Genomic DNA, 57,671 nt, shown 5'->3' on the forward strand with positions numbered 1-57,671 from the left:
AAGGAGGTTCATCGTTCGACTTGCATGTGTTAAGCACGCCGCCAGCGTTCGTCCTGAGCCAGGATCAAACTCTCCGTGAATGTTTACCGGTAATCCGGTTGACATCACGAGAGCGGTGCGAGAGGAGGAATAGTCCCCTCGCACACAGCGTCCTCGCTGTGTTTTTTCAAAGGAACCTCGTCCCAGCAGATGCTGGAGACGGGGTATCAACATATCTGGCGTTGACTTTTGGCACGCTGTTGAGTTCTCAAGGAACGGTCGCTTCCTTTGTACTCACCCTCTCGGGCTTTCCTCCGGGCGCTTCCCTTCGGTGTTTCAAACTCTACCAGGCTTTTTCCGTCTCTCTGACCACCCTCCTGCGAGCACGCAGAAGAAGATCCAGAGATCAGGATCTGATGAGTTTGGTTGCCGCCAGGGACTGGGCACTGTTTCGTGCCTCTCTGCCCCGAGCAGGGTTACGACTGTACACGCGGCCTTGAAGGCCATGCAAATCGCCTTGGTTGGTGGTCTAGACCACTAGCTGGTAGCTTCTATCCGGAACCGCCAGTTCATTTGACATACGCTGCTGCTCAGTGCGCCGTCCGGGACAGGCGGTGACGGTCCGCGAGCAGCTCCACTCCTTGGGAGGCTTCCCATGACCACCGTGACGTCCCCTCTTGCTGGACGGGCCATCGGACTGGCCGCAGTGCCGGACCCGGTCTTCTCCGGGGCCATGGTCGGCCCGGGTACCGCGATCGATCCCGTCCGCGAGGTCTCCGAGGCGGTGGCGCCCGTGGACGGCGTCATCGTCTCCCTGCACCCGCACGCGTTCGTCGTGGTCGACGAGAGCGGCCACGGGGTGCTCACCCACCTCGGCATCGACACGGTGCAGCTCAACGGCGAGGGCTTCGAGCTGCTCGTCGCCAAGGGGGACAGGGTCACCCGCGGCCAGGCAGTCGTCCGCTGGAACCCGGCCGCCGTCGAGGCCGCCGGCAAGTCCCCGGTGTGCCCGGTCGTCGCCCTGGAAGCCACTGCCGAGTCCCTCTCCGAGCTGCGAGACAGTGGTGACGTGAAGACCGGCGACAGCCTCTTCTCCTGGAACTGACGGCCGGGCCGTTCCAGAACGGCGCACAGGACAACCACCACCGCGGCGGGACCCGCCGCACTATCGGAGACGGGTGAGATGGAGACAACTCTGCGAGGCGTCGGCGTGAGCCATGGTGTGGCGATCGGCGAGGTTCGGCACATGGGCACGGCGGTGCTGGAGCCGCCGGCCAAGCAGATCCCCGCCGAGGACGCCGAGCGGGAGCAGGGGCGCGCCCGGCAGGCCGTGGACGCCGTGGCCGCCGATCTGACGGCGCGCGGCAATCTGGCGGGCGGCGAGGCCCAGGCCGTGCTCGAAGCGCAGGCCATGATGGCCCAGGACCCCGAGCTGATGGCGGACGTGGACCGGCGGATCGCCGTCGGCAGCACCGCGGAGCGCGCGGTCTACGACGCGTTCGCGGCGTACCGGGAGCTGCTGGCCGGTGCCGGTGAGTACCTCGCGGGGCGCGTGGCCGACCTGGACGACGTGCGGAACCGTATCGTCGCGCGGCTGCTGGGCGTGCCGATGCCGGGTGTTCCGGACAGCGACCAGCCGTATGTACTCGTGGCCCGGGACCTGGCTCCGGCCGACACGGCGCTGCTGGACCCCTCCCTCGTGCTCGGTTTCGTGACCGAGGAGGGCGGTCCGACCAGCCACAGCGCGATTCTGGCGCGGGCGCTGGGGGTGCCGGCCGTGGTGGCGCTGCCGGGCGCCGGTGAGCTGGCCGAGGGCACGGTGGTCGCCGTGGACGGCAGCACGGGCGATGTCTTCGTCAACCCCAGCGAGGAGAAGAAGGAGCAGCTTTCGGCCGCGGCCGCCGAGCGCAAGGCGGCGCTGGCCGCCTCGACGGGCCCCGGTGTGACCGCGGACGGGCACAAGGTGCCGCTGCTGGCCAACGTGGGCGGGCCGGCTGATGTGGCGGCGGCGGTCGAGGCGGGTGCCGAGGGCGTCGGTCTGTTCCGTACCGAGTTCCTGTTCCTGGACGACAGCAAGAAGGCTCCTTCCGAGGAGAAGCAGGTGGAGGCCTACCGGCAGGTGCTGGAGGCGTTCCCCGAGGGTCGTGTGGTCGTACGGGTGCTGGACGCGGGCGCGGACAAGCCGCTGGACTTCCTGACGCCGGCGGACGAGCCGAACCCGGCGCTGGGTGTGCGGGGCCTGCGGACGCTGCTGGACCACCCGGAGGTGCTGCGCACCCAGCTGACGGCGCTGGCGAAGGCCGCCGAGGGGCTGCCCGTCCACCTCGAGGTGATGGCGCCCATGGTGGCGGACCGCCGGGACGCCAAGGCGTTCGCGGACGCCTGCCGGGAGGCGGGTCTCCAGGCCAAGTTCGGTGCGATGGTCGAGATCCCGTCGGCCGCGCTGCGGGCGCGTTCGATCCTGCGGGAGGTCGAGTTCCTGTCGCTGGGCACCAACGACCTCGCGCAGTACACGTTCGCGGCGGACCGGCAGGTGGGCGCGGTGTCGCGGCTGCAGGACCCGTGGCAGCCGGCGCTGCTCGACCTGGTGGCGCTGTCGGCCGAGGCGGCGAAGGCCGAGGGCAAGAGCTGCGGGGTGTGCGGTGAGGCCGCGTCCGACCCGCTGCTGGCCTGTGTGCTGACCGGTCTGGGTGTCACCTCCCTGTCCATGGGGTCGGCGTCGATTCCGTATGTCCGCGCCACGCTGGCGAAGTACACGCTGGCGCAGTGCGAGCGGGCCGCTGCGGCGGCGCGTGCGGCGGACAGCGCCGAGGAGGCGCGCGCCGCGGCCCAGGCGGTGCTGTCCGGCGAGTAGCCGACCGGTGCCGTAGCCGTGCCGGTGCCGTAGCCGTGCCGGTGCCTTCGGGTGCCGTCGGTCAGGGGCGTCCTGCCTTCGGGCGGGGCGCCCCTGCTGTGTTGTCGGCGGTGGCCGGGTTGTCAGTGGCGGTGGGCCGCTGCCGTGCCGTCGTCTCCGAGGTCGGGGGGTGCGTCGTAGTCGACGCCGGTCTCGGGTGGGATGAGGTCGCCGGATTCGACGTCGGTGCAGTAGGCGTCGAAGACTTCCGAGGCCGTCAGGGGTTCGAGGGCGCCGCCGCGCAGTCGCCAGCCGTAGACGCGGTCGGCGGTGCCGGCGGCGCTGGTGCGGATGACGAGTCCGCCCGGGCTGCGGGTGGCCAGTCCGAGGGCGAGGACGCTGGTGAACTCCAGGGCCTCCGCCTCGTCCAGGCGGGTCGCGCCGTTGCCGTCCTGCTCGCCGTGCAGGACGGCGACGAGGGTGTCCGGTGGTCCGGAGACGGTGCAGACGAGGTGCCTCTCGCCGGGTGGGGCGGTGTCGAGGATGCGGACCAGGAGTTCGGAGGCGCGGGTGAAGGCGGCCCTGCCGATGTCCTCGCCGCAGGTCGGGCAGGGGCCGAGGCGGGTGAGGAGGGTGGTGGCGTACTCCCAGGTGGCCTGGCGTACGGCTTCGTCCACGAGCTGGGGCAGGAGGTCGGTGAGCGGGCGGCCGTCGTAGGGGACGGTGGGGCCGGTGGCCGCGAGGTGTGCGGTGAACCGGCTGCGGCTGGCCGGGGCGTCCGGGTCGAGTCCGGTGTCCGCGCAGTACGCGGCGTAGTCCTCCGGGTCGAACAGGGCGAGTGTGGTGTGGCTGCCCTGTGCGGCGCGTGTCCTCAGGACCGTCTCCAGGTGCCGGAGGTATGTCGTGTGGTCGTCGAAGGTGAAGCTGCGGTAGCGCCGCATGGCGCGGAAGTCGTGGTCGTCGGTGAGGACGCCGATGGTGCCGGCGATCTCGCGGCGCAGGACGCGTCGCAGGGTGTGGTGGTCGGTGTGCGCCATGATTCCCCCAATGCGCGGTCGATCAATGCTCACTCACCGTAACGGTCGGCACTGACAACGGCTGCCCGCCGGGGTTCGCGGACCGGGGTGTGGGGGATGTCTTCCCAGGTCATGACTGGTGTGGGTGGGGCGGGTCCCGGACGCCTCGGTGGGGTTCGGTGGGGTCCGGGACCTGTGCGGAGGGTGATGTTCCGGTGGGTCAGCCGCGCTTGCGGGCCAGTTCCTCGTAGAAGGCGAGGAGGGCGAGGTTGTCGATGGAGCCGGGGTTGACCGCCTTTTCCAGGGGGGTGCCCTGCAGGAGGCGCTTGACCGGGACCTCGATGCGCTTGCCGGTGAGGGTGTGCGGGATGCCGGGGACCTCGATGATCTCGTCGGGGACGTGCCGGGGTGAGAGCTGTTCGCGGATGGTCTGCTTGACGCGGTTCAGGAGCGTCTCGTCCAGGACGGCGCCCGGTGCGAGGTGCACGAACAGCGGCATCCAGTAGCCGCCGTCGGGTTGTTCGACGCCGATGACGAGCGATTCCCTGATCTCGGGCAGCCGTTCGACGACCTCGTAGATGTCGGCCGAGCCCATGCGTACGCCCTGCCGGTTGAGGGTGGAGTCGGAGCGGCCGTGGATGATCACGGAGCCCCGGGAGGTGACGGTGATCCAGTCGCCGTGGCGCCAGACGCCGGGGTAGGTGTCGAAGTAGCTGTGGTGGTAGCGGCTGCCGTCGGGGTCGTTCCAGAAGTGGATCGGCATGGACGGCATGGGCTGGGTGACGACCAGTTCGCCGACCTCGTCCACGAGGGGCCGGCCGCTCGGGTCCCAGGACCGCAGGTCGGTGCCGAGGCCGGGGGCCTGGAGTTCGCCGGTGTACACGGGCAGGGTGGGTACGGCGCCGGCGAAGCAGGAGCAGACGTCCGTGCCGCCGCTGACGGAGGCGATCCACAGGTCGGCCCCGCTCTCGGCGAACTCGTCGTGCAGCCAGCGGAAGCCGTCGGGCGGCAGCGGGGAGCCGGTGGTGGCGACGCACTCGACCCTGGACAGGTCGTAGTCGCGGGCGGGGTGGACGCCGGCCTTGCGGCAGGCCATGACGTAGGCGGCGGAGGTGCCGTAGAGGGTGGCCCCGGTGCGTTCGGCGATCCGCCACTGGGCGCCGGTGTCCGGGTGGCCGGGGCTGCCGTCGTACAGGACGATCGTGGTGCCCGTCAGGAGGCCGGAGACGAGGAAGTTCCACATCATCCAGCCGGTCGAGGTGTACCAGAAGAAGCGGTCCTCGGGACCGAGGTCGCAGTGCAGGCCGAGCTGTTTGAGGTGTTCGACCAGGATGCCGCCCTGCGACTGGACGATGGCCTTGGGCAGGCCGGTCGTGCCGGAGGAGTACAGCACCCACAGCGGGTGGTCGAAGGGGACCTGTTCGTAGACCGGCTCGGTGTCCCCGGCGGTCAGCGCCGGCCATTCGAGGGCGCCCTCGGGAGCGTCGGTGCCGAGCAGCGGGATGTGGACGACGGCGCGCAGGGTGGGCAGTTCGCGGCGCAGTTCGGCGACGATCTCGCGGCGGTCGTGTTCCTTGCCGCCGTAGCGGTAGCCGTCGACGGCGAACAGGACGACGGGTTCGACCTGCTGGAAGCGGTCGAGGACGCTGCGGGCGCCGAAGTCGGGGGCGCAGGAGGTCCATACGGCGCCGACGGCGGCGGTGGCGAGGAGGGCGACGACGGCCTGCGGGATGTTGGGGAGGTAGCCGCTGACGCGGTCGCCGGGGCGTACGCCGAGCGCGCGGAGTTCGGCGGCGAGGGAGCCGACCTGGCGGCGCAGCTCGGACCAGGTCACCGGGCGGGGTTCGTGGGACTCGTCCACGCACAGGAGGGCGGGTTCGTCCGCGCGGTCGGCCGCGGCGCGCAGGGCGTGTTCGGCGTAGTTGAGGGTGGCGCCGGGGAACCACCGGGCGCCGGGCATGGCGCGGTCGTCGAGCACGCGCGCGTAGGGGGTGGAGAAGCGTACGTCGAACCACTCCGTGACGGCTTTCCAGAAGGTGTCGAGCTGGTCGACGGACCACCGGTGCAGGGCCGGGTAGCCGCCTTCGGCCGGGGCGCCGTGGTGTTCGGCGGCCCACGCCTGGAACCGGGTGATGCGGGCCTTGGCGATCCGCTCGGGGTCGGGCTGCCAGAGCGGCTGGGGGTTCGCGGTCGACATGGGAGGCTCCCGGGCTGTGCGCGTCGTGTGCGTCGGTCCGCGCACGGGCTGGGGTGTGCGCGTGACGCGGCTGACACGGACGATGCCATGTGATCGACTTCTGCACCAGGGTTCGCCCCACATAGTCGATGTCGTGAAGATGTGGCCCGGCCACGGGTGAACGGCAGTTGAACGGCACACGCGCGCGGGGCGCTCAGTGGCAGGGTGAGCAGCATGGACGGTCGTGACCTGGTGCGTTCGGTGAGTGTGGTCGGTTCGGGGAGGGCGGCTCGGGGGTTGCGCACCGTGCGGGCCGCGTGGCGCAGGAGGCGTATCGACGCGGCGGGGCTGCCGCGGCGGGGGCCCGAGCGGGCCCGGGTGCCGGGGCTGGTGCGGGACGTGGAGCCGGGTCCGGGCGGCGGTCTGATCCGGTTCAGCCGTTCCGAGCTGCGGGTCGTCGTGGCGGCGAACGGAGCGGTGTTCTGGGGGTGGGACGGGGCGGGCGCGCTGCCGTCGTACGCGCTCGCCGGGAGTGGTCCGGAGCCGGATCCGCGGGCGGTGCTGGAGCCGGACAAGGACGGCGGCTGGCGGGTGGTGGCCGAGCGGGTGACGGTGGTCGTGTCGCGGCACGGCGCGGTGCAGGTGTGCACGCCGGGCGGGGTGGTGCTGCGGCGGGAGCTGCCGCCGCGCTGGTGGGAGCCGGTGGGCGGGGGTGTGGCGCGGTGGATGCAGCGGTCGGAGGTGGCGGCGGACGCCCGGTTCTTCGGGCTGGGCGGGCGGGCGTGCGGTCCGCGGCTGCGGGACGGCAGGTACCGGCTGTGGAACACCGATCCCGGCCGGGCGTTCGGGTCCGGTGACGATCCGCTGTATCTGACCATGCCGGTGCAGCTGGTGGTGGCGGACGCGGGCACGCACCTGGTGTTCCACGACACCACCTGGGACGGGTCGGTGGTGCTGCGGGAGGGCGAGGAGGGTGCCGGGTCCGGACACGACCGGGCGGGGCGCTGCGAGGTGCACATGGACGGCGGCCCGCTGCGCTGCTGGGTGATGGTGGGCACCCCCGCGCGCGTGCTGTACACGTGGGCCTCGCTGACCGGGGCGCCCGCGCTGCCGCCCGCGTGGGCCCTGGGGTACCAGCACGCGCGGTGGGGCTCCGGCAGTGAGCAGGAGGTGCGCCGGGTCGTCGCCGGCCACCACGAGCGGGGGCTGCCGCTGGACGCCGTGCACCTCGGTGCCGGCCACTACGACGACCACCGGGTGTTCACCGTCGACCAGGAACGTTTCCCCAAGCTGCCGGTGCTGGCGGAGGAGCTGCGCCGGGACGGGATCCGGCTGGTGTCGGCCGTGGAGCCGGCGGTGCGGGCGGAACCGGGCGGGGCCGTGTACGACGGCGGCGGGGCCGTGGACGCGTTCGTGCGGGACGCGCGGGGCCGGACGGTGGAGGGTCTGGCGTGGGCCGGCGAGTCGGTCTTCCCGGACTTCACGCACGCGCGCGTGCGCGCGTGGTGGGGCGGGCTCTACCGGGAGCGGCTGGAGCAGGGCTTCGCGGGTTTCTGGCACGACATGAACGAGCCGACGTCGTTCGGCGCCTTCGGTGAGCCGACGCTGCCGCGTTCGGCCCGGCACGCCCTGGAGGGGCGCGGTGGTGACCATCGGGAGGCGCACAACGTGTACGCGCTGTGCATGGCCCGGGCGGCGTACGAGGGGCTGCGGGAGCTGGTGCCCGGGGACCGGCCCTTCGTGCTCTCCCGTTCGGGCTGGGCGGGGCTGCAGCGGTACGGCGGCTCGTGGTCGGGGGACGCGGCGACGGGCTGGCCGGGGCTGCGGGCGTCGCTGTCGCTGGTGCTGGGGCTGGGGCTGTGCGGGGTGCCCTATTCGGGTCCGGACGTGGGCGGTGCCGACGGCGGTGTGTCGCCGGAGCTGTATCTGCGCTGGTTCCAGCTGGGCGCGTACCTGCCGTTGTTCCGGACCTACGCGGGTCCGCGGGCGGGGCGCCGGGAGCCGTGGGAGTTCGGTGCCGAGGTGCTGGAGCACGCGCGCGTGGCGCTGCTCGAACGCCGGCGGCTGCTGCCGTACTTCGTGACGCTGGCGCATCTGGCCCGGCGGACCGGGGCGCCCTACGCCCGGCCGCTGTGGTGGGGGTCGCCGGAGGACCGGGCGCTGCGCGACTGCGAGGACGCGTTCCTGCTGGGCGACGGCCTTCTGGTGGCACCGGTGCTGGAGCCCGGTGCCGGCCGGCGTGCGGTGCGGCTGCCACGGGGCCGCTGGTACGACACGGCGACGGAGGAGGCCTACGAGGGGCCGGGGCGGGTCGTGGTCGACGCGCCGCTGTCCCGGGTGCCGGTCTTCGCGCGCGCGGGGGCGGTGCTGCCGGTGCGGGGCGCCGACGGCGGGCTGGAGCTGGAGGTGTGGGCGCCCGCGCGCGGGCGGACCGGGGGCGGTCTGGTGGTGCCGGACGCGGGCGACGGGTGGGACGAGCCGGAGATCGAGCGGTATGCCGCCCGTGAGCGGGACGGACGGGTGGTGGTGACCCGGGAGCGCGAGGACGGCGCGGCCGAGCCGGCCTGTCCGGTGCGCGTGCGCGGGCTGGGCTGAACGGCCCGGCTCAGACGTAGCGGCCCTCGAACCAGGCTTTGACGGCCACGGTGTGCAGCGGGAAGGCGAGTTCCTCGGGCCTACGCAGCAGGTGCCAGCCCTCGGTCTCGTCGGTGGGGCCGGAGGGCGGCAGTCCGTCGGCCGGGCGTTCCGGCAGCAGCCCGAACAGCAGCAGGTGCCCGTCGGGCGCGCTCATGGCGTCCACGAGCCGTACGTCGCGGGCGGCCGCTTCGATGCCGGTCTCTTCCCCGAGTTCGCGGACGACGGCCTGCTTCCAGTCCTCGCGGTCGTCGATGTAGCCGCCGGGCAGGGCCGTGCCTCCGCGCGCGGGGGCGATGGTGCGGGTGATGACGACCAGGGCGGTGCCCTTGGTGTCGTACACGGGCTGGAGCGCGATCGCGACCGGCAGGGGGTTGCGGTAGGCGACGGTCCCGCAGGACGGGCAGGTGCGCGGCCAGCCGGAGATGCCCTCTCCAAAGGGCGCTCCGCAGCTCGAACAGTGGGAGTCCGGCACGGAATTGGCAATGGGTTGTTGAGTTTCGGACACGCGCGGACTGTATCCGATCACAGGAGGGACGCGTTCCGGCAGCGAGCCGTCAGGAACGGGCGGATCGAAAAGAGGCGGCCGGAATCACCCCCGTCGGTCCCGGCCGCCCCCGCTGTAACACGACGCCGTCCGGGACCTTTCGGTTCACCGCCGCGGCCTGCCCATTTCCGGCGGCCCGTGGCACACTTCTGACGCATCGTCAGATCACTTGCCGGGGAGGCAACTTGCCGTACGCACGCGAACCGGCGGTCGCCGGCTGGTTCACCGGCGAGGGTGACGGCTTCCGCCTCCTGGGCACCCGCTGCCCGGCCTGCGCCTCGGTCTTCTTCCCGCGCGAGGACGTCCACTGCCGCAATCCGCACTGCGCGGGCGGCTCCCTGGAGGTGGTTCCGCTGTCACGAAAGGGGCGTATCTGGTCGTACACCGACAGCCGTTACCGGCCCCCGTCACCCTATGTGAGCAATCCGGAACTTCCGTGGGAGCCGTACGCGTTGATCGCGGTGGAGCTGGCGGCCGAGCGGATCGTGGTGCTGGGGCAGGCGGCTCCCGGGATCACCGTCGCGCATCTGGCGGTGGGCATGGAGGTGGAGGCCGTCACCGGCGTGCTGTACGAGGACGCGGAGACGGCCTGGACGGTCTGGCAGTGGCGGCCGACGGGGGTGACGGAGTGACGGCCGAGGTGGCGGTGCTCGGTGCGGGCATGCACCCCTGGGGCAAGTGGGGCCGCGGCTTCGTGGAGTACGGGACGGCGGCGGCCCGCGCGGCGCTCGCGGACGCGGGCCTGGACTGGCGGGACATAGGCTCCGTGGTGGGCGCGGACACCGTACGCGGCGGCTATCCCGGGTATGTCGCGGGAGCCACGTTCGCCAAGGCCCTCGGCTGGCAGGGCGCCAGGGTGACCAGCGTGTACGCGGCGTGCGCGTCCGGGGCGCAGGCCATCGCCACGGCCCGCGCGCAGATCCTCTCCGGTCTCGCGGACGCCGTCCTGGTGGTGGGCGCGGACGCCGCCCCGAAGGGGTTCTTCCGGCCCGCGGGCGGGGACCGCCCCGACGACCCGGACTGGCTGCGCTTCCGCCTGCTCGGCGCGACGAATCCCACGTACTTCGGGCTGTACGCGCGGCGGCGGATGGCCCTGCACGGGGACACGCCCGAGGACTTCGCGCTGGTCAAGGTGAAGAACGCGGCCCTGGGGGCGCTCAACCCGTACGCCCGCTACCGCGCGCGGGTCACCGCCGGGGAGGTGGCCGCCTCAGCGGTGGTCGCCGACCCGCTGCGGCTGCTGGACATCTGCGCCACCTCCGACGGCGGGGCCGCCCTGGTGCTGACGAGCCTGGACTTCGCGCGCCGGCACGGTGCCGTCCGGCCGGTGCGGATCCGGGCGGTCTCCACGGTGACCCCCCGCTTCCCGAACACGGTGCCGGACCTGCCGGACATCGCGACGGACTCCGCGGTCTCGGTGGCGCCCCCGGCCGAGACGTTCCGGTCCTCCATCGCCCGGGCCGCGTACGAGGAGGCGGGCGTCGGCCCCGGGGACCTGTCCCTGGCGGAGGTGTACGACCTGTCGACCGCGCTGGAGCTCCAGTGGTACGAGGACCTGGGGCTGTGCGCCGAGGGCGAGGGCGCGAAGCTGCTCCGGGAGGGCGCGACCGCGCCGGGCGGCCGGATACCGGTGAACACCAGCGGGGGGCTGGCCTCCTTCGGGGAGGCCGTGCCGGCCCAGGCGATCGCCCAGGTGTGCGAGCTGACCTGGCAGTTGAGAGGTACGGCGGGCGACCGGCAGGTCGCCGGGGCACGGGTGGGCATCACCGCCAACCAGGGGCTGTTCGGACACGGGTCCTCGGTGATCGCCGTGCGGTGAGCGAGGCCGGACCGGCGCGGGATGAGATCGACCACCCTCTGTGACCGCCACGGAATCCTGCGTGAACGTCTCATGAACTGAGCGCGGGCGTGCGCGGGCGGCGCCCATCATGCTCCCGTGCACTCCTGGACGGATACTCTCCGCTTCGCCTTCCAGCCGGTGGTCAACCTGAGGACGGGCGCGGTCGCCGCACTGGAGACACTCGCCCGCCCGGAAACCGGTGACATCCTGGCCGAGGCCCGCCGGGACCCGGAACTGGACGGCAGGCTGGCCGTGCTGGCGTTCCGCGCGGCGGCGCGCAAGGAGACCCTGCTGCCGCTGCACCTGAACGTGTTCGCGGCCACGCTCGCCGACCTCGGCGGCCTCACCCCGCTGCACGACGCCGTGCGCGGCGCGGGGCGCATGCCCTGGGAGGTGACGCTCGACATCGTCCCGCCGTACACGCACGTACCGCACCGGGCCCTGCTGGAGGCGGTGGCCGCGCTGCGCGAGCAGGGGTTCCGGATCAGCGCGGACGGCATCGGGGACGGCGACGTACCGCTCAGGCTGCTCACCGACCTCTCCCCCGGCCTGGTCAAGCTCGACGCCTCGCTGCTGGCGCGGCCGGCCGCGGTACGGGCGATGCGGACGCTGTGCGAGGAACTGGGCGCCCTGGTGGCGGTGGAGGGCGTGGAGACCGAGCACCAGTGCGCGGCGGCCCTGGCGGCCGGTGCGCAGCTGGCGCAGGGCGAGCTGTTCGCGCCGCCGGCCCGGATCCCCGCCGTGGACGTATACGTTCCGTCGCTCGCGCCCGGTGCCCCGGCCACCCCCCGTTCCGGGCCGTCGGTGCGCGAGTTCGTGCGGCCCGCCGCCGTACTGCCGCTGTCCGCCTCGGCGGAGCGGGTGCGGGCCCTGCTGACCGGTTCCCCGGACGTCTCCGGGGTGCTGCTGGTGGACCCGTCCGGGCGGCCCGTCCGGTCGGTGCACCGCTCGCGGTTCCTGCTGTCGATGTCCACGCGTTACGGACACGCCCTGTACGCCGGCCGGCCGGCGTACAAGCTGGGCGACCCGCCCCGCACGGTCGGGGTGGACGCGACGGCCTGGGAGGTGCTGGACGTGGTGGCGGTCGGCGGCCGGGACCGGACCTCGGACGATGTGGCGGTGGTGGACGAACAAGGCCGGTGCGTGGGGGTCGTACGGCTGGCGGACCTGGTGCGGGCGCTGGCCGAGAGCCGGGTGGAGGAGGCGGCCGGGCTCAACCCGCTGACCAGGCTGCCCGGTTCGGACGCGATCGTGAGCGAGGTGGACCGGCGGATCGCCGAGGGGCGGGCGTTCGCGCTCAGCTGGCTGGACATCGACCACTTCAAGCAGGTCAACGACGGGGCCGGGTTCGCCGCGGGCGACGAGCTGATCCGGGCGGTCGGCGGCGCGCTCCAGCGGGCGGCGGGCCAGGCGCGGGTGGGGCACATCGGCGGGGACGACTTCCTGGTGCTGGCCGACGAGGAGGCGCTCGGTCCGCTGGTCGCGGCCGTGCTGGACGCGCCCTGGACGGCGGGCGGGCGGCCGGTCACGCTGTCCCTGGCCACCGTCGTGTGCGCTCCGGGCAGCGTGGGCGACCACCACCAGGCCGCCGCCCAGCTCGCTCCGCTGAAGAAGGCGGCGAAGGCGCTGCACGGCGGGAGCTGGGTGCTCGGCCGGGCCGGGCTGCCCGGGCACGAGGTCCGGCGCGGCTTCTCCGGACCGGCCCCCGCGCAGGCCGGGTTCGCGGCCGCCGAGCCACAGCGGTGAACGGCCGTCGCGGCGCGCCAGTGACCGGGAGGTGGCCGACGGGCGGGTGTGACCGTCGCCGTCCACAGCCTTGACGCCCCTGCGACGCCGGTGAAAACTTCCCGGTGTCAGACGACATCGCCGTACATTTTCGGTGTTATCCGGCACCAGGGCACGGGTCTGTCCTGTCGCACGGCCCGTACCCCGGTCGGCGGGGGTACGGGCCGTGTCCCGGGGGCGGGTGGCGAAGGAGGCGGTCAGCCGATGGCGGCCCGGCGGCGTTCGGCCGTGTACGCCATCGCGTGCCGGACGAGGCCGATGAGCACCTCCTTGACCGACTCCCGGTCCCGGGCGTCGCACAGCAGCAGGGGCACGCCGTCGTCCAGGTCCAGCGCCTGGCGGACGGCCTCGGCGGGGTACCGCGCGGCGCCCTCGAAGCAGTTGACGCCGACCACGAAGGGTATGGAACGCCGCTCGAAGTAGTCGACGGCGGCGAAGCAGTCCTCCAGGCGGCGGGTGTCGGCGAGGACGACGGCACCGAGGGCGCCCTCGGACAGCTCGTCCCACATGAACCAGAACCGTTCCTGCCCGGGTGTGCCGAAGAGGTAGAGCACCAGGTTCTCGCGCAGGGTGATGCGGCCGAAGTCCATGGCCACCGTGGTGGTGTGCTTGCCCTCCACACCGCTGATGTCGTCGACCGGGCGCCCGGCCTCGGTGAGCAGCTCCTCGGTGCGCAACGGTCTGATCTCGCTGACCGCGCCGACGAGGGTCGTCTTGCCCACGCCGAAGCCGCCGGCCACGAGGATCTTGAGCGTGACGGGCTCGACCGGGGGCTTGCCGCGCTCAGAACGCCCGAAGATCATCGATCTCTTCTCCTGCTTGATGGGGTTCGGGCGACGGTCGGCCGTAGCCGCCGCCACCGGGGGTTTCGATGACGAGTACGTCTCCGGGGCCGACGTCGGCCGAGCCGCTCCCGCCGAGGTCGGTGACCGTGCCGTCGGCCCGCTCCACCCGGTTGGCGCCGAGCGCTCCGGGTGCGCCGCCGGCCATGCCGTACGGGGGCACCCGGCGGTGCTGGGAGAGCGTCGAGACGGTCATCGGCTCCAGGAAGCGGATGCGGCGCACGGCGCCGTCTCCGCCGCGCCAGCGCCCGGTGCCGCCGCTCCCCCGCCGGACGGCGAACTCCTCCAGCCGCACCGGCAGCCGCCACTCCAGGACCTCCGGGTCGGTGAGCCGGGAGTTGGTCATATGGGTCTGAACCACGTCGGCGCCCGGGAAACCGTCGCCGGCGCCGGAACCGGAGGCGACGGTTTCGTAGTACTGGTGGCGCTCGTTGCCGAAGGTGACGTTGTTCATGGTGCCGGAGCCCTCCGCCTGCACCCCGAGCGCGGCGTACAGGGCGCCGGTGATGGCCTGCGAGGTCTCGACGTTGCCGGCGACCACGGCGGCCGGCGGCTCGGGAGCGAGCAGCGAGCCGGGCGGCACGATGATGTCCAGGGGGCGCAGACAGCCGTCGTTGAGCGGGATGTCGTCGGCGACCAGGGTGCGGAAGACGTACAGGACGGCCGCGTTGACGACCGCGCGGGGCGCGTTGAAGTTGGTGGCCAGTTGCGCGGAGGTGCCGGTGAAGTCGATGGTCGCCCGGCGTTCGGCGCGGTCGACGCGGACCGTGACCCGGATGACGGCACCGGAGTCGGTCTCGTAGGCGTACGCGCCGTCGTCCAGGGCGTCGATGACGCGGCGGACGGCCTCCTCGGCGTTGTCCTGGACGTGCCGCATATAGGCCTGGACGACGTCGAGGCCGAACTCGTCGATCATGCGGCGGACCTCGTCGACGCCCTTGCGGTTGGCGGCGATCTGCGCCCGCAGGTCGGCGAGGTTGGTCCGCGGGTTGCGCGAGGGGTACGCCGCCCCGGTGAGCAGGCGCAGCGTCTCCTCCTCGCGGAAGCGCCCGTCCTCGGCGAGCAGCCAGTTGTCGAAGAGGACGCCCTCCTCCTCGATGGTGCGGCTGTGGGCCGGCATGGAGCCGGGGGCGATGCCGCCGATCTCGGCGTGGTGGCCGCGTGAGGCGACGTGGAACAGGAGCCGCGGCTCACCCCCCGTGTCCGTCGCCCGGTCGGTGTCGAAGACGGGCGTGATCACGGTGACGTCGGGCAGGTGCGTGCCGCCGTGGTACGGGTCGTTGACGGCGTAGGTGTCGCCCGGCCGCATGGCGGAGCCGCGGCGGCGGATGACCTCTTTGACGCTGGTGCCCATGGAGCCCAGGTGGACGGGGATGTGGGGGGCGTTGGCCACCAGGTTGCCGTCCGGGTCGAACAGGGCGCAGGAGAAGTCCAGCCGCTCCTTGATGTTGACGGACTGGGCGGTGGACTCCAGCCGGGCGCCCATCTGCTCGGCGATCGACATGAAGAGGTTGTTGAAGACCTCGAGCAGAACCGGATCGATTTCCGTGCTCGCGTCGGAACTCTGCGTGATCGCCGCGCGTTCCATGACCAGATGCCCGTCATCGGTCGCGGCGGCCCGCCAGCCGTCGTCCACGACGGTCGTCGCGCCGGCCTCGGTGATGAGCGCGGGTCCGGTGACGGTCTCGCCGGGCGGAAGGGCCTCCCGGCGGTGCAGGGGTACGTCGCGCCAGTGGCCGCCGGTGTGCAGACGGGCGGTGCCGGGCGCCTGGGCGCGGCCCTCGTACGGGGCGAGGGCGGAGAGATCGGGGGGTGCGGTGAGGCCGGTGGCTTCGACGGAGAGGGCTTCGATCACCACGGGGCGGTCGAGGGTGAAGGAGTACACGGCGCGATGACGTTCCTCGAAGTCCCGCCGCATGGCCTCGGGGCCGGTCAGGGCGACGGTGAGGGTGGTGTCGGTGCCGTCGTAGCGCAGCTGGGCGCGGCGGGTGACCCGGATCCGGTCCTGCGGGACGTCCTCGGCGACCAGTTCGGCGCGCGCCGCCGTCTCCAGCTCGTCGGCCGTCTCGTGGACGCGGGGCATGGCGGCGGCCTCCAGCGGCGCCTCCACGGACCGCTCCCGCATGGCCGTGGTGTCGGCGAGGCCGATGCCGAGCGCCGAGAGCACACCCGCCATGGGGGGTACGAGGACGGTGCGGATGCCGAGCGAGTCGGCGACCCGGCAGGCGTGCTGGCCGCCCGCTCCGCCGAAGGTGGTCAGGGCGTAGCGGGTGACGTCGTGGCCCTTCTGGACGGAGATCCGCTTCACGGCGCCCGCGATGTTGGCGACGGCGATCCGCAGGTAGCCCTCGGCCACCTGTTCGGGGGTGCGGTCGTCGCCGGTGCGGTCGTGGATCTCGCGCGCGAGAGCGGTGAACCGGTCACGGACGAGGGCGGCGTCCAGGGGCTGGTCACCCCCGGGCCCGAAGACCGCGGGGAAGTGGTCGGCCTGGATGCGGCCGAGCATCAGGTTGGCGTCGGTCACGGTGAGCGGGCCGCCGGCGCGGTAGCAGGCGGGGCCCGGGGCGGCGCCGGCCGAGTCGGGGCCGACCCGGTAGCGGGAGCCGTCGAAGTGCAGGACGGAGCCGCCGCCCGCGGCGACCGTGTGGATGGCCAGCATGGGGGCGCGCAGCCGGACTCCCGCGATCCGGGTGGTGAACACGCGCTCGTAGGCGCCGGCGAAGTGCGAGACGTCGGTGGAGGTGCCGCCCATGTCGAACCCGATGACGCGCTCGTAGCCGGCGCGCTGCGACATGCGGGCCATGCCGACGATGCCGCCGGCCGGTCCGGACAGGACGGCGTCCTTGCCGCGGAACTGCCCGGCCTCCGTCAGCCCGCCGTTGGACTGCATGAACATCAGCCGCACGCCGCGCAGTTCCTCGGCGATGTGCCGCACGTAGCGGCGCAGCACGGGCGAGAGGTAGGCGTCCACGACGGCGGTGTCCCCGCGCGGGACGAGCTTCATCAGCGGGCTGACCTCGCTGGACAGCGAGATCTGCGGGAAGCCGATACGGGCGGCGAGTTCACCGACGGCGCGTTCGTGGGCGGGGTCGAGGTGGCTGTGCAGGCAGACGACGGCGAGCGCGCGGATCCCGTCGTCGTACGCCTGGCGGAGCGGGCCGGCCAGGGCGTCCAGGTCGGGGGCGCGCAGGACGGTGCCGTCGGCGGCGAGGCGTTCGTCCACCTCGACGACCCGTTCGTGGAGCAGTCCGGGCAGCTCGATGCGGCGGGCGAAGATGCGGGGCCGGTTCTGGTAGGCGATGCGCAGGGCGTCCCCGAAGCCCCGGGTGACGACGAGGAGGGTGCGCTCGCCCTTGCGTTCCAGCAGGGCGTTGGTGGCGACCGTGGTGCCCATGCGGACGGCCTCGACGGGCTCCCGGGAGTCGCCGAGCAGCTCGCGCACCCCGGCCACGGCGGCGTCGGCGTACCGGCCCGGGTTGTCGGACAGCAGCTTGTGCGTGAGCAGCCGGCCGTCCGGGCGCCGCGCGACGATGTCCGTGAAGGTGCCGCCTCGGTCGACCCAGAACTGCCAGCCAGTCACGTCACTACCCCGCTCTCGCGCCGGTCACAGCGCCCGGAGGCCGTTGATCACGTCGCGCAGAATACTCTCGTCCGGCAGCTCCGCCGGCGGCACCGGGCGCGTCACATGGACGTAGCCGGTGTGCACCAGATCGCCGATGAGCACGCGGACCACGCCGATGGGCAGGTCGAGTTCCGCGGCCAGTTCGGCGACCGACTGGGGCTCGTCCCGGCAGAGCCCGACGATGTCCACGTGCTCGGGGGACAGCGTCGGGTCCGTTTCCGGGTCGTCGGCGTCGAGCTCGGTGACGACCACCGCGATCAGGTCGAGGCGGTGCTGGCCCTCACTCGTGGTGCGGCCACGTGTCATGGCGTACGGCCGGACGACCGGCCCGGCCTCGTCGTCGAACCAGTGGTTTCTTCCCTGACCGTCTCCGCTCATGCCATCCCACTACCCGCCTGCGGGCAGATCGGTGCGCGGGGCGGTGCCCAGATGCACACCGACCCGCTTGACCAGCAGCGTCATCTCGTAGGCGACCTGTCCGACGTCGGAGTCGGCGTCCGAGAGGACGGCGAGGCAGCTGCCGTCGCCGGCGGCGGTGACGAAGAGGAAGGCACCGTCCAGCTCCACGATGGTCTGCCGGACGCCGCCCGCGTCGAAGTGGCGGCCCACGCCCTTGGCGAGGCTGTGGAAGCCGGACGCGACGGCGGCCAGGTGCTCGCTGTCCTCCCTGGTCAGGTCCTTGGACACCCCGGTCGGCAGTCCGTCGCCGGACAGGATGACGGCCTTGCGGATGCTGGCGACCCGGTCCACCAGGTCGTCCAGGAGCCAGTTCAGCTCCCCCTTGTTCGTCGTCGTGTGGCCGGTGGCCTTCGGTGCGGTCATCGACCGTCTCCCTTGGTCGTTCCTTGTGCTGTGCCGTTGTGGTCCCCGTCGCCCGCGGCGTTCTCCTCCCGGCCGCGCTGCCAGCCGCGCTGGAGCGAGGCCATCCGGCTGCGGACCTCGTCGGCGTCACGGTCGGCGGGCTGTGCCGGGCGTCCGGCGCGCCGTTCGGTGTCCTGCTTGAGCTGGGGGGCCAGGCTCGCCTGGCGTACGCGCCGGGGCAGCGGGCTGACGCCCGGCGCCGGGGCGGGGTCGCCGGCGGGCGCGGTGGTGGTGCCGGGGGGCGGGGCCGGGTCCGCCGGAGTGCCGGGGCCGGAGGTGCGGGGCCGGGTGCGCCTCGGCAGCGCCGGGGCGTCGGACGTCTCGCCGCCGCCCTCACCCCGGGTACCGGCCCGTTCGCCCGCGGGGTCGGCCGGGGGGCGCCGGGCGGCCGTGCCGCGGCGGCGGGAGGGCAGCGGGGCCAGCCCGCCCGGGTCGGGGGCCCCCGACCCGGCGGTGGGTTCCGGGGCCGGTTCGCCGCGGCGGGGCCGCTGGTCGGTGACGGGCTTGCCGTGCGAGCTGACCAGCTTGGGCGTCTGCCGCCGGGGCAGCGGTACGGCTCCGCGGTCGCCGGTGTCGTGGTGCGCCGGCTGCTCGTCGCCGCCCGGGCGGGACCGGCGGGGGCGGAACAGGCCGCCGCGCTCGCTGTCCGCGTCCGGGAGGGCGCCGGGGAAGTCCTCCAGCGCGTCGAGATCGACGGGCGCCTCCAGCTCGACCGGGCCGTCCAGCACGGAGGTCGGCGGACCGGGCAGCCGCAGCGGTTCCGGGGACCGCCCGCCGCCGCGGCCGAGCGCCTGCTCGCCGCCGTTGCCGGCGCGGTCCCGGTCGAGCCGGAAACCGACGCCGTTGGTGTCCGGGACGTCCTCGGTGAGCAGCGCGTCGGGGATGAACACCACGGCGGTGGTTCCGCCGTACGGCGACGGCTGGAGGGAGACCCGGACGTTCTGGCGCTGGGCGAGACGGCTGACGACGAACAGGCCCAGCCGGTCGGTGTCGGACAGTTCGAACTCGGGTGTCTCGGCGAGGCGGAGATTGGCGTCGAGGAGTGCCTCGGCCGTCATACCGAGCCCCCGGTCGTGGATCTCCAGGGTGAAGCCGTTGGCGACCCGCTCGCCGACGACCTGGACGGCGGTGTGCGGGGGCGAGAAGACCGTGGCGTTCTCCAGGAGCTCGGCCACGAGGTGGGTGAGGTCGGCGACGGCGGGCCCGGTGACGGCGACCCGCGGCAGGCGCCGGACCTCGATGCGCTCGTAGTCCTCGACCTCGGCGACGGCGGCGCGGACCACGTCCATCAGCTGCACCGGGCGGCGCCACTGCCGGGAGGGCGCGGCACCGGAGAGGATCACCAGGCCCTCGGCGTGCCGGCGCATGCGGGTGGTGAGGTGGTCCAGCCGGAACAGGTCGGCGAGTTCGTCGGTGTCCTCGGTACGGCGCTCCATGCTGTCGAGCAGGGTGAGCTGCTTGTGCAGCAGCACCTGGCTGCGGCGGGCGAGGTTGACGAAGACCTCGGAGACGCCGGCGCGCAGTTCGGCCTGCTTGACGGCGGCCTCCACGGCGGCCCGCTGGAGGGTGTTGAGGGCCTGTCCGACCTCGCCGATCTCGTTCTTGTCGTACTCCAGGCGCGGCACCTCGGTCTCGACGTCGACCTGCTCGCCGGCGGACAGCCGGCGCATCACGCCGGGCAGCCGGACGCCGGACGCCTCGTGGGCCTCCAGCCGCAGCTGGCGCAGGTCGCGGATGAGGGCGCGGCCGATCCGGATGGACAGGACGATGGAGACGAGGAGGGCGATCAGGCCGAGGAGGCCGACGACGGCCGCCTGCGCGATGACACCGACGGCCACCGGGCGCATGCGGTCCTGGTAGCGGTCGCTCGCCTGGTCGTCCATGGTGCCCAGTTCGTCCAGGACGGTGGCCGCGGCGGAGTCCCAGCTCTTGGCGGTGACCCCGCGGGGCGTGCCGGAGTCCATGGCGGCGACGGTCCGTTCGGCTCCGCGCAGGGGTGCCGTGGTGGGGTTCTTCCAGAAGCGCTCGTAGCGTGCGCGTTCGGCGGCGGGCAGCAGCGGGAGGCTGATGTCGTACAGGAGGGTGCGCTGGGCGACGAGGTCGGAGATCTGGCGGGTCTCGTCCCGGGTGAGCCGGCCGACCACGAGGGAGGAGCCGAGCACGGCGTCCTCGCGGGCGAGCAGTTCGCGGGCGCGGGTGAGGTTGACCAGGGCGCGGGCCTGCTTCTCGACCTCGACGTCGTCGATGCCGACGAGGGAGGCGAGCAGCGCGTAGCAGGGGTCGACGAGGCGGTTGTAGAGGCCGAGTGCCTGGGCCCGGGTGAGGGAGCGCTCCTCGACGCTGCGGCGCAGGGAGTCGAGACCGTCCAGGGCGTCCAGGGCGGCGGCCAGGTGTTCGCGGCCGTCCGCCTCCAGGCTGTCCCGGGTGTCCTGGTCCGCGGCGTTCCGGCGGAGCACGGTGATCGACCGGTCGGTGGCGGCGCGGGTGCGGTGCAGCGCGGACAGGGCCTCGGAGGCCCGCGGGTCGGCGAGGTAGACGAGGGCCTGGCGGCGTTCCTGCTGGAGGACGCGGACGGTGTCCTCGGCCGGGTAGCCGATGTCCTCGACGGTGTCGGACACGCGGAACAGCTGGGCCACTTCCCGGCCGGCGAACACGGTGGCGAACGCCCAGACGCCGGTCAGGGACACCAGCGGCACGAGAAGCAGCGCCACGATCTTCCGGCGGATGGACTTCCCGCGAAAGCGCATGGCCTCCCCCAGCTCGACCCCCGCCGGCCGGGGGTGTTCATGTCCGTCAGCAAACGGCGCGAGCCTACTACCGCCTCACAGGTAACTCGAAGACATGTCCGGCGGGTGAAGTTCCGCACCGCAGACGAGAGATGGCGAGTTGTCCGGGCATTAGGGGAGATTGCCACCGCGATCCGGAGAGCCATGACCGGCCGATTGTGGCAACTTTGACGGGCGGTTGGCCGGATTTTTTCGCCACGCGGGAATCTTCGCGCGGTCTCGTTCGTCCTTCTCTATGGGAATTGGGGGCGGAATAGGCCACAGCGGCCGCAACCCGCGTCCCGGCGGCGTAAAGCGGCGCAAGCCGGGCAGCCACTGGGGAGACGGGGTCCTGGGACTCCGGGGGCGAGCGGTCTGCCGGCGGTGGGGAGTGAACACGGTGACGGGCACGGCGGAATGGCGCGAGGCGCCCGGACGGAACGGGTCGGGGCACTCGCGGACACGGTGGGACGGCACGGCACCGCAGGGCGGCCAGGAGTCCGGCGGTGACGAACCGCGGTACGGCTACCGGCCGTTGTGGGTCGAGGAGCCCGCGCGCCGGCATCCGGTGCCCGATCCGGTGCGTGCGGCGGCGGTGCGGGCCGTCCTCGTCATCGCGGTGACGCTGATCCAGGCGATGGTGGCGTTCCTGTGCGCGCTGGCCGGTTCCTGGCTGGCGTTCCCGATGGTGATGGCCGGTGTGGCCGGCACGGTCGTGGCCACGTGGGCCGCGGTCGACGTGTGGGTGACCCGCCAGGTGTGGAACCAGCGGCACGGCGTGGTCTCGGAGCCGAGCAGCACGGCCCGGGCCCTGCGCCGGGAGCGGCGGGCCCGTCGCCGCGAGGAGCGCGCGGCCCTGCGGAAACAGGACCGGATACGTCGCAGGGGTGGGGCGGGACAGCTGTCGCACTCCTGACCGGGCGCTTCGATGGCTTCGGTAGCATCGAGTTTCGTATGGCGCACGATGAGGCGCTGTGCGCAACGAACGCGGTTCCCCAGGTAGCGAGAGTCGAGCCATGCCCCGTACGCAGAAGCAGCCCGGCCGCGGCGAAGAGAGCGGGCGGGAGCCGGGGCGCGAGGAGACCGGGCGGGAGCCGGGGCGCACGGAGCGGCGGGGCGGCCGTGGGGCGGCCGGCGCGGTGCAGTCGGTGGACCGTGCCGTGAGCGTGCTGGAGATCCTCGCCCGGCACGGCGAGGCGGGCGTCACCGAGATCGCCGCGGAGCTGGACGTCCACAAGTCCACGGCGTTCCGGCTGCTCGGCGTCCTGGAGAACCGGGGCCTGGTGGCCCAGGCCAAGGACCGCGGGAAGTACTACCTGGGGGCCGGTGTGCTGCGCCTCGCGGGAGCGGCGGCGGTGCGTCTCGACATCTCCCAGGAGGGCGTCCCGGTGTGCCGGGAGGTCGCCGACGAGCTGGGTGAGACGGTCAACATCGCCGTCCTCGACGACGACGCGGCGGTCAACATCATGCAGGCCCGCGGCACCGCGGCCGTGACCGCGCAGAACTGGCTGGGCAGACGCACCCCGCTGCACGCCACCTCCAGCGGCAAGGTGCTCCTCGCGCACCTGTCGCCGACCCTGCGCGAGGGGCTGCTGGCGCGGCCGCTGACGCGGTACACGGAACGTACGGTCACGGGTGCGGCGATGCTGCGCGCCGAGCTGGAGGCCGTGGTCCGGCAGGGGTACGGCGTCACGGTCGAGGAGCTGGAGCTGGGTCTCGCGGCCGTCGCGGCCCCGGTGCGCGCGCACGACGGCGAGGTGATCGCGGCGATCAGCGTCTCGGGTCCGGTGTACCGGCTCGACGCGGACCGGCTGCCCGAGGTGGCCCGGCGTACGGCCGCGGCGGGCGCCGAACTGTCCCGGCGGATGGGGTACGGCTTCTGACGGACGGGGTACGGCTTCTGGCGCACCGCTCCTGACGGCGGCGGCGCTCGGCGGCACCGCGCCACTCCGCCCGGTCTGTTCCGCCGGGCGCGCTGTGCTGCGCGATGCGGAACAGACCGGGCGGGCGTGAGCCTGCTACGGAGCGCTCGGCGCCGGCTTCTTGTACATGCGCGTCGCCGTGATCTCGCTGTGCACCGCCTCCCCCGCCTGGGGCGGCTGGGGCAGACCGGGCCGCAGGTGTTCCTCGACGCTGATGTACTTCAGGCCCGCACGGAGGTCGGCGTCGTTGCGCAGGCGGATGACCAGCGGGAACTCGGCGAGGGCGGTCGTGTCGAACAGGCCGGTGGTGTACAGCAGCTGGACGCCCAGCGCGTCGGACACGGCCCGCTGGAGCTCCAGCAGATAGGTCGCGTTGGCGCGGCCGATGGGGTTGTCCAGGAACAGCGTGCCCGCGTGCCGGTGCTTGTCGCGGCCCCGGTCGTTCGAGCGGAGCGCGGCCATCGTGCAGTACAGGGCGATGGCCGCGGTGAGCAGCTGACCGCCGGAGAACACATCGCCCATCTGGCCGACGGGGACGCGCTCGGCGCGCAGGACGGCGTCGGGCTTGAGGATCTCGACGGCCACGCCCTTGGGCTGGAGGGCCGCGGCGACGCCCCGCAGCAGCAGGGACATGCCGTCGCGGCGCAGGTCGGAGTTCTTCTTCACGGCCGCGCGGGTGGCCTCGTCGATGACCTCTCCGAGCCGTTCGGTGAGCGTGGCCTGGTCGGGTTCCTCGAAGCGGATGCGCAGGAACTCCTGCCCGGACCACTCGCCGAGCCCCTCCGGCAGCCGGGAGAGCCGCTGAGCGGAGCGCAGGGTGGCGAGGGCCGACTCCACGAGGCCGCGCAGCCGGTCCACGATGGAGTCGCGGTTGCGTTCCAGCTGGGCCAGCTCGTCGGTCAGCACGCGCAGCCGGGGCGCGAACGCGTCCGCCCACTTCTGGGCGTGCTCGGGCAGCGCGGAGGCGGGCAGTTCCCGGATCTGCTGCCGGGCGGGGGTGCGGACCTGCTCGTAGCGCGTTGAGTTGGCGTGCCGGACGAGGACGTCGCTCGCCTCGCGGACGGCCGCCTCGGCGGCGGACAGGTCGGCGGCGCAGCCGCGCAGGGAGCGGCGGGCCTCGGCGGCGGAGTGCCGGGCCTCCTCGAGGGTGCCGGGGTACGGCTCCGGCTCCTCCGGCTCCTCCTCGGGCGCCTGTTCGCGCAGCAGGTCACGGAGCATGGCGGCGATCTCGTCGAAGCCGCCGGCCGCGTCCTCGGCGGCGCGGTGGGCCTCCAGCAGCTCCGTGTGCGCCTGCCGGGCCTCGGCCAGCGCCTCGGTACGGGCGGCGAGTTCGGCCGTCGCGGTGCGCAGCAGTGCCTGGGCGTGCTCGGCGTCGCGCGGGACCAGGTCCTCGGGCAGCTCGGTGTGCGCCTCGCCGTCCTCGGGGGCGAGTCGCTCGGCCTCGCCGCGCAGCCGGCCGAGCTGCTCGCTCGCGGTCGACATGCGGGTCTCCAGGAGCTGCACCAGCTCCTCCGCGCGCGCGGCGGCGGCCTGCCGGGACGGCCCGTCGGAGCCGTCGGGTGACTGGAGCAGCTGCTCGGCGCGGGTGCGGACCTTGTTGCTGAGCCGGTCCAGTTCGGCGCGGGCGGCGCTCTCGTCGCTCTCCGCGCGGGCCTGTTCGGCGCGCAGGTCGGCGCCGACGCCGACCTTCTCGTACACCTGGGAGGCGGCCCGGTAGGCCTCGCGGAGGGCGGGCAGGGACGCCTTGGGGGTGTCCGTGTCCGCCGCGGGTACGTCGTCGGGGGCGCCGGCGATCTCGGACCGCTCGGCGCGCAGGGCGCGCGCGGTGCGGCGGGCGTCGTCGGCGGCGCGCTGCGCGGCGCGGCGGTCCTCGTCGGCGGCGCGGGCGCGCTCCAGGCATGCCTGGGCGCGGGCCTCGGACTCGGCCGCCTCGTCGGCGAGTTCACGCAGTTTCGCCTGCCAGCCGGCGCGCTCGCGCAGCCGGAAGGCGAGACCGGCGAGGGCGTCGGCGGCGCGCCGGGCCTTCTGCGCGGCCTCCTGCCGCTCGTCGCGGACCCGCGCGGCCTCGGCCGCGGTCTCCTCCGCCTCCGCGCGGACGGTCCGCGCCTCGGCGAGTTCGGCCTCGGCCTCCTCGGCGAACGCGCGGGCCTGCTCGGCGGCCCGGGCCAGCTCGGTCAGGCGCCCGGCGGGGCAGCCGGTGCGCCAGGAGGCGAGCCGGGCGGCCAGTTCGCGGTCCTTGCCGAGGCGGGCGGCGAGGACGCGGATCTCCTCGTCGCGCTCGGTGGCCCGGGCGCGCAGTGCCTGCCGTTCCTCGTCGGCGGCGTGTTCGTCGTGCATGGCCGGGTTCGGCGGCACCAGGAACACGTCACCGGGGGTGGTGTCGGCGGCGGGCGGCGGGGCGAGCAGCGCGGCGGCGGTGCCGACGGCCACCGCGGAGCGGGGCAGCAGGGCGGCGTCGCCGAGGACCTCGCGGGCGCGCGCGTGCGTGTCCGGGTCGGTGATGATCACACCGTCGACCAGCTCGGGGCGGGCGGCGAGCACGCGCGCGTGGTCGGCCGGGTCGACGGCCTGGGCGAGGTAGCGCCAGCCGGGGAGCGCCGGGATGCCGTGCTCGCCGAGGAACTCGACGGTGGCCAGGACGTCCGGGCCGGGCGGCAGCAGTCCGCCGTCGCCGAGTGCGCCGAGGATCCGGGCGTCGTCGGCGGCGGCCGTGCGCAGGTCGAACAGGTGCCGTTCGGCGGTGGACACGGTGTCGTCGAGGAGTTCGCGCAGTTCGTCGGCGAAGCGGTCGAGCTCCTCGGGCGTGAGCGCACCCTCCGCGACGGTACGGGGTGCCGGGGCGGCGTCGTCGGCCCCGGTGCGCGGGCCGGGCACGCGGACCGTGCTCGGGGCCCCGGGCAGGCTCAGCAGTTCCGCCAGCCGTTCCTCGGCGGCCAGCGACTCCGCGAGGCGCCGCTCGGCCTCGTACGCCCGCTCGGCGGCGGTGGCCGCGTCCGCCGCGCGGGCCGCGGTCAGCTCGGCGCGGGACTCGGCGGCGGCGGCCTCGCGGGCGTGCTCGGTGGCCTTGCGGGCGGCCTCGCGGGCCGCGTCCCAGGCGGCCACGGCGGTCTTCTCGGCGTCGCTGGCGGCGAGCGCGGCCCGTGCCGGGTCGGCGTCCGGGGCGCTGTCGTCCAGCCAGCCGGCGCGGACCGCCTCGGCGGTCTCCTGCTCGACCTCGGCGAGCCGCTGGCGCAGGTGCCCGGCCTCGCTGCGGGCCCGCTGCGCCTCGGTGGCGGCGGTGGTGGCGTCGCGGTGGGCGAAGTCGCCGGCCTCCTGGAGGGCGGCGGACCGCTCCTCCTCCTCGTTGGCCAGTTCCTCGGCGCTCTCGGCGGCGGCGTGCAGGGCCCGTACGAGGTCCACGGCGGCCTTGGCGCGGGCGGCGAGCGCGGGGGCCGCGTCCCGTTCGGCCTCCTGGATGGCGGCGGACACGCGCGCGACACGGTCGGCGGCGGCCCGGTGGCGCAGCACGGCCTCGGCGGCCTGCCAGGCGGAGTGCAGGGTACGGGCGTCGGCCAGTTCGCGCTTCTGCGCGGCGGCGGACTTCTCGGCGGCGGCCAGCGCCAGGGAGGCGTGCCGGTAGGCGAGTTCGGCGGCGATGAGGGCGCTGCGCTCGCGGGCGCCCTCGGAGTGGGTGACGGCGTAGGCGGCGGCCGTGACCCGCTGGGCGAGGTCGGCGGCCCGGACCCGCTCCCGCACGGCGCGCGCGGACAGCCGCCGGGCCAGCGTGCGGGTACGGCGTTCGGCGCCCGCGTGCACGTCACGCGCGCGTGCCCGGGCGTCGGCCGCCTCCACGATCCTTCCGAGCAGATCGACCGAGCCGGCAGTGAAGTCCCGTTCGGCGATCAGTTCGGCGCGCCGGCCCAGCTTGTTGCCGAAGCCGCTGACGAGGTCGGCGAGGCCGTCGGTGTCGCGGGTGTCGGTGACGGCGCGCAGCAGCAGATCGGTGAAGTCGGAGTCCTTCTTGACCGCGAAGAGGCCGGCCGCCTCGCCCTCGTCGGCGTTCATCTCGCGCTGGTAGCGGAAGAGTTCGGGGTCCAGGCCGAGGTCGCCGAGGTGCTCGGTCCAGCGCTCGTGGATCTCCTCCCAGTGCACCTCCAGGTGCGGGTATGCCTTTCCGGCCTCCATGAGGGCGTCGCGGAAGCCCTTCATGGTGCGGCGGCGGCCGTGCGCGCCGGAGGCGCCCTCGACGGGCGGCCGTACGGCGGTGGCCTCGGCGACGGGCAGGCTGTCCAGGCTGAGGCCGGGGCCGGGACGGAAGGAGTACCAGGCCTCGGCGAACTTGCGCGGATCGTTGGAGACCTGCCGTCCGCGCCATTCGCTGACCTTGCCGACGACCACGCACTCGCCGGTCTGCACGTGCTGCCATTCCAGGGCCACGTGGCCGCAGTCGTCGGCGAGCAGGAACTTGCGCAGCACACCGGAGCTGGCGCCGCCGAGGGTGTTGCGGTGACCCGGCAGCATCACCGAGAAGATCAGCTTGAGCAGGACGGACTTGCCGCCGCCGTTCTCCAGGAACAGCACGCCCGCGGGCGCGGGCCGGCGCGGCGGGCCGGACGGCTCGTCCTCGAAGAACTCCGCCTGCGTGGGCGCCGGGTCGGGCACGGGCTCGCCGACACCCCGCAGGTCAAGCACGGTGTCGGCGTAGCGCGCACCGGCGGGACCGATGGAGTAGAGGCGGACCCGGGACAGCTCGTACATGGCGGACTCTCGTCAGTGTTCTTGCGGTGGAGGGGGGCAGGGTTCTCGCGGTGCGGGGACGTTCGGGGTTCTTGCCGCGCGGGGGGTCAGGAGTGGAACGGCAGTCCGGCGTCGGTCACCAGGTCCAGGTCGTCGGTGTCCTCGGCGGGCAGCAGGGTGGCCGTGCCGTCGGTGACCGGTACGACGCCCAGCTCGGACAGTTCGGCCAGGGCGGCGTTGCCGGCCATGTCGCGGACCTGGAGCTGGTAGCGGGCGGTGGTGCGGTAGGTGCCGCCGTTGTCGTCGCCGGTGCGCTGCAGGAAGCCGGAGTCGGTGAGGAAGGCCAGGGCCTTGGCGACGATGCCGGTGGTGGAGGCGGCGGGGCGGCGGGCGTCCTTGGTGGCGCCGGTGGCGCTGCGCCGGGCCCAGATCCGCCAGGCGGCCTCCAGACCGGGCGCGTCGGTGGCCGGGTCGGTGTTCTCGCCGCGCTCCTCGGCGCGCTCCTCCAGGCGGCGGCAGGCCTGCCGGACGAAGGCGTCGACGCCGTTGACGGTGACCCGGCCGATGTAGGAGTCGTCGGCGAGGTCCTCGGGGCGCGGGAACGCCAGCGCGGCGACGGCGAGATGGGCGAGGCCGTGCAGGAAGCGGTCGCCGGAGTCGGCGGCGGTACGGCGCGCGTAGTCGCCCATGCGGACGGCGAAGACCGAGTCCTCGGCGGCGGTGACGGCCATGCCCGCGCGCGGGGACACCTCCAGCACGACGAGTCCGAGCCCGGCGGCGACGGCGTCGGCGAGCCGGGCGAAGGCCGGGTCCTCGCGGTAGCGGCGCAGCAGTTCGGTGTACTCCTGGTCGCGGGCGGGCGCCAGCTTGGGCTGGAGTCCGAAGGCGACGAGCCGTGCCGCGTCGGCGGCGTCGGCGGGGGTGACGGCGGTGGAGGCCGGCGGGGCGGGTGTCTCCGCCTCGCTCCACTCGACGTGCTCGGTCACGGGTTGGGCTCCTTGTCGCGGTGGTGCTCGGTCATGCTGCTTCCGTCCGGTCGGCCGCCATCCCGGCGGCGTCCAGCAGGGCCGTTCCCACGATGAGGTCGGCCCCGCCGAATTCGGGATCGTCCAGCTCGGTCCCGTCGTCCACGGCGAACAGCAGCTTCTCCTCGCCCTGCCGGTAGGCGGTGCCGACGGCGGGGCTGGCCGCGTGGACCGCCAGCAGCGCCACCAGGTAGGCGAGGTCGGGGTCGCCGGTGCGGCGGGCCTCGGCGAGCAGCCCGGACAGTCTTCTGGGCGCGTCCGGCGGCAGGTCCAGCAGTTCCGTCGCCGCGGCGAGCTGTTCCTCGCTGAACCGGCTGTCGTCGGGCGTGGCGATCAGGTCGGGCTCGGGCATCTCCGCGCCCAGGTGCTCCCGTTCCACCGGCGGGGTCAGCAGGATGTCGACGAGGTCGCCGACCCGGACGGACACCGGTGTGCGCGGTCCGGTGCCGCGCGCGAAGAAGGCGTCGGTGACCCGGATGGCCTGCTCCAACGGCAACGGCAGCACAGGGGCGACCAGATGGCCGTAGAGGTCTATCCCGGACGTCGCCGCCGGGGTGGCGAAGGCCTGCCGGTCCTGTTCGGCGCGGAACAGCGGGCCGGCCTCCAGCAGGCGCGACTGAAGCTGGGTGTGGCGCCGGATGCAGTCCTTGACGATGTCGACCAGCTCGGCGGCGCGGCGCTTGTGCTCGGGCTCCTCGGTCTCGTCGCGGGCCTTGCGGATGTTGGTGAGGATGGCGTTCTCGTGGCGGTAGCGCTCGGCCACGTGGTCCAGCGCCTCGGCGATCATGTCGGGGACGGTGTTCAGCCAGTCGACCGCGCGGACGTTGCGCCGGGTGGCCTCCAGGGCGCGGCGCAGGGTCTCGGAGTACTGCACCGTGCGGTAGCGGGCCTGTTCGGCGGCGAGCTGGGCGTCGGCGAGCCGGCCGCGGCTGATCAGCACCTCCAGCTTGACCTCGGCGGCGATCTGGGCGCTGGTGACGTCCGTGTCGAGGGCGCCGACCAGGACGTTGACCGCCTCGTCCGTGGTGCGCAGGTACACCGTGCCGCCGGGGCCGGGGACCTCCTCGATCAGCTTGAAGTCGTAGTCGCGGCGGACGTAGGTGCCGTCCGGCGCGAAGGTGCCGTAGACCGCGCGGAAGCCGCGGTCCACGCTGCCGACGTTGATCAGGTTCTCCAGGACCCAGCGGGCCACGCGCTCGTGTTCGGCGGTGGGCCGGTGCGGTGCCTGGGCGGCGATGCGCGGGACCAGCCGGGCGACGACCTGTTCGTGGTCGGCGCCCGTGTCGAAGTCCATGTTCAGCGTGACCAGGTCGATGGCGACCAGGGCCACCTCGGCCATTCCGTACACCGAGTACTCACCGGCCAGGTTGGCCTTGCGCGCGTCCAGGTCGTGCAGCGGCGCGGTGCAGGCGAGCGCGCGCAGCCGGCGCGCCAGCCCCTCGTCGGCGGCCGGGCCCTGCGCCGGGCGCGGCCCCGCGCTGAGCTGGGGCGGAACACTGTCCGTCGATGCAGGCGAAGTCACGGTGCACAGACTAGGTCCTGGGTCTGACATCAGCCCAAACGGCTCAGAAGCGACGGCCGTCACGGAAGCGGAAGAGAGCCTACCGCGCGGTTCGGGCGGGGGCGGGCGCAGCGGTTCGGGCGGGGCCGGATGCGCCGATTCGAGCAGGGTCGGGCGCATCGGGCGGGCGCACGGCCCAGGAGGCCGGCCGGGTCGGCGCGGGAGGAGTGGCCCTCGGCGCGGGGGGACGGCGGCGCCGGTCAGCGGGCACCGGCCGCGTCGCCCCGGAGGGGCCGGCCGCGTGGGTTCAGGGGGGGCCGGTCGTGTCCTCGCCCACGCGGCGCCGGTAGACCTCGACGACCCGTTCCAGGGAGTCCGCGAGGTACGTCTCCAGGAGCCGTTCCGCGCCCTTCGTGTCCCCCGCCTGGAGCGCCCGCAGGATCCCGGCGTTGCGGGCGAGGTAGGGCTCGTGCAGCCGGCGCGGGTCGTCCACCACGTGGAAGGCCAGGCGCAGCTCGGCGAAGACGCTGCGCATCAGCTCGTCGGTGCGTTCGCTGCCGGCCAGGGCGACCAGTTCCCGGTGGAAGTGGATGTTGGCCGTACCCACCCCTTTCCAGTCGTTCTCCGTAGCCGCCGTGTGCCCTTCCTCGACCGCCGCGACCAGTGCGCCGAGCCGGTACGGCGGCCCGCCGAGGCCGCGGACGACGGCGCACTCGACCAGCGCGCGCGTGCGGTAGATGTCCTCCACGTCCTCGACCGTCAGGACCCTGACGAAGACGCCCCGGTTGAGTTCGTGGATCAGCAACCGCTCGTGGGTGAGCAGCCGGAACGCCTCGCGCAGGGTGTTGCGGGAGACGCCGAGGGCCCCGCCGATGCTGTCCTCCGACAGCCGGGTGCCGGGCGGGAAGTAGCCCTCGGCTATGCGGCTCCTGAGGATGTCGGAGACCCGCTCCGCGGTGCTGGTACGGCCCAGGAGGACGCGGTCGCCGGCCAGTCCCGTCAGCTGCTCTGCCATGCCCGGAATTCAAGCGCAGACATCGGAACGAAACAACATGGGTATTGAGGGATCGTTGAACGATCCTCTACGGTGCTCGGCACGGCTCGCTTCCCAGCACCCTCCGTCCCCTTCTGCGAGGTGCCCATGAGCACGACCCCACCGCCCCGGCCCGGCCCCTCCGCCGGCGTACGGCCGGCGCGAGGTGAACGGACCGACGAGGACGGCGCGTTCGGCTGGCTGCGCGCCCTCGGCCCACGCGGCCGGCGCGCGTTCGCCGGAGCTTTCGGCGGATACGCCCTGGATTCCTACGACTACTTCACCCTGCCGCTGAGCATGGTGGCGCTGGCGGCGTACTTCGGCCTCGACAGCGGCCAGACCGGTCTGTTCACCACGGTGACGCTGGTGGTCTCGGCGGTCGGCGGCGCCGTGGCCGGTGTGGTCGCGGACCGGGTCGGCCGGGTCCGGGCGCTGATGATCACGGTGATCACGTACGCCGTGTTCACCGTCGCCTGCGGTTTCGCGCCCACCTACGAGACGCTGCTGCTCTTCCGGGCCCTGCAGGGCCTCGGTTTCGGCGGCGAGTGGGCGGTCGGGGCGATCCTGGTCGCCGAGTACGCGGGCGCGCGCCACCGGGGCCGTACGCTCGGCGCGGTCCAGAGTTCCTGGGCGGTCGGCTGGGGGCTGGCGGCGGTGGTCTACACGCTGGTCTTCTCCTTCGTCGGCGAGGACCTGGCCTGGCGGGTGATGTTCTGGACCGGGGCGCTGCCGGCGCTGCTCGTGGTGTGGCTGCGCCGACGGGTGCACGACGCTCCCACGGCGACGGCCGCCCGCGAACAGGACCCGCGGCGCGGCTCCTTCGCGGCCGTCTTCCGCCCCGGCCGGGACGGCGTGCCGGGTTTGTTGCGCACCACGCTCCTGGCGAGCCTGCTGTCGACGGGCGTACAGGGCGGCTACTACACGCTGGCGACCTGGGTGCCGACGTACCTGAAGTCGGAACGCGGCCTGTCGGTGGTGGGCACCGGCGGCTATCTGGCCTTCCTGATCTCCGGCGCGTTCCTCGGCTACCTGACCGGCGGGGTGCTGACCGACCGGCTGGGCCGGCGGAACAACATCTGGCTGTTCGCGCTGCTGTCGGCGCTGTGCATCCTGGCGTACGCGAACATCCCGCACGGCGCCGACACTCTGCTGCTGGTGCTCGGTTTCCCGCTCGGCTTCTGCATGTCGGCCATCTTCAGCGGTTTCGGCTCCTACCTGAGCGAGCTGTACCCGACGGCGGTGCGCGGCACCGGGCAGGGCTTCACGTACAACACCGGCCGCGCGGTGGGCGCGGTGTTCCCGACCGTGGTCGGGTTCCTCGCGGACAGCTGGGGCGTCGGGGGCGCGCTGGTCTTCGGCGCGATCGGCTACGGCGTCGCCGCGCTGGCCCTGCTGGGGCTGCCGGAGACCCGCGGGAGGGAGCTGGCCTGAGGCGCGCGGGCCGGCCGGACCGCCGGCCTCACGGGACCGGACCACCGGCCTTACGAGAACCACCGCGGGCGACCGCCGTACGGAACGGCCGGACGGGCGGCCCGCACGGGACGAGACACCGGAGACACGAGAACACCATGACCGCGATCGATCTGAACGCCGACCTGGGCGAGGGCTTCGGGCGCTGGCGGCTGACCGACGACGAAGCACTGTTGTCCGTCGTGACCAGCGCCAACGTGGCCTGCGGCTTCCACGCGGGGGACGCGGCCACCATGCGCCGGGTGTGCGGGCTGGCGGCCGAGCGCGGCGTGACGATCGGCGCGCAGGTCTCCTACCGGGACCTGGCCGGCTTCGGGCGGCGCGCGATGGACGTGCCGCCCGCCGAGCTGGCGGCCGAGGTGGCCTACCAGATCGGCGCCCTGGAGGTGTTCGCCCGGGCGGCGGGGGCGCGCGTGGCGTACGTCAAGCCGCACGGCGCGCTGTACAACCGGGTGGTGCACGACGCCGAGCAGGCCGGCGCGGTGATCGACGGGGTGCGGCTCGCGGACCCCTCGCTGCCGGTGCTGGGCCTGCCCGGCTCGCGGTTGCTGGAGCTGGCCGCCGGGGCGGGGCTGCCGGCCGTTCCGGAGGCCTTCGCGGACCGCGCGTACACCGACGAGGGCACCCTGGTGCCGCGCGGCCGGGAGGGCGCCGTGGTGACCGACCCGGACACGGTCGTGGAGCGCTCGGTTAGCCTGGCGCGCTCCGGCGCGGTCGTCGCGCACTCCGGCGCGCGGATCCTGGTGCGCGCCCGGTCGCTGTGCCTGCACGGGGACACGCCCGGCGCGGTGGGTCTGGCCCGCCGGGTGCGCGAGCGGCTGGTGGCGGCGGGCGTGCGGGTGGAGGCGTTCGCGTGAGGGCGCTTCCCGTGGGCGACGACGCGCTCCTCGTGGAGGTGTCGTCCGGAGAGGAGGCGCAGGCCCTGCACGCGGTGCTGCTGCGCCGCCGCGCGGAGGGCACGCTCACCGTGCGGGAGATCGTCCCAGCGGCCCGTACGGTCCTGCTCGACGGGCTGGCCGACCCGGACCGCTGGGCGGCGGAACTGACCACCTCGCGGATACCGAAGGCGCCCTCCCGCGCGCGCGAGCTGATCGAACTGCCCGTGCGCTACGACGGCCCGGACCTCGCGGTGGTCGCCGGGCACTGGGGGGTGACCGAGCGGGAGGCGGCCCGCATCCACGCCGGTACCGAGTTCACGGTGGCCTTCTGCGGCTTCGCCCCGGGCTTCGGCTATCTCACCGGCCTGCCGGACCGCTACGCCGTCCCGCGCCGCGCCACCCCGCGCACGGCGGTCCCGGCGGGCGCCGTCGCGCTCGCCGGGCCGTACACGGGGGTGTACCCGCGCTCCTCCCCCGGCGGCTGGCAGCTGATCGGCACGACGGACGCGGTGCTCTGGGACCACACGCGCACCCCGGCCGCGCTGCTGGCCCCGGGGGCGCGGGTGCGGTTCGTACCACTGGGGGACGCGTGACGGGCGTGACGGGGAAGGGGCGGCAGGGGCGGCGGACGGCCGTCGCGCACGCGCGCGTGGACGCCGCAGGGGCACATCTGGCCACCGCGCGGGCGGGCACCGTCGGTGTGCCGGCGTGCGTGACCGTCACGCGGGCAGGCCGCACCGGTGCACCGGCGTGCGCCACGGCCGTCCCCGTGGCCCCGCCCGGGGAGGTGGGCGGGTGAGCGACCGGGTGCTCGTCGTGGTGCGCGCCGGAGCGTTGACGACCGTGCAGGACCTGGGGCGGCCGGGGTACGCGCATCTCGGCGTGCCCCACTCCGGGGCGCTCGATCCGCCCGCGGCGGCGCTGGTGAACCGGCTCGTCGGCAACCCGCCGGACGCCGCCGTCCTGGAGACCACGCTCAGCGGCTGCGCGCTGCGCCCGCGTTCCACGGTGACGGTCGCGGTCGGCGGCGCGCCGGGCCCGGTGTCGGTGGGCGGTCGCCCGGCCGCGTGGGGCGCCCCGGTGGTGGTGCCGGCGGGCGAGCTGCTGGAGGTGGGCGCGGCCACGGCCGGAGTACGCGGTTACGTGGCCGTGTCCGGCGGCATCGCCGTGGAGCCGGTCCTGGGCAGCCGCGCCACCGATCTGCTGTCCGGCCTGGGCCCGGCCCCGCTCACGGACGGCACGGTGCTGCCGCTGGGCACCCCGGCCGGCCCTCCCGCGCGCGTGGACGGCGCCCCACAGCCGCGTCCGCCCGCCGAACTGGTGCTCCGGGTGACCCTGGGGCCGCGCGACGACTGGTTCACGGCGGGCGCGGTCCGGGATCTCACCACGCGCGCGTACCGGGTTTCCCCGGCGAGCAACCGCATCGGTCTGCGCACCGAGGGGCCCGCGCTGGAGCGGGCCCGGCCCGGGGAACTGCCCAGCGAGGGGATGGTGCTCGGCGCGGTCCAGGTGCCGCCGGACGGCCGTCCGGTGGTCTTCCTCGCGGACCACCCGACCACCGGGGGCTACCCGGTGATCGCGGTGGTGCGCGCCGCCGACCTGCCGGCCGCCGCGCAGGCACCGCCGGGCACGCCGGTCAGGTTCGTCCCGGTACGGCGCCGCTGACCCTCGCCGCCCCCTTCCGGTGCGACGGCCGGAACGGCATCGTCGGAACAGCCCCGCCGGGACCCTGCGGTCCGGCCACCCGCGTCGGTGGTCTCCCGCGCGGGGCGAACCGGAGCGTCACCGACCACCCAGGGTCCTGCCGGACAACCCGGCGCCGGGCGGCGAACCGGGGCGGTCACCGTCCACGTGACCGGTCGGAGGGCGCGGCCGGACAAGCGGGCGCCGGCCGCCCTGAAGCCTCGCCCCGGCCCGAGGGGCACGCCGCGCCCCCTGTCATGCCACGCCCTCCGGCATCGCGGACCGGGCGTCGGCGCGGCGCGGCGCCTCCGCCGCGTCGTGGGCCGCGAGAAACGCCTCCACGGCCGCTCCCCAGCCGAAGCACTCCGCACGCGCGCGTGCCGCCTCCCGCCGCCCGGGTTCGGCGCGTGCCAGGAGCAGTTCCACGGCGTCCGCGAACGTCTCCGGGCCGCCGGCCGCGGCCGCCCCGGCGGAGCCGATGACCTCGGGCAGCGCGGAGAGGGCGCTCGCCACCACGGGCGTGCCGCACGCCATGGCCTCCAGCGCGGCCAGGCCGAAGGTCTCGGCGGGCCCCGGCGCGAGGCACACGTCGGCGGACGCCTGGAGCGCGCCGAGGGCGGCCCGGTCGGACACGTGCCCGAGGAAGGTCACCGGGAGCCCTCGGGCGCGGGCGTGCCGCTCCAGCCGGACCCGCAGCGGCCCGTCCCCGGCGACCACGAGCACCGCCCGCCGGCCGCGCCGCAGCAGCGCCTCCAGGGCGTCCAGGGCCGTGCCGGGCCGCTTCTCCACGGACAGCCGGGAGACCATCACGAGCAGCGTCTCGTCCACGCGCGCGTGGCGGGCCCGCAGCCCGGGGTCGCGCAGCGCGGGATGGCGTTCCATCAGGTCGACGCCCAGGGGGGCGCGTACGACGTTGCGCGCGCCGACGCGGACGAACTCGCGCTCGGCGAAACCGGTGGTGCACACCACCCGTGAGTAGACGTGCGCGGTACGGGTGTTGAGGGAGTCGGCGGCACGCCGGGCGAGCGGTTCGGGCAGGCCCCAGGTGCGCAGGACGCCGTCGGCGGTCTCGTGGGAGACCATCACGGCGGGCACGCGCGCGCGTCGGGCCCAGCGGCCGGTCCAGCGCAGGGTGGTCCGGTCGGAGACCTCCAGGCGGTCCGGGGCCAGCCCGGTCAGGAGGGCGGCCACCCGCCGCCGGTCGGTGAGGACCCGGTAGCCGCCGGTGCCGGGCAGGGTCGGGCCGGGCAGGGTGATGACCCGGCCCTGCTCGGTGTCGCGGTCGGTGTGCCGTTCGCCGGGCACGATCAGGACGGGTTCGTGGCCGGCGGCCAGGTAGCCCTTGCCGAGTTCGCGCAGGGCGGTGCGCAGGCCGCCGGAGGCGGGGGTGACGAAGTTGGCGAGGCGGACGATGCGCAGGGACGGTCCGGTCATGCCGCCACCGCCGTCCGGCGGGCCGCGAGGACCTGACCGTAGTGGTCGATCAGCTGGTCGCCGACGGCGGCCCAGGTGCGGCCCTCGACGCTCGCGCGGGCGGCGGCGCCGTAGGCGGCCCGCCGCGCGGGGTCGGCGGCCAGGGCGCGGACGGCCTCCCGGACCGCGTCGGCGTCGTGCGGCGGGACCAGCAGGCCGGTGCGGCCGTGGGCGACCAGGTCGAGCGGGCCGCCGGCGGCGGGCGCGACGACCGGAACCCCGCTGGCCATGGCCTCCTGGACGGTCTGGCAGAAGGTCTCGAAGGGACCGGTGTGCACGAACAGGTCCAGCGAGGCGAAGATCCGGGCCAGTTCGTCGCCGGTGCGCCGGCCCAGGAAGACGGCGCCGGGCAGGGCCTCGGCGAGCTGGCCCCGGCTGGGTCCGTCGCCCACGACCACGACCCGCACGCCGGGCAGCCCGCAGGCCCCGGCGAGGAGTTCGACGTGCTTCTCGGGCGCGAGCCGGCCGACGTAGCCGACGATCCGTTCGCCGTGCGGGGCGAGTGCGCGGCGCAGCGCCTCGTCACGGCGGTCCGGCCGGAACCGTACGGTGTCCACGCCGCGCGGCCACAGCGCCACCCGCGGTACGCCGTGCTCCTCCAGGTCGTCGCGCGCGGCGCTGGAGGGGGCGAGGGTGCGGTCGGCGGCGGCGTGCACGGAGCGGATCCGCCGCCAGGCCGCGGCCTCTCCGGCACCCATGTAGATGCGGGCGTATCCGGCCAGGTCGGTCTGGTAGACGGCGACGGCGGGGATGCCGAGCCGGGCCGCGGCGGCCATGCCCCGCACGCCGAGGACGAAGGGGCCGGCCAGGTGGACCACGTCGGGGCGGTGCGCGACGAGGGCGGCGGCGAGGCGCCGGCTGGGCAGGGCGACGCGGACCTGGGGGTAGCCGGGGAGCGGCAGGGAGGGAACCCGGACGACCTGGCAGGGGGCGTCCGGTTCCGGGCCGGTGCCGGGGGCCGGGGCGGGGGCGACGACGAGCGGGTGGTGACCGCGGTCTACGAGGTGCCGGGCGGTCTGGAGCGCGCAGTGGGCCACGCCGTTCACATCGGGGGGAAAGGACTCGGTCACGATGACGACACGCATACGGGTGTTGTCGCCGCACCGGACGTGCCCACGTCAACTTCGATCTTTCCGGGCGGGGAACGTCCCGTGAGCGTTGGGCGGCCCGCCCGCAGCCCCTCACGGCCGCGCCCGCACCCCCGCACGGCCGCCCGCCCCCACGGCCCAGGCGGCGCGCCCAACGCTCCACCCCCACAGGTCGAGCGGCTGTCACGGCGGCCTGGCCCACGGGTCATCCGGAGTTCACCCGCCGGGCGGACGTCCGCCCCGGCCGGGAGTGCGAGCGGGGTCAGCCCAGGGCGGCGTCGGGCCCGATGCGGCTGCGTACGGCGGTCTGTACCTCGGCCTCCTCGGCCGGGTCGGCGGCCAGTCGGCGCAGGCGCTCCACGACCCGGGTGTCACCGGTCTCGGCGTGCCGGGCGGCGAGTTCGCGGGTGGTCTCCTCGCAGTCCCACAGGCACTCGACGGCGAAGCCGGCGGCGAAGGAGGGGTCGGTCGCGGCCAGTGCGCGGGCGGCGCGGCCCCGCAGGTGGGAGGAGGCCGTCTCGCGGTAGACGTGCCGCAGGACGGGGGCCGCGCAGCCGATGCCGAGGCGTCCGGCGCCGTCGACGAGGGTCCACAGGGTGGGCGCGTCGGGCCCCTCGCCGCGTACGGCCTGGCGCAGTGCGGCGAGGACGAGGTCGCGGTCGCGGGCACCGCCGCGGCAGGCGAGGATGCGGCCGGCGGCGGCGCCGAGCGCGTCGTGGCGCCGGGCCCAGCCGCGCGCGCGGTCCACGGCGGCGACGCTGCGCATCCGTTCGAAGGCGTCGACGGCGGCTTCCACGACGGCCGCGGTTCCGTCGGCGACCGCGGCCTCGACGAGGTCGAGGGCGTCGGGGTCGTCGCTGTCGGCGAGGTAGCGCAGGGCGGTGCAGCGGGCTCCGTCGACGCCGTTCCTGGCGGCCTGGAGGATCTCCGGCCGGTCCTCGGGGCCGGCCACGGCGACCAGACAGCGGGCGGCGGGCACATGGAGGGCGGCACCGCGCTCCATGCCCTGCTGGGCCCACTCGAAGACGGCGCGCACGCTCCAGCCGGGCCGGGGGCCGGTGGGGCGCAGCTGCCGCTGCCAGCGGTCGAAACAACCCGCTTCCTGGGCGGCACGCACGCGTGCCGCGATCGACGGGCGCAGGTCCTCGGCCCACAGCCGCCAGGGCCGCGGTTCGAAGGCGTCGCGCACGGCGGCGGCCAGTTCGGCCTCGCCCTCGGGGTCGGTGGCGAAGCGGGCCAGGACGGGGGCGGCGAGGGCGCGCAGGCCCGCGTCGTCGTCCCGCAGGGCCAGCTCGTCCAGGGCCCAGGCCCAGTTGGAGCCGTGCGCGGCGTACCTGCGCAACAGGTCGAGGGCGTCCCGCCGGCCGTAGGAGGCGAGGTGGCCGAGGACGGCGAGGGCCAGACCGGTGCGGGACTCGTCGGTGTCGAGCACGTCCTCGGCGTCGAAGAGGTGCGCCTCCACGGCGTCGAGTCCGCCGTTCAGGTCGAGGTAGAGCCGGGCGTAGTAGAGGGAGCGGTTCTCCACCTGCCAGTCGTGGCGGGGGTCGCGCAGCACACAGTGGTTCAGGGCCGCGAGCGCTTCGGCGCGCGGGGCCGTCAGCGCGTGCAGCGTGCCGTCGCCACGGCCGCGCTGGAGCAGCCCGAGCAGGGTGCCGCTGGGCGCTATGACCGGATCGAACATGGGAAACAGCCTCACATCAAGCGTCGACGCAACCGGTGAACACGCGTTACCTGGCCGCGCGACACAACGTCGGAGCGTCCGCCGTTTCCTGCTTGCTGTAGACCATCTCTCTCTGCCTCTCGTCGGTGGCCCATGCGGACCGCATCACGGCCCGCGCGGTGCGGCAACACCTGCCCAGCCATCGCGTCCGTGAATCACGTCGTCATGATGACCCGCGCTGTGTGCTGCCGCGACCGTATTTCCGGCGGCCCCGTACCGCCTCCCCCGTTTTCCGTGTCGTCGCTGGTCGGAATACTCGGTTCAGCGCTCGCCGAACAGTTCCAGGAGTTCCGTCTTGCCGAACATCCGGGCCGTGTCGACGGCCGACGGCGTGCCCTTGGCGGGGTCGGCCCCGCCCTCCAGGAGGGCCTTGATCACATCGGTCTCGCCCTTGAAGACGGCGCCCGCGAGCGGGGTCTGGCCCCGGTCGTTGATCTGGTCGGCGGCGGCGCCGCGGGCCAGCAGCGCGCGTACCGCGTCGGCGTGGCCGTGGTAGGCGGCGAGCATCACCAGGGAGTCGCCGCGGTCGTTGGTGAGGTTGGCGGGGACGCCCGCGTCGACATACGCCACGAGCGCCTCGGTCTGCCCCTGCCGGGCCAGATCGAAGATCTTGGTCGCCAGCTCCACGACCTCGGGGTCGGGGGCTTCACTCATGGCCGGACCGCCTCTCCATGCTGATGGGGGAACTGCTTCGCTGATGCGGGGACTGCTTCGTACGAGTGAATCGCCAGCGTACTGGCTCTCGGGGCACATGACCCGATGTGCCCGAGGTAAAGATCACCGACGGGCCCCGCAGCAGGCAACAGCACTGGTCAACCGGGCCGCAACCGCTTCCTCCAAGCGAGCGAAAAACACCGTTTTTCACCCAGTTGCACCTTTAATCGTATGGATACATCCTGTGATCCTGGAAGAACTCATGGTGACTGTCCCCCACCTTCGACACCAGGAGGCCACAAATGATCCTCTCCCTCTCGGGCGTGCTGCTGCTCGGCGTCGTCGTCTTCCTGTTCTTCCGCAAGGACGGACTGAAGGGCTCGCACGCCACGGTGTCGGCCCTGTTCGGTTTCTATCTGTCGACCACAGGCATCGCCCCGAGCATCAAAGCCGGAGGAGAGAGCCTGGCCAGCCTCCTGGGCGGCATCAAGTTCTGACCCCGCCCGCACCGCCCGCACGCACGATCAGGAGTCAGCAGTGGCCCGGCGCCCTCTCCCCCGCATTCTGAGCAAGGACAGCGCCCAGCTCGCACGGATGCAGCTCGCCCGGAGCAGGGAGCTGGCCCGGACGGCGGCCGACAGCGCCACCGACATCCTCCATCCGCTGATCACCGTCACGCGCGGGCTGCGTGTGCTGGCCTCGGCCGGCCTTCGCAGGTGGGCGGACACGCCCAAGGACAGACGCGGGCCGCTGCTGTTCCTCGCGGCCTCCGCGATCATGGTCGTGGCCCTGATGCCGTACGGGCCGCTGCTCGCCGTCGTCACGGTGATGGCGGCGGCGGCCTGGCAGGGCCGCGACCGCGCCCCCTCCGCCCCCGCGGGACCCGACGCCTCCCAGTCCGAACGCCTCAAGGCGCTCTACGACGCCCTGGTGCCGTACTTCTCCGCCGCGGAGGACCCCGCGCCGCTGTACGCGCACGGCGGGGAGTGGGAGAAGGCCTTCGCCGCCTACGAGTTCGACGACGCCGGGCGCGTGGGCCACCTGGTGATCCGCTACCCCGCCTATTTCCCGGACGGCGAGCCCGAGGCCCGCGCGCGGGTCGAGCAGCTGCTCACCGCCAAGGCCGGGCGGAGCCGCGAGTACCACTTCGACTGGGACGAGGAGGGCAACCGGCTCACCGTGACCGTCCTCGCCCCGCTGCCCGCCGACATCCCCGCCCAGCCCTTCGTCACCGCGCCCGGCGAGACCGTCCTCGGCTACACCGACCCCAGCGAGGTCCAGCGCACGCTTCCCCTCTCCTATGGAGAGGAACGGATCGACGTACCGCCGGTCGTCTGGCGCACCGGCATCCGCTCCACCGAGCCGCACCTGCTGGCCGTCGGCCACCCCGGCAGCGGCACGTCCACCCTGCTGCGCTCCATCGCTCTTCAGGCCCTGCGCCACGGCGATGTGCTGATCGTCGACGGCGGCGGCACCGGCGAGTACGCCTGCCTGACCGGCCGGGACGGCGTCCTGGCCGTGGAGTGCGCGCTCGCCGGGGCGCTGGCCAGCCTGGAGTGGGCCGCGCGGGAGACCGAGCGGCGGCTCATCGCGGTCAACCTGGCCCGGCAGGCGGGCGACCCGCCGCCGACGGACACCCGGCGCCCGCTGTGGATCCTGCTGGACCGGCCCGCCGTCTTCACGCACCTCGCGGCGGCCGACGGGCGGGGGGACCCGCAGGCGCTGCTCCAGGTGCCGCTGCGGCACGGCCGCGCGGCGAACGTGACGGTGGTCGTCGCCGAGCAGTTCGACAGCGCGGAGACGCTCGGCGACGCGGTACGGCAGCACACGCGCGCGCGTGTCGTGCTGGGGGCCACCGCTCCGCAGCAGGTGGAGGCGGTGCTCGGCGCGGCGCCGCACACGACGCCGCCGACGCGGGTGCCGCCCGGGCGCGGGTACGCCCGGCTGGGCTCCGGCCCGGTGCACCGGCTCCAGGTGCCGCGTACGCCCGACCCCTACGACGACGCGACGAGCGACGCCGACCGGCAGGCGGTGCTGGAACTGCTGCCCGCGCGGGCCGCCACTGTGGTGGCCGAGCCGGCGGACCTGGCGAAACCGGCACCGGAGAAGACACCGGTACCGGCAAAGGCCGTGGCGGCCGAGTCCTGACCGGTCCGGCACCCGGGCGCTCGCGAGGGGCGTGAGCAACGGCCCCTTCGCGAGCCCGCGCCCGCGCCCGTCGGCCCGGCTACGCCACGAACGTGCGCGGCGACTCCGTCGCCCCCGTCGCGCCCGACTCCACCAGGCGGGCCGCGGCGGCCAGCCGGGAGGCCGCCTCGTCCGCCACCGCTCCCCCGACGGTGAACGGAAGCCGCAGATAGCCCTCGAACGCGCCGTCGACGCCGAAGCGCGGCCCGGACGGGACCCGGACCCCCGTGCGCTCGCCCATCTCCGCGAGGCGGGAGCCGGACAGGCCGCCGGCCCGGACCCACAGGGTGAGCCCGCCGTGCGGCACCTCGAACTCCCAGTCGGGCAGCTCCCGGCGCACCGCCGCCACCAGGGCGTCCCGGTTCTCCCGGGCCTGCGCCCGGCGCAGCTCGACCGCCTGCTCCCAGCCGCCGGTGCTGAAGAGCCAGTTCACGGCCAGCTGCTCCAGCACCGGCGTGCCCAGGTCGGCGTACGCCCGCGCGGCGACCAGGCTGCGGACGACGTCCGGCGCCGCGCGTACCCAGCCGATGCGCATGCCCGCCCAGAACGCCTTGCTGGCCGAGCCGACCGTGATCACCGTGGAGCCGGCCGGGTCGAAGCCGCACACCGGCCGGGGCATGCCGTCCCGGACGTCCTCGTCGAGCCACAGCTCGCTCATCGTCTCGTCGGCGACGAGCACGGTGCCGGCCGAGCGCGCCGCGTCCACCAGCCGGCGCCGCTGGTCCTCGTCGGCGAGCGCGCCGGTGGGGTTGTGGAAGTCGGCGACCACGTAGGCGATGCGCGGCGCGGCATCGCGCAGGACCTGGCGCCAGCGGTCCATGTCCCAGCCGGACAGTCCCTCGGCCATCGCGACCGGGACCAGCCGGGCACCCGCCTCGCGCATCAGCTGGAGGATGTTGGCGTAGGACGGCGACTCGACGGCGATGCGTTCGCCGCGGCCCCCGAAGAGGTGGCAGATCGCGTCGATGGCGCCCATCGCGCCGGTCGTCACCATGATCTGCTCCGGCATGGTGGGGATGCCGCGGGCGGTGTAGCGCTCGGCGATCATCGAGCGCAGCGCGGGCAGCCCGGCCGGGTAGTCGCCGTGGGTGTGGGCGTACGGCGGCAGTTCCTCCAGGGCGCCCTGCACGGCCCGGGTCAGCCACGGCTCGGGCGCCGGGAGCGAGGCGCAGCCCAGGTCGATCATCGAGCCGAGGGCCTCCGGGGGCAGCGGTTCCAGGCCCCGCGCGGGGATCGGGTTGCCGGCCGGTACGGCGGTCCAGCTGCCGGCCCCGCGCCGGGACTCCAGGAAGCCCTCCCCGCGCAGCGCCTCGTAGGCCGCCGCGACGGTGGTGCGGCTGACGGCGAGGGCGAGGGCGAGCTCGCGTTCCGCGGGCAGGCGCGCGGCCACCGGGACGCGGCCCTCCAGGACGAGGAGCCGGATGCCGTCGGCGAGGGCGCGGTAGGCGGGGGGACGGCGGGTGCCGGGTCCGGCCGGACGGTCCTGCTGGGAGGTGAGGAGCCGTGCGAGCTGCGCGGCCCCCACCGCCGAGGTCCACTGCGCCATGAAGATCAGTCCACCTTCCCCGGATTGGCCATGGATGGCGAGGATCGCCAAGCCACAGAGTGACATGTGCCAGGCCACCGCCACCACTCAGGGGGGTATTTCCATGTCCACTACCGGCTCGGCGCCCGACGCGCCCGCCACCGGACCGTCCGCGCCCACCACCGGGCCGTCCACGGCCACCGCCGGAACATCCGCGCCCGCCTCCGTCGGCACACCCGCGTCCGGCCGGCGGCTCGGCCGCCGTCTGGTCCAGCTGTACGCGGGGCTCGCGCTCTACGGCGCGAGTTCCGCGCTGCTCGTGGCGGCCGGGCTGGGCCTGGAGCCGTGGAACGTGCTGCACCAGGGGCTCGCGGAACTGACCGGGCTCAGCATCGGGGTCCTGTCGATCATCGTGGGCGCGGCGGTGCTGCTGCTGTGGGTCCCGCTGCGGCAGCGGCCCGGGCTGGGCACGGTGTCCAACGTCTTCGTGGTCGGCCTGGCGATGGACGGCACCCTCGCGCTGCTCCCGGACGTCCGCTCACTCGCCCTGCGCGTGCCCCTGCTCCTCGCCGGCATCGTCCTCAACGGCATGGCGACCGGCCTCTACATCGCGGCGCGCTTCGGCCCGGGCCCGCGCGACGGACTGATGACCGGGCTGCACCGGCGCACCGGCCGGTCGATCCGGCTGATGCGGACGGCGGTGGAGGTCGCCGTGGTGATCACCGGGTTCCTCCTGGGCGGCACCATCGGGGTGGGCACCGTGCTGTACGCCGTGTCCATCGGCCCGCTGGCTCAGGTGTTCCTGCGCGGGTTCGCCGTCCCGCCGGCACCGGCGGGCAGCACGATCGTCGCCGGTGGGACACCCGAGCGGGTGATACTGCGTCCGTGACCTTGACGACGCCCGCCCCGCGCCACCCGTACCTCGACCACCCCGGGCCGATCGCCTTCGCCCACCGGGGCGGCGCGGCCGACGGTCTGGAGAACACCGTGGCGCAGTTCCGGCGGGCGGTGGGGCTGGGCTACCGGTACATCGAGACCGATGTGCACGCCACGGCGGACGGCCGGCTGGTCGCCTTTCACGACGCCACGCTGGACCGGGTCACCGACGGCGCGGGCCGGATCGCCGATCTGCCGTGGGCGGAGGTACGGCACGCGCGCGTGGCGGGCCGGGAACCGGTGCCGCTGTTCGAGGAGCTGCTGGAGACCTTCCCCGGGGTGCGCTGGAACGTCGACGTCAAGGCGGAGCCGGCGCTGCGCCCCCTGCTGGAGCTGGTCGAGCGGGCGAACGCCTGGGACCGGGTCTGCGTGGGCTCCTTCTCTGAGGCGCGGGTGCTGCGCGCGCAGCGGCTGGCCGGGCCCCGGCTCGCCACCTCGTTCGGCACGCGCGGGGTGCTGGGATTGCGGCTGCGCTCCTGGGGCCTGCCGGCCGCGGTGCGCCGGTCGGCCGTGGCCGCACAGGTGCCCGAATCCCAGTCGGGCGTGCCGGTCGCCGACCACCGCTTCGTCCGTGCCGCCCACGCCCGCGGACTCCAGGTGCACGTGTGGACGGTGAACGAGCCGGAGCGGATGCACCGGCTCCTGGACCTCGGAGTCGATGGCATCATGACGGATCACATCGGCACCTTGCGCGAGGTCATGGAGGAGCGCGGCGTCTGGGTCTGACCGCCCGCGACGCCTTCTTCCCGGCCTTCACGAGGGGTGCCGGCGCCGGTGGTTCCGGAACCGATTTCGCACTCGGCGTGAAAGGGCGGTAGTGTACGCGTTTGGCCTGCCAGGCGTACCGTTACTGCGCGTCAAAGATGCCGAAACGCTGGGTGACATCTGCTAGCAGATGTGACAAACCGGGCGCCTGTGGGTAGAACAAGGGGCGGCTACGACGGCGACGCATGACCCGGAACGGGAATCTTTACCGCCGACCGGACGTTGACCGGATGACGACGACAGCGACACCTGTCCTGTGGGCGACAAGCCCGGGAGGCACGATTCATGAGTGAGCGAGCTCTTCGCGGTACACGCCTCGTGGTGACCAGCTACGAGACGGACCGCGGCATCGACCTGGCTCCGCGCCAGGCCGTGGAGTACGCATGTGAGAAGGGGCACCGCTTCGAGATGCCCTTCTCTGTGGAGGCGGAGATCCCGCCGGAGTGGGAGTGCAAGGTCTGCGGTGCCCAGGCACTCCTGGTGGACGGCGACGGCCCTGAGGAGAAGAAGGCCAAGCCCGCGCGTACCCATTGGGACATGCTGATGGAGCGGCGCACCCGCGAGGAGCTCGAAGAGGTCCTCGAGGAGCGTCTGGCGGTGCTGCGTTCGGGCGCGATGAACATCGCGGTGCACCCCCGGGACAGCCGCAAGAGCGCCTAGTCCCGCGCGGCTCCGGCCGATACAGCGCGACGCATACGACGGCGGGCGCCGTACATGGTTTCCATGTACGGCGCCCGCCGTCGTATGCGGTACGCGGGCGCGGGGCGCGCCCCGCGAGGGGACCGCTCAGCGCGTCAGCGGCGGACGGGGCCCCCGCGGGGCGTCGTCCGGCTCGTCGTCCCGGATGACCTCGCCCGGCACCACCTTGCCGTCCGGCCGGTGCATGCGGGCCTGCTGGAACACGTCCCCCAGGCTGCCGGGGGCGACCCGGCGCAGGCTGCGCTCCAGGGCGTTCTCGGCGAGGCGGCCGACCGCCCGCTGGACGGGCGGGAGCAGCAGGAGCAGGCCCGCCGCGTCCGAGACCAGGCCCGGGATCATCAGCAGCAGACCGCCGAGCATCATCAGGCCGTTGCCGCCGCCACGGGCCGGCGAGCCGCCCTGGCGCACGGCCTCGTTCAGGCTCGCGAAGGCGCGGCGGCCCGCCCGCTTGATGACCACGGAGCCGGCCACCAGGCCCGCGACGAGCAGCAGGAACACGGTGAGCCCGCCCGCCGCGCCCGCGACCAGGGTCAGCAGCCAGATCTCCAGCACCAGCCAGGCGGCGAGGCCCAGCGGCAGATACCTGCGCAGCCGCGAGCGCCGGCGGCGGGCGGTGTACGGGGAGGTCGGAGCGCCAGTCGTCATGTTCCCAGTGTGCCTGGACGCGGCTCAGCACCGGATAAGGGAGTGACCGGCCGTGACCGTGACCGGTGTGCTAAGCGCGCTTGTCCTTGCCGGTGAACCGGCCGATGCGGTCCCCGACGCCCCAGGAGGTGACCCGCCACAGCGCCTCGACCACGATGTCCCGGCTCATCTTGGAGTCGCCCAGCTCCCGCTCGACGAAGGTGATGGGGACCTCGACCACGTGATAGCCGGCCTTCACCGCGCGGCGGGCCAGGTCGACCTGGAAGCAGTAGCCCTGCGAGGCGACCTCGCCCAGGCCCAGGCCCTCCAGGGTCTCGCGGCGGAAGGCCCGGAAGCCGCCCGTCACGTCCCGGATCGGCACGTCGAGCATGAGGCGCGAGTAGGTCGAGCCGCCCCGCGAGAGGAACTCACGGGACTTCGGCCAGTTCACCACCCGGCCGCCGGGCACCCAGCGGGAGCCGAGGACCAGGTCGGCGCCCTTGAGCGCGGTGAGCAGCCGGGGCAGCTCCTCGGGCTGGTGGGAGCCGTCGGCGTCCATCTCGATCAGCACGCCGTAGTCCCGCTCCAGGCCCCAGCGGAAGCCCGCGAGGTAGGCGGCGCCGAGGCCCTCCTTGCCCTTGCGGTGCAGCACGTGGACCTGGCCGTCGGCGGCGGCGAGTTCGTCGGCGAGCTTGCCGGTGCCGTCAGGGCTGTTGTCGTCCGCGATGAGTACGTGCGCCTCGGGGACGGCGCCGCGTACCCGGCCCACGATGGTCTTGATGTTCTCCGCCTCGTTGTAGGTCGGAATGATCACCAAGGCCGTGCCGAGCGGACCGAACTGCCGTCCCTGGGCTGTGGCCGCGAGAGCCCCGTCGCCGTCGTTCACTGCTGCCCCTTCATGTCGTACGCAAGGGTCCACCATAGTGGCCGCCGCCTGGGATGACGCGATGGCGCAGGCATCTTGTGGTGTCGTTTCCCCGGGAACGGGGTAGGAGTGATGATTTTCGGCGCCCTTCCGCCGCGCGCCGAACGGAACGCGCCACGGCGGATGGGGGCCCGGCGCCCTTCGGGCCGACCTGGGACCCGCTGGCTGCGGATCTACCGAAAGCCGTTGTCTAGGGAGCGCCCGGGCCCCATCCGGGTCACACCGGCCGGCCGTCCGGGGTGTTCCCTCGCCGGCGCGGGCGCTGAGCCTGGCTCCCAGTGACGGTGCCCCGGTGCGGCACACCGTCCCTGACCCAGCGGCGCTGCGACGAGCCGTGCGAACAGCCCCCGGTCGGGCGTTTCGGTGGTGGACCCGGCCGAACCTACCGGCCCCCGGCCGCCGACTGTCAACAGCCCTCTGAGCTGGGACGACGGGGCCGCTTTCCCGGGTGACGGGGAGGATGCGCAGGTGGGGCGGCGGGGCCGCGGCGGCCGGTGGCCGCCGCGCCACCCCGGGAGATCACTCGCCCGGCCGTACGAACACCGTCCGTCCGCCCACCACGGTGCGCAGGCAGACCGGCAGGTCACGGCCCGGGGTGAGGTCGGGCAGCCCGGGGGTGCCGGAGCGCGGGTCGGTGGACCAGCGGGCCACCCGGTCGTCGGGGGCCTGCACGACGAGCCGGTCGGTGCGCCAGACGGCGTAGTCGGCGGGGGCGCCGGGCACCAGGACGCCCGCGTCGTCCCGGCCCACGGCCCGCCAGCCGCCGCGGGTGTGCGCGGTGAACGCGGCCCGGACCGAGATCCGGTGCTCGGGCGTGCGGTGGAAGGCGGCGGCGCGGACCGTGCCCCACGGGTCGAGCGGGGTGACCGGGCTGTCCGAGCCGAACGCCAGGGGTACGCCGGCCCGCAGCAGCGCGGCGAACGGGTTGAGGGTGCGGGCCCGCGCGGCGCCCAGCCGCCGGGCGTACATGCCGTCCTCGCCGCCCCACAGCGCGTCGAAGGCGGGCTGCACGGAGGCGATCAGGCCCAGTTCGGCGAAGCCGGCGACGGTCTCGGGGGTGAGCATCTCGGCGTGCTCGACACGGTGCCGGGCGGCGCGGACCCGGGCCAGGCCCACCTTCTCGGCGGCGGCGCGCACGCCCTCGACCACGGCGGTCACGGCGGCGTCGCCGATGGCGTGGAAGCCGGCCTGGAGGCCCGCCTCGGTGCAGGCCGCCACGTGGGCGGCGACGGCGCCGGCGTCCAGGTAGGCGGTGCCGGAGTGGCCGGCGTCGGCGTACGGCTCGTGCAGGCAGGCGGTGTGCGAGCCGAGGGCACCGTCGGCGAACAGGTCGCCGGCGGCACCGGCCGCGCCCAGCTCACGGGCCTTGGCCACTCCTTCGTCGGCCTGTTCGGCCCAGTAGCCGACCACGCGGGGGCCGGGCAGCTCGGCGGCGAGCCGCAGCAGGGCGGTGAAGTCGTCCTCGGAGGAGATCTTCGGGCCGCCGCACTCGTGCACGGTGCCGATGCCGAGCGAGGCGGCGTGCGCCAGCGCGGCGCGCTGGGCCTCCTCCCGCTGGGCGGGGGTGATGGCGCCGAGCGCGGCCTCGCGTACGACGTGATGGGCGTCCCGGGTGAGCGGGGCGTCGTCGCGGGGCACGGCGGCCGGGACCAGGTCCAGCAGGGCGGTGCTGACGACCGCCGAGTGCACGTCGATGCGGGACAGGTACAGCGGGCGTCCGCCGGTGGCCTCGTCCAGTTCCGCGCGGGTCGGCGGGCGGCCGCCGGGCCAGCGGGCGGCGTCCCAGCCGTGGCCCAGCAGCACCCGGTCGCCGGGGCGGGCGGCGGCGAACTCGCGGATCCGGGCGAGGGCCGCCTCCAGGGAGGGGGCGTCGGACAGGTCGAGGCCGGTCAGGGCGAGGCCCGTGGCGGTGGTGTGCACATGGGCGTCGGTGAAGGCCGGGGTGACCAGGGCGCCGTCGAGGTCGACCACCTCGTCGACGCCGTCGGCGAAGGCGTCGGCGGCGCCCTCGGAGCCGACCCAGGCGACATGGCCGGCCTCCACGACCATCGCCGTCGCGAAGGGGTCGGCGGGGCTGTGCACCTCGCCGCGGCGGAGCAGGACGGTCTTGGGGGGCTCGGCGGTGCGATTGCTCATGGCCGACAGTTTCCCTCGGCGCCGCGGGCGGGCCGCGCCCGGGGCGCGTCCGGCCGGCACCGGGAGCCGGTGCGCCGTGCCGGGCGGCGTCAGATCTTCGGCGGGCGGGCCTCGTACGGGGTCGACAGGACCACCGTCGTACGGGTCGACACCCCCGCCAGCGAGCGCACGCGGGCCAGGAGTTCCTCCAGTTCGTGGGGGGTGGCCACGCGCACCTTGAGGATGTAGTTCTCGTCCCCGGCGACGCTGTGGCAGGCCTCGATCTCGGGGACGTCGGCGAGGCGGTCCGCGATGTCGTCGGGGGCGCTGGGGTCGAACGGTTTGACCGAGATGAACGCGGTCATCGGCAGCCCGACGGCCTCCGGGTCGACCACCGCGGCATAGCCGCGGATGACGCCACGCTGTTCCAGCCGGCGCACCCGCTGGTGCACGGCCGACGTGGACAGGCCCGTGGCCTTGCCCAGGTCTGTGTAGCTCATCCGCCCGTCCGTGACGAGCAGCTGCACGATCTGACGGTCCAGCTCCTCCATGCCGCCAAAACCTACAGTGCGCTTGATCTCCACGGATACCTCGGAGAGGCAGGTCATGCCCCGCCCCCCGGAAAAAGCACCGGGACGGGCATCTGCGCGCGGCATGTGACGAACGACACACGGCTCGGACGGGCTCCGTGATGTTCTCGTGATTACCGCCGAGACCGGACGGGAAGTGCTTGCTGTGGTCGAGGCCGCAGTGCCTTTCACGGCCCAGCCTTAGGGGGAGAATCCCATGCAGAGTACCCATCGCCCTGGTCGATCTGTGTCCGCACGGCCGCAGCCGGTCGTCGAACCCGACCCGGAGGGCGTCGAACCCGACGCCTACGACGAGGAACTGGACGCCTACGACACCTTCGAGATGTACCGGGTGATCTGCCCGGACTGCGCACAGCCGATCGCGCTGCTGGCCGACGAGGAGACCCTGCCGGAGCACGCGTTGTGCGCCTCGCCGTGGAACCCGTTCGGCCTCACGGTGTGCGCGGGCACGGGCCGTCCGGCGGCCGACGCCCGCCCCGCGGACGAGTCCGTCGAGCCGCAGGAGCAGGACACCGCCCTGCTGCTCACGCTCCCCCAGGGCCTGGACTGGCGCACGCAGCCCTTCTCGCACGTCGGCGGCCCGGGCTCGCGCCCGATGCGCGTACCGGCGATGCGCGACCAGGCCGCCTGAGCCGGCTCGCCCCTCCCCGCCTTCCGCCCCGCACCATGGCGCACCGGCTGCCGTGGTGCGGTATCGGCGTGCCCGGCCCCGCCGACGCCCGGCCCGGGGAACCGTGGCGGACGACGGCACCCCGTACGGTTCCGGCGGGTCGTGCCGGCGTATCCGGACTCTCCGGAGTGCGGAAAACGGCGCGGGACATCCGCCGGCCACCGGGTCGCTGACGGGATGTCAGGCCGGGCGGAGCACCGGACGTGTGTGGACTGACGCTCGATTCCGGCGGGGGGTGACCTGTCCGGCCGTCGGCGCGTTGCCCGGGTATGACCCCCACGTACCCGGCGACCGGGCGTCAGCGCCGTATCTTCGTCCCCCGCCCGGCGGAGACGCTTCCGCCGCCCCCGTCCCAGGACCCGCCGATCTACCGCGACCTGATGCGGGCCTGGGCGGACCGGGGCCGTACCCTGCCGGGCCGCCACGACCCGGAGTGGGCCAGGCTGGCGGCCCCGACGGTCCACCCGGGGCAGTTCAGCGACCTTCTGGGCCCGCCACATGACGGGCGATGACCATCCGCTGGATCTGGTTGGTGCCCTCGACGATCTGCAGGACCTTGGCCTCGCGCATATAGCGCTCGGCCGGGAAGTCGGCGGTGTAGCCGTAGCCGCCCAGGATCTGCACCGCGTCCGTGGTGACCTTCATGGCGGTGTCGGTGCAGTGCAGCTTGGCCATGGCGGCCTGCTTGGCGAACGGCCGGCCCGCGTCCCGCAGCCGGGCGGCGGCGAGGTAGAGCGCGCGGCCCGCCTCGATCTGGGTGGCCATGTCGGCGAGCATGAAGCGCAGGCCCTGGAAGTCGGCGACGGGGCGGCCGAACTGGCGCCGCTCCGTGGCGTACCGGACCGCCTCGTCCAGGGCGGCCTGGGCGAGGCCGACGGCGCAGGCCGCGATGCCGAGCCGGCCCGAGTCGAGCGCCGACAGGGCGATCGAGAAGCCCTGGCCCTCCTCGCCGATGCGCCGGCCGTCCGGGACGCGGACGCCGTCGAGGTGCACCTGCGCGGTGGGTGAGCCCTTCAGGCCCATCTTCCGCTCGGGCGCCGCGCCGCTGAGGCCGGGCGCGTCGCCGGGGACGAGGAAGGCGGTGATCCCGCGCGGGCCGTCCTCACCGGTGCGGGCCATCACGGTGTAGAAGTCGGCGATGCCGCCGTGGGTGATCCAGGCCTTGGTGCCGTCGAGCACCCAGGTGTCGCCCTCGCGGACGGCCTTGGTGCGCAGGGAGGCGGCGTCGGAGCCGGAGGACGGCTCGGACAGGCAGTAGGCGCCGAGCAGGCCGCCGCCCAGCATCGCGGGCAGGTGCTCGACCTGCTGCTGCTTGCTGCCGTAGGTGGCGAGCGCGTAGGAGGCGAGCGTGTGCACGCTGACGCCGAGGCCGACGGTGAGCCGGGCGGTGGCCAGTTCCTCCAGCACCTGGAGGTAGACCTCGTACGGCTGGTCGCCGCCGCCGTGCTCGGCGGGGTACGGCAGGCCCAGCAGGCCGGATTCGGAGAGCAGGGTGAAGACCTCGCGCGGGAAGCGTCCCGCGTCCTCCTCCTCCGCGGCCTTCGGCGCGATCTCGCGCTGGGCGATCTCCCGGACGAGGGCGAGCAGATCCCTCGCCTCTTCCGTCGGCAGTTGACGCTCCACCGGCTGCGGCGCGCGGTCGGACATGGCGTCGGCTCCTCCCTGTTCGGACACCGGCGGCACGGCCCGTGGTGGGGGCGGCTCCGCCTGATCGTTCCGCTGTGCCGAGGCGCCCGCTTCCGGGTCTCGGAAGCTGCTGACCAGCGGCATGCGCTGTGAGTATGCCCGATCGGCGACCTCCCGTCACCAGTTAACGACCGCTCACTTCAGGATTCCCGCGCGGGCTTCACTCGTCCGTGAAATTGGTCCGCACCATTGACCTACTGGTCTAGTCCTCCTACTGTGCAGCCCACGCCTTACCGCGTTCATGCCAATCGGCGCGCGTTCCCCTCCCCCACGAGGAGACACCCGATGCACACTCCCCACCGCTCGCTCGTCCGGGCGCTTGTCTCGGCCGCGTGTACCGCCGCCCTCGGCGCCGGGCTGCTGGCCGGGACGGGCACCGCCACCGCGGCGGCGCCGAGCGCCCCCGAGGTCACGGCCGGCTCCAAGGTCGTCGGCTACTTCACCGAATGGGGCACCTACGACCGCAAGTACTACGTCAAGAACATCGAGACCTCGGGCTCCGCGGCCAAGCTGACCCACATCAACTACGCCTTCGGCAACGTCACCGGCGGCAAGTGCGCCATGGGCGACTCCTACGCGGCCACCGACCGGGCCTACACCGCGGCCGAGTCCGTGGACGGCGTCGCCGACACCTGGGACCAGCCGCTGCGCGGCAACTTCAACCAGCTGCTGAAGCTGAAGAAGAAGCACCCGGGCCTGAAGGTCCTGTGGTCCTTCGGCGGCTGGACCTGGTCGAGCGGCTTCGGCGAGGCGGCGAAGAACCCGGCCGCCTTCGCCCAGTCCTGCTACGACCTGGTGAAGAACTCCAAGTGGGCCGGCGTCTTCGACGGCATCGACATCGACTGGGAGTACCCGAACGCCTGCGGCAACACCTGCGACACCAGCGGGCGGGACGCGTTCCGCACCCTGATGGCCGCGGTGCGCGCGAAGTTCGGCTCCGGGAACCTGGTCACCGCGGCGATCACCGCGGACGCCACCAGCGGCGGCAAGATCGACGCGGCGGACTACGCCGGTGCCGCCCAGTACGTCGACTGGTACAACCCGATGACGTACGACTACTTCGGCGCCTGGGACGCGAAGGGCCCGACCGCCCCGCACTCCCCGCTGAACTCCTACTCGGGCATCCCGAAGGCGAACTACTACACCTCCGCGACGATCGCCAAGCTCAGGGGCCTCGGCGTCCCGGCCTCCAAGCTGCTGCTCGGCCTCGGCTTCTACGGGCGCGGCTGGACCGGCGTCACCCAGGCGGCGCCCGGCGGTACGGCCACGGGCCCGGCCGCGGGCACGTACGAGCAGGGCATCGACGACTACAAGGTGCTCAAGACCAAGTGCCCCGCGACCGGCACCGTGGCCGGCACGGCCTACGCCAAGTGCGGCAGCGACTGGTGGAGTTATGACACCCCGTCGACCATCGCCACCAAGATGACGTACAAGAACCAGCAGGGCCTCGGCGGCACCTTCTTCTGGGAGCTGAGCGGCGACACCGCGAGCGGTGAGCTGATCAAGGCGATCAACTAGCCCGGTCGGCCACCCCGGCCGTCCGCCCGCCCGCCAGTCGTCCCGGCGGGCGGGCGGCGGCGCGGGCGACCAGGCCGGCGAGCGGGTCCCGAGGCCGGAGGCGCCGCTTCGAAGCGTCGGTTCAGAGCAGTCCGAGCTGGGTCACGAGCATCGCGAACACCGCGACGAGGACCCAGCCCATGACGTGCTCGAGCAGCTCGGGGCCGTCTTCCTCGGGGCCGCCGGTGACGGCGCGGGCGGCGGTGGCCGGGTGTGCGGTCATGGTGTCACTCACAGAGATAGGACGATTACGGCGTAAATCCCCCACCCCTGCCGTCCACCATGCCACCCGCGCCGGCGTTCGCGGCGATGAGCTTGGTCACAGGCGGCCGCTCAGCGCACGCCCACCGCGGCGAGCGCCCTGCGCTGGTGCGGGGTCGGATGGGCCGGGAAGTACAGGTAGCAGACCCCTCCGGTGCCGGAGACGACCTTGCCGGAGGCGTTGTACCGCTTCGTCCGCAGCCAGATGTTCTCCCATTCGCGCCGTTTGTAGACGCGCCGTACCGCCTCGTCGCTCGGCGAGGCCGGGTCGTTGGCGATCACGTCCCCGTCGGCCGTGAAGCCGATGACCGTCATCAGGTGGCCGGCGGTGCCGTAACCGGCCCCGGTCAGCTCGCTCCTGAGGAACGACTGGGAGGTTATGGCCGGGATGCCGGCCGCGATCAGGGTCTCCAGGTCGGTGAGGGAGGCGAGCCGGGTGACCACACCTTGCAGGCCCGGGAAGGTGGCCGCGTAGGCGGCGTTGAAGGGCCAGTTGCCGCAGCCCTCGTACTGGTGGTCGTAGGTGAAGCGGGCCGCGTGGCACACCTGCGGGTCGGCGTAGGCCGGGTTCACCCAGGACAACTGCTCGGGGGTGAGCCGGCCGCCCCAGTACTCGATGATCATCTGCGAGGAGGTCGGGCTGCACCATGCCTCGCCGCCGTTGTCGTACTCGGGGTACTGGCCCTTGTGGATCTCCTGCGAGTAGCGCGGGACGGCCAGTTCCTGGGCGAGGCCGGGGGTGGAGGCCGGGACGGTGAAGCGGTCGGGGATGTCGGAGCCCATCGCGCCCAGCCGCCAGACGGTCGGGGTGAGCCGGGTGCCGGGCCTGCGGTAGAGGGTCAGGCGCAGCCGGTACGCCGTCAGGCGCAGGCCGCCGCTCGTGTCGTCGATGGCGAAGGTGTCGGTCCACACGGTGCTCTTGCCGTCGCTCTGGCCGTCCACCGAGGTCCGCCGGATGTCCTGGTCGCCGGCCGCCCAGCGGCCCAGCACGTACCAGGGCGTGTCGGTGCCGTCGGAGTACGTGCCGCGCAGCTCGGCCTGGAGCCAGGTGCCCTCGGGGGTGTGCGCGTTCCAGGAGGCGACGACCTCGGTCGCGGGCACGGTGAGCCGGTGCTCGGGGCCGGTCCAGGTGGCGTACTCCCAGGCGGCGGTGGTGCCGGTGTGCGGGTCGGTGTAGTCGGTACGGCCGGCGGGGGTGCCGAACACCAGGCCGGGCCGGCGGCCGGCGACGGCCCGGGTGCCCTCGGCCGTCCCGGAGCGCCAGTCGCGGTACGTGGTCCAGGCGTGGTAGTCGATCGGGCGGCCCTGCGCCGGCGCGGGGCCGTCGGCGTCGAGGGCGGATCGCGGCGCGGCGGCGGCAGCGGGGGCCGTCGTGCCGGCCACCGTCGCGGCGACGGCCGCCGCCAGAACGGTTCTGCGGGAGGGCTGTTCGGCTCTGCTCATGGGCGCGACGACCCCCAGGGTGTCCGAGTCGGGCTGGTCCGGTGCGGTAACTATGGAGCAGGCCGTATCGCGCTGCCAGCACTTCGGCGCATGCCGCGCCAGCAATATTGGTCTCGGCCACTGGCGGCGGGAGCCGCGGGGTCTCCCCTCGCCCGCGGGCCCGGGCGGACGGCCGCCCGGGCCCGGCAGGGTCAGACCAGGTCCATCGCGGCGACCTCGTCGGGCCGTCCGTAGCTCACCGGCCCCTGGAAGCGGCGGCGGGCCGTGGCGAACCACCACACCGTGGCGATCAGCAGGACGACGGCGAGCGCGATCGGGGCGTAGTTGAAGGAGTCGACGGTGATCGGCGATGCCTGCGGAAGCATGAACAGCACGCTGCTGAGCAGGATCCACACCACCGCGAGCCAGCCGATCGGCCTGCCCCAGCGGCCCAGGTGCCAGGGGCCGGGCTGGAAGGAGTCACCGAGCCGCAGCCGCAGGAAGATCGGCACGGCGTAGGCGAGGAAGAGACCGACCACGTTGACACTGACGATCGCGGTGAACGCGGTGTGCGACCACCAGCCCGGCACCACCAGCGCCAGCGAGCAGCCGACCGCGAGCCAGACCGCCTTCACCGGCGTACGGGTGCGCAGCGAGACCGAGTGCCACCAGCGGGAGCCGGGCATGGCGCCGTCCCGGGAGAAGGCGAAGATCTGCCGGGTGTTGCTGGTGAGGTTGGCCAGACCGCAGAAGAGCATCGCGCCGATGACGATGAGCAGCAGCACCTTGGCGGTGCGCAGCCCGAGGCCGTCGATGAGGATCTGGACGGGCGGGGCGGCCGCGCCGGCGACCTTGGCGTAGTCGCCGATGCTGTAGACCAATGCCAGCATCAGCACCAGGCCGGCGATCGCCGAATAGCCGATGGCGCGGGTGATCCCCTTCGGGGCGCTGACCGTCGCCTGGACGGTTTCCTCGGACATGTGGAAGCTGCCGTCGAAGCCGGTGAAGGTCCAGCTGGTGACCAGCAGGCCGAGCATGCCTCCGTAAAGCCCGCTGGTGAAGCCGGTGTTGTTCTCGAAATGCGTGACAAAGGACGCCGACTGATGATGGTCCGGCATCACGATGAGTGCGCCGACGATCACGACCAGTCCGATCAGCAGCCACCATACGGAAATGCGGTTCAGCAGGGCGACGAGCTGGACGGTGAAGGTGTTGGCGAGCCCTTGCAGGACGATGATCAGGGCCGTGATCAGCACCGTCTGGTGCGCGGTCGGGTGGTAGGACGGCCACTGGAGCTCCACGAACACCTGGATGAAGGTGGCCGCGGCATATCCGGTGGCGGCCGTGCCGCCGATCTGGCCCACGAAGTTCAGCCAGCCCGTGAACCAGGACCAGGCACCCTTGTGCCGCTTGGCGAGTTTACCGGCGGAGAAATAGAGGGCGCCGCTCGTGGGATAGGCGGAGGCGACTTCCGCCATGGCCGCTCCGATGAGCAGGACCATCACAGAGACGCCGATCCAGCCGAACACGAGAATCCGCGGGCCGCCCGCGTTCATGCCGAATCCGAAGGACGAGAAGATTCCCGAGAGGATATTGATGATGGTGAACGAGATCGCGAAATTGTCGAACGCTTTGAATCGGCGGGT

The 57,671-nt window shown here is 73.9% G+C and carries 44 protein-coding genes and 1 rRNA gene (1 of these 45 running past the window's edge); 19 read left to right on the forward strand and 26 right to left on the reverse strand.

The features are described from left to right. Positions 1-80 (reverse strand): 16S ribosomal RNA (locus IE251_RS35615); the annotation flags it as partial. A gap of 554 nt (positions 81-634) precedes the next feature. Between IE251_RS35615 and IE251_RS35620 the strand changes: the two genes are divergently transcribed. Together IE251_RS35620 and ptsP are read left to right on the forward strand one after the other, a co-directional pair. Beyond that, the gene (locus IE251_RS35620) at positions 635-1,084 is read left to right on the forward strand and encodes a PTS sugar transporter subunit IIA (RefSeq protein WP_189757087.1); all 450 of its coding nucleotides are present in this window, start codon (positions 635-637) and stop codon (positions 1,082-1,084) included. Positions 1,085-1,162: 78 nt separating this feature from the next. Continuing rightward, entirely contained in the window at positions 1,163-2,833 is a 1,671-nt protein-coding gene (gene ptsP / locus IE251_RS35625) for a phosphoenolpyruvate--protein phosphotransferase (protein WP_189757088.1), read from the forward strand. A gap of 122 nt (positions 2,834-2,955) precedes the next feature. Here ptsP and IE251_RS35630 read toward each other — a convergent pair whose 3' ends face one another. Together IE251_RS35630 and IE251_RS35635 are read right to left on the reverse strand one after the other, a co-directional pair. Next, positions 2,956-3,849, reverse strand: coding sequence for a DUF8829 domain-containing protein (locus IE251_RS35630; RefSeq protein WP_189757089.1), 894 nt, complete (start codon positions 3,847-3,849; stop codon positions 2,956-2,958). A gap of 199 nt (positions 3,850-4,048) precedes the next feature. Further along, positions 4,049-6,025 (reverse strand): acetoacetate--CoA ligase, encoded by a 1,977-nt coding sequence (locus IE251_RS35635; RefSeq protein ID WP_189757090.1) that lies wholly within the window; start codon positions 6,023-6,025, stop codon positions 4,049-4,051. A gap of 213 nt (positions 6,026-6,238) precedes the next feature. On the opposite strand from IE251_RS35635, the gene IE251_RS35640 reads away from it, so the two are divergent. Next, entirely contained in the window at positions 6,239-8,599 is a 2,361-nt protein-coding gene (locus tag IE251_RS35640; RefSeq protein WP_189757091.1) for a glycoside hydrolase family 31 protein, read from the forward strand. 10 nt (positions 8,600-8,609) lie between these two features. On the opposite strand, the gene IE251_RS35645 is transcribed toward IE251_RS35640, so the two are convergent. Next, complete coding sequence (locus IE251_RS35645; RefSeq protein ID WP_189757092.1) at positions 8,610-9,146, reverse strand: NUDIX domain-containing protein; 537 nt, start codon at positions 9,144-9,146, stop codon at positions 8,610-8,612. 224 nt (positions 9,147-9,370) lie between these two features. Between IE251_RS35645 and IE251_RS35650 the strand changes: the two genes are divergently transcribed. The 3 genes from IE251_RS35650 (at position 9,371) to IE251_RS35660 (ending at position 12,771) form a co-directional block, all read left to right on the forward strand. Beyond that, positions 9,371-9,817 carry a Zn-ribbon domain-containing OB-fold protein gene (locus IE251_RS35650; protein ID WP_189757093.1) on the forward strand — a complete coding sequence of 149 codons (447 nt, stop codon included), beginning with the start codon at positions 9,371-9,373 and terminating at the stop codon, positions 9,815-9,817. Then, complete coding sequence (locus IE251_RS35655; protein ID WP_189757094.1) at positions 9,814-11,004, forward strand: lipid-transfer protein; 1,191 nt, start codon at positions 9,814-9,816, stop codon at positions 11,002-11,004. Before IE251_RS35650 ends, IE251_RS35655 begins: the two co-directional genes overlap by 4 nt. A 117-nt stretch (positions 11,005-11,121) precedes the next feature. Beyond that, on the forward strand, positions 11,122-12,771 hold the full coding sequence (locus IE251_RS35660; RefSeq protein ID WP_189757095.1) for a GGDEF domain-containing protein: 1,650 nt from the start codon (positions 11,122-11,124) through the stop codon (positions 12,769-12,771). A 236-nt stretch (positions 12,772-13,007) separates the two neighbouring features. On the opposite strand, the gene IE251_RS35665 is transcribed toward IE251_RS35660, so the two are convergent. Genes IE251_RS35665 through IE251_RS35685 form a run of 5 tightly spaced genes read right to left on the reverse strand, consistent with a single transcriptional unit; the run spans position 13,008 to position 20,882 of the window. Then, a complete protein-coding gene (locus IE251_RS35665; protein WP_189757096.1) occupies positions 13,008-13,613 on the reverse strand; it encodes a GTP-binding protein in 606 nt (201 codons plus the stop codon). Beyond that, the gene (locus tag IE251_RS35670) at positions 13,594-17,232 is read right to left on the reverse strand and encodes a hydantoinase B/oxoprolinase family protein (RefSeq protein WP_189757097.1); all 3,639 of its coding nucleotides are present in this window, start codon (positions 17,230-17,232) and stop codon (positions 13,594-13,596) included. Before IE251_RS35670 ends, IE251_RS35665 begins: the two co-directional genes overlap by 20 nt. Positions 17,233-17,256: 24 nt before the next feature. Further along, entirely contained in the window at positions 17,257-17,652 is a 396-nt protein-coding gene (locus IE251_RS35675) for a DUF742 domain-containing protein (RefSeq protein ID WP_030793369.1), read from the reverse strand. Positions 17,653-17,661: 9 nt separating this feature from the next. Then, positions 17,662-18,096: a roadblock/LC7 domain-containing protein gene (locus IE251_RS35680; protein ID WP_030793366.1), complete on the reverse strand. Its 435-nt coding sequence runs from the start codon at positions 18,094-18,096 to the stop codon at positions 17,662-17,664. Continuing rightward, entirely contained in the window at positions 18,093-20,882 is a 2,790-nt protein-coding gene (locus tag IE251_RS35685; RefSeq protein WP_189757098.1) for a nitrate- and nitrite sensing domain-containing protein, read from the reverse strand. The genes IE251_RS35680 and IE251_RS35685 overlap by 4 nt, the downstream gene beginning before the upstream one ends. 418 nt (positions 20,883-21,300) lie before the next feature. On the opposite strand from IE251_RS35685, the gene IE251_RS35690 reads away from it, so the two are divergent. Further along, on the forward strand, positions 21,301-21,816 hold the full coding sequence (locus IE251_RS35690) for a hypothetical protein (RefSeq protein ID WP_229897076.1): 516 nt from the start codon (positions 21,301-21,303) through the stop codon (positions 21,814-21,816). 223 nt (positions 21,817-22,039) lie between these two features. Further along, positions 22,040-22,783: an IclR family transcriptional regulator gene (locus tag IE251_RS35695; protein ID WP_189757163.1), complete on the forward strand. Its 744-nt coding sequence runs from the start codon at positions 22,040-22,042 to the stop codon at positions 22,781-22,783. A gap of 135 nt (positions 22,784-22,918) precedes the next feature. Here the strand turns inward: IE251_RS35695 and IE251_RS35700 are convergent, their stop codons facing one another. From IE251_RS35700 to IE251_RS35715, 4 genes are all read right to left on the reverse strand, one after another. Next, positions 22,919-27,559, reverse strand: a complete 4,641-nt coding sequence (locus IE251_RS35700) for a hypothetical protein (protein WP_189757099.1) — start codon at positions 27,557-27,559, stop codon at positions 22,919-22,921. Positions 27,560-27,645: 86 nt separating this feature from the next. After that, complete coding sequence (locus tag IE251_RS35705) at positions 27,646-28,524, reverse strand: hypothetical protein (protein ID WP_189757100.1); 879 nt, start codon at positions 28,522-28,524, stop codon at positions 27,646-27,648. Positions 28,525-28,555: 31 nt separating this feature from the next. After that, entirely contained in the window at positions 28,556-30,085 is a 1,530-nt protein-coding gene (locus IE251_RS35710; protein ID WP_189757101.1) for a hypothetical protein, read from the reverse strand. A 286-nt stretch (positions 30,086-30,371) separates the two neighbouring features. Continuing rightward, a complete protein-coding gene (locus IE251_RS35715; RefSeq protein WP_189757102.1) occupies positions 30,372-31,079 on the reverse strand; it encodes a GntR family transcriptional regulator in 708 nt (235 codons plus the stop codon). Between the two features lie 126 nt (positions 31,080-31,205). Between IE251_RS35715 and IE251_RS35720 the strand changes: the two genes are divergently transcribed. From IE251_RS35720 to IE251_RS35735, 4 genes are all read left to right on the forward strand, one after another. Next, positions 31,206-32,528, forward strand: coding sequence for an MFS transporter (locus IE251_RS35720; protein ID WP_189757103.1), 1,323 nt, complete (start codon positions 31,206-31,208; stop codon positions 32,526-32,528). A 137-nt stretch (positions 32,529-32,665) separates the two neighbouring features. Continuing rightward, the gene (locus tag IE251_RS35725) at positions 32,666-33,424 is read left to right on the forward strand and encodes a LamB/YcsF family protein (RefSeq protein WP_189757104.1); all 759 of its coding nucleotides are present in this window, start codon (positions 32,666-32,668) and stop codon (positions 33,422-33,424) included. Further along, positions 33,421-34,038 carry a 5-oxoprolinase subunit B family protein gene (locus IE251_RS35730; protein WP_189757105.1) on the forward strand — a complete coding sequence of 206 codons (618 nt, stop codon included), beginning with the start codon at positions 33,421-33,423 and terminating at the stop codon, positions 34,036-34,038. The genes IE251_RS35725 and IE251_RS35730 overlap by 4 nt, the downstream gene beginning before the upstream one ends. Positions 34,039-34,240: 202 nt before the next feature. Next, entirely contained in the window at positions 34,241-35,110 is an 870-nt protein-coding gene (locus tag IE251_RS35735) for a 5-oxoprolinase subunit C family protein (protein WP_189757106.1), read from the forward strand. Positions 35,111-35,383: 273 nt separating this feature from the next. Here the strand turns inward: IE251_RS35735 and IE251_RS35740 are convergent, their stop codons facing one another. The 4 genes from IE251_RS35740 to IE251_RS35755 form a co-directional block, all read right to left on the reverse strand. After that, positions 35,384-36,562 (reverse strand): glycosyltransferase, encoded by a 1,179-nt coding sequence (locus IE251_RS35740; protein ID WP_189757107.1) that lies wholly within the window; start codon positions 36,560-36,562, stop codon positions 35,384-35,386. Beyond that, entirely contained in the window at positions 36,559-37,686 is a 1,128-nt protein-coding gene (locus IE251_RS35745) for a glycosyltransferase family 4 protein (protein ID WP_189757108.1), read from the reverse strand. Before IE251_RS35745 ends, IE251_RS35740 begins: the two co-directional genes overlap by 4 nt. Positions 37,687-37,951: 265 nt before the next feature. Then, positions 37,952-39,370, reverse strand: a complete 1,419-nt coding sequence (locus tag IE251_RS35750; RefSeq protein ID WP_189757109.1) for a HEAT repeat domain-containing protein — start codon at positions 39,368-39,370, stop codon at positions 37,952-37,954. A 300-nt stretch (positions 39,371-39,670) separates the two neighbouring features. Then, on the reverse strand, positions 39,671-40,063 hold the full coding sequence (locus tag IE251_RS35755) for an ankyrin repeat domain-containing protein (RefSeq protein WP_189757110.1): 393 nt from the start codon (positions 40,061-40,063) through the stop codon (positions 39,671-39,673). Between the two features lie 302 nt (positions 40,064-40,365). Here IE251_RS35755 and IE251_RS35760 point away from each other — a divergent pair, with 302 nt between their 5' ends. Both IE251_RS35760 and IE251_RS35765 read left to right on the forward strand, forming a co-directional pair. Then, positions 40,366-40,560: a hypothetical protein gene (locus IE251_RS35760; protein ID WP_014671463.1), complete on the forward strand. Its 195-nt coding sequence runs from the start codon at positions 40,366-40,368 to the stop codon at positions 40,558-40,560. 40 nt (positions 40,561-40,600) lie between these two features. Further along, entirely contained in the window at positions 40,601-42,211 is a 1,611-nt protein-coding gene (locus IE251_RS35765; RefSeq protein WP_189757111.1) for a hypothetical protein, read from the forward strand. A gap of 79 nt (positions 42,212-42,290) precedes the next feature. On the opposite strand, the gene IE251_RS35770 is transcribed toward IE251_RS35765, so the two are convergent. Then, positions 42,291-43,796 carry an SCO1417 family PLP biosynthesis transcription factor gene (locus tag IE251_RS35770; protein WP_189757112.1) on the reverse strand — a complete coding sequence of 502 codons (1,506 nt, stop codon included), beginning with the start codon at positions 43,794-43,796 and terminating at the stop codon, positions 42,291-42,293. Between the two features lie 103 nt (positions 43,797-43,899). Between IE251_RS35770 and yczE the strand changes: the two genes are divergently transcribed. The 3 genes from yczE to IE251_RS35785 all read left to right on the forward strand — a co-directional run bounded on the left by yczE (position 43,900) and on the right by IE251_RS35785 (position 46,136). Then, positions 43,900-44,664 (forward strand): membrane protein YczE, encoded by a 765-nt coding sequence (gene yczE, locus IE251_RS35775; RefSeq protein ID WP_229897078.1) that lies wholly within the window; start codon positions 43,900-43,902, stop codon positions 44,662-44,664. A gap of 2 nt (positions 44,665-44,666) precedes the next feature. After that, positions 44,667-45,437, forward strand: coding sequence for a glycerophosphodiester phosphodiesterase family protein (locus IE251_RS35780; protein ID WP_189757165.1), 771 nt, complete (start codon positions 44,667-44,669; stop codon positions 45,435-45,437). A 324-nt stretch (positions 45,438-45,761) separates the two neighbouring features. Then, a complete protein-coding gene (locus IE251_RS35785; RefSeq protein WP_003977404.1) occupies positions 45,762-46,136 on the forward strand; it encodes an RNA polymerase-binding protein RbpA in 375 nt (124 codons plus the stop codon). Positions 46,137-46,262: 126 nt separating this feature from the next. Here the strand turns inward: IE251_RS35785 and fxsA are convergent, their stop codons facing one another. The 4 genes from fxsA to IE251_RS35805 form a co-directional block, all read right to left on the reverse strand. Continuing rightward, positions 46,263-46,820: an FxsA family membrane protein gene (gene fxsA / locus IE251_RS35790; protein WP_189757113.1), complete on the reverse strand. Its 558-nt coding sequence runs from the start codon at positions 46,818-46,820 to the stop codon at positions 46,263-46,265. A gap of 70 nt (positions 46,821-46,890) precedes the next feature. Next, positions 46,891-47,685, reverse strand: coding sequence for a polyprenol monophosphomannose synthase (locus IE251_RS35795; RefSeq protein WP_189757114.1), 795 nt, complete (start codon positions 47,683-47,685; stop codon positions 46,891-46,893). A gap of 558 nt (positions 47,686-48,243) precedes the next feature. Further along, complete coding sequence (locus IE251_RS35800) at positions 48,244-49,860, reverse strand: amidohydrolase (RefSeq protein WP_189757115.1); 1,617 nt, start codon at positions 49,858-49,860, stop codon at positions 48,244-48,246. An 89-nt stretch (positions 49,861-49,949) separates the two neighbouring features. Next, entirely contained in the window at positions 49,950-50,390 is a 441-nt protein-coding gene (locus IE251_RS35805) for an Lrp/AsnC family transcriptional regulator (RefSeq protein WP_030793291.1), read from the reverse strand. Between the two features lie 235 nt (positions 50,391-50,625). On the opposite strand from IE251_RS35805, the gene IE251_RS35810 reads away from it, so the two are divergent. Next, positions 50,626-51,060 carry a hypothetical protein gene (locus IE251_RS35810; protein ID WP_189757116.1) on the forward strand — a complete coding sequence of 145 codons (435 nt, stop codon included), beginning with the start codon at positions 50,626-50,628 and terminating at the stop codon, positions 51,058-51,060. 513 nt (positions 51,061-51,573) lie between these two features. Here the strand turns inward: IE251_RS35810 and IE251_RS35815 are convergent. Next, complete coding sequence (locus IE251_RS35815) at positions 51,574-52,746, reverse strand: acyl-CoA dehydrogenase family protein (protein WP_189757117.1); 1,173 nt, start codon at positions 52,744-52,746, stop codon at positions 51,574-51,576. Between the two features lie 324 nt (positions 52,747-53,070). On the opposite strand from IE251_RS35815, the gene IE251_RS35820 reads away from it, so the two are divergent. Further along, the gene (locus IE251_RS35820; RefSeq protein ID WP_189757118.1) at positions 53,071-54,303 is read left to right on the forward strand and encodes a glycoside hydrolase family 18 protein; all 1,233 of its coding nucleotides are present in this window, start codon (positions 53,071-53,073) and stop codon (positions 54,301-54,303) included. Between the two features lie 121 nt (positions 54,304-54,424). On the opposite strand, the gene IE251_RS35825 is transcribed toward IE251_RS35820, so the two are convergent. From IE251_RS35825 to IE251_RS35835, 3 genes are all read right to left on the reverse strand, one after another. Then, on the reverse strand, positions 54,425-54,565 hold the full coding sequence (locus tag IE251_RS35825) for an SCO1431 family membrane protein (protein WP_189757119.1): 141 nt from the start codon (positions 54,563-54,565) through the stop codon (positions 54,425-54,427). Between the two features lie 110 nt (positions 54,566-54,675). Next, positions 54,676-56,046, reverse strand: a complete 1,371-nt coding sequence (locus tag IE251_RS35830) for a C39 family peptidase (protein WP_189757120.1) — start codon at positions 56,044-56,046, stop codon at positions 54,676-54,678. A gap of 191 nt (positions 56,047-56,237) precedes the next feature. Continuing rightward, positions 56,238-57,671, reverse strand: the 3' portion of a protein-coding gene (locus IE251_RS35835; RefSeq protein WP_234470773.1) for an amino acid permease. The gene runs 93 nt beyond the window's last position; 1,434 of the gene's 1,527 nt are visible here — the last part of the coding sequence; the start codon falls outside the window, past its right edge; its stop codon occupies positions 56,238-56,240.

The organism is Streptomyces eurythermus (genome assembly GCF_014649115.1).
Classification (GTDB): domain Bacteria; phylum Actinomycetota; class Actinomycetes; order Streptomycetales; family Streptomycetaceae; genus Streptomyces; species Streptomyces eurythermus.

Bases quoted from the DNA above. Each gene is read 5' to 3' on its own strand.
- IE251_RS35620 (WP_189757087.1), top strand. From the start codon at position 635: ATGACCACCGTGACGTCCCCTCTTGCTGGACGGGCCATCGGACTGGCC.
- ptsP (WP_189757088.1), top strand. From the start codon at position 1,163: ATGGAGACAACTCTGCGAGGCGTCGGCGTGAGCCATGGTGTGGCGATC.
- IE251_RS35630 (WP_189757089.1), bottom strand. From the start codon at position 3,849: ATGGCGCACACCGACCACCACACCCTGCGACGCGTCCTGCGCCGCGAG.
- IE251_RS35635 (WP_189757090.1), bottom strand. From the start codon at position 6,025: ATGTCGACCGCGAACCCCCAGCCGCTCTGGCAGCCCGACCCCGAGCGG.
- IE251_RS35640 (WP_189757091.1), top strand. From the start codon at position 6,239: ATGGACGGTCGTGACCTGGTGCGTTCGGTGAGTGTGGTCGGTTCGGGG.
- IE251_RS35665 (WP_189757096.1), bottom strand. From the start codon at position 13,613: ATGATCTTCGGGCGTTCTGAGCGCGGCAAGCCCCCGGTCGAGCCCGTC.
- IE251_RS35675 (WP_030793369.1), bottom strand. From the start codon at position 17,652: ATGAGCGGAGACGGTCAGGGAAGAAACCACTGGTTCGACGACGAGGCC.
- IE251_RS35680 (WP_030793366.1), bottom strand. From the start codon at position 18,096: ATGACCGCACCGAAGGCCACCGGCCACACGACGACGAACAAGGGGGAG.
- IE251_RS35685 (WP_189757098.1), bottom strand. From the start codon at position 20,882: ATGCGCTTTCGCGGGAAGTCCATCCGCCGGAAGATCGTGGCGCTGCTT.
- IE251_RS35700 (WP_189757099.1), bottom strand. From the start codon at position 27,559: ATGTACGAGCTGTCCCGGGTCCGCCTCTACTCCATCGGTCCCGCCGGT.
- IE251_RS35715 (WP_189757102.1), bottom strand. From the start codon at position 31,079: ATGGCAGAGCAGCTGACGGGACTGGCCGGCGACCGCGTCCTCCTGGGC.
- IE251_RS35720 (WP_189757103.1), top strand. From the start codon at position 31,206: ATGAGCACGACCCCACCGCCCCGGCCCGGCCCCTCCGCCGGCGTACGG.
- IE251_RS35725 (WP_189757104.1), top strand. From the start codon at position 32,666: ATGACCGCGATCGATCTGAACGCCGACCTGGGCGAGGGCTTCGGGCGC.
- IE251_RS35740 (WP_189757107.1), bottom strand. From the start codon at position 36,562: ATGACCGGACCGTCCCTGCGCATCGTCCGCCTCGCCAACTTCGTCACC.
- IE251_RS35745 (WP_189757108.1), bottom strand. From the start codon at position 37,686: ATGCGTGTCGTCATCGTGACCGAGTCCTTTCCCCCCGATGTGAACGGC.
- IE251_RS35750 (WP_189757109.1), bottom strand. From the start codon at position 39,370: ATGTTCGATCCGGTCATAGCGCCCAGCGGCACCCTGCTCGGGCTGCTC.
- IE251_RS35755 (WP_189757110.1), bottom strand. From the start codon at position 40,063: ATGAGTGAAGCCCCCGACCCCGAGGTCGTGGAGCTGGCGACCAAGATC.
- IE251_RS35760 (WP_014671463.1), top strand. From the start codon at position 40,366: ATGATCCTCTCCCTCTCGGGCGTGCTGCTGCTCGGCGTCGTCGTCTTC.
- IE251_RS35770 (WP_189757112.1), bottom strand. From the start codon at position 43,796: ATGGCGCAGTGGACCTCGGCGGTGGGGGCCGCGCAGCTCGCACGGCTC.
- yczE (WP_229897078.1), top strand. From the start codon at position 43,900: ATGTCCACTACCGGCTCGGCGCCCGACGCGCCCGCCACCGGACCGTCC.
- IE251_RS35785 (WP_003977404.1), top strand. From the start codon at position 45,762: ATGAGTGAGCGAGCTCTTCGCGGTACACGCCTCGTGGTGACCAGCTAC.
- fxsA (WP_189757113.1), bottom strand. From the start codon at position 46,820: ATGACGACTGGCGCTCCGACCTCCCCGTACACCGCCCGCCGCCGGCGC.
- IE251_RS35800 (WP_189757115.1), bottom strand. From the start codon at position 49,860: ATGAGCAATCGCACCGCCGAGCCCCCCAAGACCGTCCTGCTCCGCCGC.
- IE251_RS35805 (WP_030793291.1), bottom strand. From the start codon at position 50,390: ATGGAGGAGCTGGACCGTCAGATCGTGCAGCTGCTCGTCACGGACGGG.
- IE251_RS35810 (WP_189757116.1), top strand. From the start codon at position 50,626: ATGCAGAGTACCCATCGCCCTGGTCGATCTGTGTCCGCACGGCCGCAG.
- IE251_RS35815 (WP_189757117.1), bottom strand. From the start codon at position 52,746: ATGTCCGACCGCGCGCCGCAGCCGGTGGAGCGTCAACTGCCGACGGAA.
- IE251_RS35820 (WP_189757118.1), top strand. From the start codon at position 53,071: ATGCACACTCCCCACCGCTCGCTCGTCCGGGCGCTTGTCTCGGCCGCG.
- IE251_RS35825 (WP_189757119.1), bottom strand. From the start codon at position 54,565: ATGACCGCACACCCGGCCACCGCCGCCCGCGCCGTCACCGGCGGCCCC.
- IE251_RS35830 (WP_189757120.1), bottom strand. From the start codon at position 56,046: ATGAGCAGAGCCGAACAGCCCTCCCGCAGAACCGTTCTGGCGGCGGCC.